General features: G+C 41.2%; 56 protein-coding genes and 1 pseudogene (1 of these 57 only partly in view). 40 read left to right on the forward strand and 17 right to left on the reverse strand.

What is annotated here, in order from left to right:
* A partial coding sequence (locus ACEO2X_RS03710) for an IS30 family transposase (protein WP_371971093.1) occupies nucleotides 1–466 on the forward strand: 466 nt, incomplete at its 5' end.
* Nucleotides 463–2,451, forward strand: a complete 1,989-nt coding sequence (locus ACEO2X_RS03715) for an EAL domain-containing protein (RefSeq protein ID WP_371971094.1) — start codon at nucleotides 463–465, stop codon at nucleotides 2,449–2,451. The genes ACEO2X_RS03710 and ACEO2X_RS03715, both read left to right, overlap by 4 nt.
* Nucleotides 2,452–2,690: 239 nt before the next feature.
* Here the strand turns inward: ACEO2X_RS03715 and tehB are convergent, their stop codons facing one another.
* Entirely contained in the window at nucleotides 2,691–3,557 is an 867-nt protein-coding gene (tehB, locus tag ACEO2X_RS03720; protein ID WP_167845945.1) for an SAM-dependent methyltransferase TehB, read from the reverse strand.
* Between the two features lie 277 nt (nucleotides 3,558–3,834).
* On the opposite strand from tehB, the gene ACEO2X_RS03725 reads away from it, so the two are divergent.
* The 6 genes from ACEO2X_RS03725 to ACEO2X_RS03750 all read left to right on the forward strand — a co-directional run bounded on the left by ACEO2X_RS03725 (nucleotide 3,835) and on the right by ACEO2X_RS03750 (nucleotide 8,254).
* A complete protein-coding gene (locus ACEO2X_RS03725; protein WP_371971113.1) occupies nucleotides 3,835–4,461 on the forward strand; it encodes a 2'-5' RNA ligase family protein in 627 nt (208 codons plus the stop codon).
* On the forward strand, nucleotides 4,458–4,979 hold the full coding sequence (gene cobU / locus ACEO2X_RS03730) for a bifunctional adenosylcobinamide kinase/adenosylcobinamide-phosphate guanylyltransferase (RefSeq protein ID WP_242770408.1): 522 nt from the start codon (nucleotides 4,458–4,460) through the stop codon (nucleotides 4,977–4,979). The genes ACEO2X_RS03725 and cobU overlap by 4 nt, the downstream gene beginning before the upstream one ends.
* Nucleotides 4,976–6,043 (forward strand): nicotinate-nucleotide--dimethylbenzimidazole phosphoribosyltransferase, encoded by a 1,068-nt coding sequence (gene cobT, locus ACEO2X_RS03735; protein ID WP_286417496.1) that lies wholly within the window; start codon nucleotides 4,976–4,978, stop codon nucleotides 6,041–6,043. The genes cobU and cobT overlap by 4 nt, the downstream gene beginning before the upstream one ends.
* On the forward strand, nucleotides 6,031–6,639 hold the full coding sequence (locus ACEO2X_RS03740) for a histidine phosphatase family protein (RefSeq protein ID WP_286417494.1): 609 nt from the start codon (nucleotides 6,031–6,033) through the stop codon (nucleotides 6,637–6,639). The genes cobT and ACEO2X_RS03740 overlap by 13 nt, the downstream gene beginning before the upstream one ends.
* Nucleotides 6,636–7,379 (forward strand): adenosylcobinamide-GDP ribazoletransferase, encoded by a 744-nt coding sequence (locus tag ACEO2X_RS03745; protein WP_371971095.1) that lies wholly within the window; start codon nucleotides 6,636–6,638, stop codon nucleotides 7,377–7,379. Before ACEO2X_RS03740 ends, ACEO2X_RS03745 begins: the two co-directional genes overlap by 4 nt.
* Nucleotides 7,380–8,044: 665 nt before the next feature.
* Nucleotides 8,045–8,254 carry a hypothetical protein gene (locus ACEO2X_RS03750; protein ID WP_004976903.1) on the forward strand — a complete coding sequence of 70 codons (210 nt, stop codon included), beginning with the start codon at nucleotides 8,045–8,047 and terminating at the stop codon, nucleotides 8,252–8,254.
* An 85-nt stretch (nucleotides 8,255–8,339) separates the two neighbouring features.
* Here ACEO2X_RS03750 and bioB read toward each other — a convergent pair whose 3' ends face one another.
* Together bioB and queG are read right to left on the reverse strand one after the other, a co-directional pair.
* On the reverse strand, nucleotides 8,340–9,332 hold the full coding sequence (gene bioB, locus ACEO2X_RS03755; protein ID WP_104851863.1) for a biotin synthase BioB: 993 nt from the start codon (nucleotides 9,330–9,332) through the stop codon (nucleotides 8,340–8,342).
* A gap of 288 nt (nucleotides 9,333–9,620) precedes the next feature.
* On the reverse strand, nucleotides 9,621–10,721 hold the full coding sequence (queG, locus tag ACEO2X_RS03760) for a tRNA epoxyqueuosine(34) reductase QueG (protein ID WP_371971096.1): 1,101 nt from the start codon (nucleotides 10,719–10,721) through the stop codon (nucleotides 9,621–9,623).
* A 22-nt stretch (nucleotides 10,722–10,743) separates the two neighbouring features.
* Between queG and ACEO2X_RS03765 the strand changes: the two genes are divergently transcribed.
* A complete protein-coding gene (locus ACEO2X_RS03765) occupies nucleotides 10,744–12,264 on the forward strand; it encodes an NAD(P)H-hydrate dehydratase (RefSeq protein ID WP_371971097.1) in 1,521 nt (506 codons plus the stop codon).
* Nucleotides 12,265–12,288: 24 nt separating this feature from the next.
* Here ACEO2X_RS03765 and ruvC read toward each other — a convergent pair whose 3' ends face one another.
* Nucleotides 12,289–12,834: a crossover junction endodeoxyribonuclease RuvC gene (gene ruvC / locus ACEO2X_RS03770; protein WP_004976895.1), complete on the reverse strand. Its 546-nt coding sequence runs from the start codon at nucleotides 12,832–12,834 to the stop codon at nucleotides 12,289–12,291.
* Between the two features lie 200 nt (nucleotides 12,835–13,034).
* On the opposite strand from ruvC, the gene ACEO2X_RS03775 reads away from it, so the two are divergent.
* The 3 genes from ACEO2X_RS03775 to ACEO2X_RS03785 all read left to right on the forward strand — a co-directional run bounded on the left by ACEO2X_RS03775 (nucleotide 13,035) and on the right by ACEO2X_RS03785 (nucleotide 14,957).
* On the forward strand, nucleotides 13,035–13,418 hold the full coding sequence (locus ACEO2X_RS03775) for a YkvA family protein (protein ID WP_096901198.1): 384 nt from the start codon (nucleotides 13,035–13,037) through the stop codon (nucleotides 13,416–13,418).
* Between the two features lie 168 nt (nucleotides 13,419–13,586).
* A complete protein-coding gene (locus ACEO2X_RS03780; RefSeq protein WP_004976892.1) occupies nucleotides 13,587–14,162 on the forward strand; it encodes an FxsA family protein in 576 nt (191 codons plus the stop codon).
* Nucleotides 14,163–14,321: 159 nt separating this feature from the next.
* The gene (locus ACEO2X_RS03785) at nucleotides 14,322–14,957 is read left to right on the forward strand and encodes a LysE family transporter (RefSeq protein WP_004976890.1); all 636 of its coding nucleotides are present in this window, start codon (nucleotides 14,322–14,324) and stop codon (nucleotides 14,955–14,957) included.
* Nucleotides 14,958–14,977: 20 nt separating this feature from the next.
* Here ACEO2X_RS03785 and ACEO2X_RS03790 read toward each other — a convergent pair whose 3' ends face one another.
* Nucleotides 14,978–15,187, reverse strand: a complete 210-nt coding sequence (locus ACEO2X_RS03790) for a hypothetical protein (protein WP_154320816.1) — start codon at nucleotides 15,185–15,187, stop codon at nucleotides 14,978–14,980.
* A 315-nt stretch (nucleotides 15,188–15,502) separates the two neighbouring features.
* Between ACEO2X_RS03790 and ACEO2X_RS03795 the strand changes: the two genes are divergently transcribed.
* A complete protein-coding gene (locus ACEO2X_RS03795; RefSeq protein WP_371971114.1) occupies nucleotides 15,503–15,733 on the forward strand; it encodes a hypothetical protein in 231 nt (76 codons plus the stop codon).
* A 143-nt stretch (nucleotides 15,734–15,876) separates the two neighbouring features.
* On the opposite strand, the gene ACEO2X_RS03800 is transcribed toward ACEO2X_RS03795, so the two are convergent.
* The 3 genes from ACEO2X_RS03800 to metK all read right to left on the reverse strand — a co-directional run bounded on the left by ACEO2X_RS03800 (nucleotide 15,877) and on the right by metK (nucleotide 17,523).
* The gene (locus ACEO2X_RS03800; protein ID WP_371971098.1) at nucleotides 15,877–15,966 is read right to left on the reverse strand and encodes a hypothetical protein; all 90 of its coding nucleotides are present in this window, start codon (nucleotides 15,964–15,966) and stop codon (nucleotides 15,877–15,879) included.
* Nucleotides 15,938–16,198, reverse strand: coding sequence for a YdhR family protein (locus tag ACEO2X_RS03805; protein WP_371971099.1), 261 nt, complete (start codon nucleotides 16,196–16,198; stop codon nucleotides 15,938–15,940). The genes ACEO2X_RS03800 and ACEO2X_RS03805 overlap by 29 nt, the downstream gene beginning before the upstream one ends.
* A 158-nt stretch (nucleotides 16,199–16,356) precedes the next feature.
* Nucleotides 16,357–17,523: a methionine adenosyltransferase gene (metK, locus tag ACEO2X_RS03810; RefSeq protein ID WP_004976883.1), complete on the reverse strand. Its 1,167-nt coding sequence runs from the start codon at nucleotides 17,521–17,523 to the stop codon at nucleotides 16,357–16,359.
* A 749-nt stretch (nucleotides 17,524–18,272) separates the two neighbouring features.
* On the opposite strand from metK, the gene tkt reads away from it, so the two are divergent.
* From tkt to ACEO2X_RS03830, 4 genes and pseudogenes are all read left to right on the forward strand, one after another.
* Nucleotides 18,273–20,261, forward strand: a complete 1,989-nt coding sequence (tkt, locus tag ACEO2X_RS03815) for a transketolase (protein WP_004976881.1) — start codon at nucleotides 18,273–18,275, stop codon at nucleotides 20,259–20,261.
* 152 nt (nucleotides 20,262–20,413) lie between these two features.
* Nucleotides 20,414–20,629, forward strand: coding sequence for a hypothetical protein (locus ACEO2X_RS03820; protein WP_004976879.1), 216 nt, complete (start codon nucleotides 20,414–20,416; stop codon nucleotides 20,627–20,629).
* A gap of 179 nt (nucleotides 20,630–20,808) precedes the next feature.
* Nucleotides 20,809–21,294, forward strand: a pseudogene (locus ACEO2X_RS03825) (GNAT family N-acetyltransferase).
* A 136-nt stretch (nucleotides 21,295–21,430) separates the two neighbouring features.
* On the forward strand, nucleotides 21,431–22,015 hold the full coding sequence (locus ACEO2X_RS03830; RefSeq protein ID WP_371971100.1) for a YceI family protein: 585 nt from the start codon (nucleotides 21,431–21,433) through the stop codon (nucleotides 22,013–22,015).
* Nucleotides 22,016–22,245: 230 nt separating this feature from the next.
* Here ACEO2X_RS03830 and ACEO2X_RS03835 read toward each other — a convergent pair whose 3' ends face one another.
* The gene (locus ACEO2X_RS03835) at nucleotides 22,246–23,757 is read right to left on the reverse strand and encodes an aldehyde dehydrogenase family protein (protein ID WP_016658247.1); all 1,512 of its coding nucleotides are present in this window, start codon (nucleotides 23,755–23,757) and stop codon (nucleotides 22,246–22,248) included.
* Nucleotides 23,758–24,001: 244 nt separating this feature from the next.
* Between ACEO2X_RS03835 and ACEO2X_RS03840 the strand changes: the two genes are divergently transcribed.
* Nucleotides 24,002–25,183, forward strand: coding sequence for a transcriptional regulator (locus ACEO2X_RS03840; RefSeq protein WP_371971101.1), 1,182 nt, complete (start codon nucleotides 24,002–24,004; stop codon nucleotides 25,181–25,183).
* 64 nt (nucleotides 25,184–25,247) lie between these two features.
* On the opposite strand, the gene ACEO2X_RS03845 is transcribed toward ACEO2X_RS03840, so the two are convergent.
* Nucleotides 25,248–26,243, reverse strand: a complete 996-nt coding sequence (locus tag ACEO2X_RS03845) for an alpha/beta hydrolase (protein ID WP_179993814.1) — start codon at nucleotides 26,241–26,243, stop codon at nucleotides 25,248–25,250.
* A 246-nt stretch (nucleotides 26,244–26,489) separates the two neighbouring features.
* Complete coding sequence (locus tag ACEO2X_RS03850) at nucleotides 26,490–27,662, reverse strand: iron-containing alcohol dehydrogenase (RefSeq protein ID WP_019837403.1); 1,173 nt, start codon at nucleotides 27,660–27,662, stop codon at nucleotides 26,490–26,492.
* Between the two features lie 465 nt (nucleotides 27,663–28,127).
* On the opposite strand from ACEO2X_RS03850, the gene ACEO2X_RS03855 reads away from it, so the two are divergent.
* The 5 genes from ACEO2X_RS03855 to ACEO2X_RS03875 all read left to right on the forward strand — a co-directional run bounded on the left by ACEO2X_RS03855 (nucleotide 28,128) and on the right by ACEO2X_RS03875 (nucleotide 35,581).
* Nucleotides 28,128–30,131 carry a hypothetical protein gene (locus ACEO2X_RS03855; RefSeq protein ID WP_371971102.1) on the forward strand — a complete coding sequence of 668 codons (2,004 nt, stop codon included), beginning with the start codon at nucleotides 28,128–28,130 and terminating at the stop codon, nucleotides 30,129–30,131.
* A gap of 103 nt (nucleotides 30,132–30,234) precedes the next feature.
* Nucleotides 30,235–31,947, forward strand: coding sequence for an AAA family ATPase (locus tag ACEO2X_RS03860; protein ID WP_019837405.1), 1,713 nt, complete (start codon nucleotides 30,235–30,237; stop codon nucleotides 31,945–31,947).
* A gap of 140 nt (nucleotides 31,948–32,087) precedes the next feature.
* Nucleotides 32,088–33,071 (forward strand): ion transporter, encoded by a 984-nt coding sequence (locus tag ACEO2X_RS03865; protein ID WP_096901190.1) that lies wholly within the window; start codon nucleotides 32,088–32,090, stop codon nucleotides 33,069–33,071.
* A gap of 283 nt (nucleotides 33,072–33,354) precedes the next feature.
* The gene (locus ACEO2X_RS03870) at nucleotides 33,355–34,275 is read left to right on the forward strand and encodes a LysR family transcriptional regulator (RefSeq protein ID WP_371971103.1); all 921 of its coding nucleotides are present in this window, start codon (nucleotides 33,355–33,357) and stop codon (nucleotides 34,273–34,275) included.
* A 130-nt stretch (nucleotides 34,276–34,405) separates the two neighbouring features.
* A complete protein-coding gene (locus ACEO2X_RS03875) occupies nucleotides 34,406–35,581 on the forward strand; it encodes a CynX/NimT family MFS transporter (RefSeq protein WP_179988719.1) in 1,176 nt (391 codons plus the stop codon).
* A gap of 85 nt (nucleotides 35,582–35,666) precedes the next feature.
* Here the strand turns inward: ACEO2X_RS03875 and ACEO2X_RS03880 are convergent, their stop codons facing one another.
* Entirely contained in the window at nucleotides 35,667–36,122 is a 456-nt protein-coding gene (locus tag ACEO2X_RS03880) for a DUF441 domain-containing protein (protein ID WP_004976854.1), read from the reverse strand.
* 159 nt (nucleotides 36,123–36,281) lie between these two features.
* Between ACEO2X_RS03880 and ACEO2X_RS03885 the strand changes: the two genes are divergently transcribed.
* Nucleotides 36,282–37,004, forward strand: a complete 723-nt coding sequence (locus ACEO2X_RS03885; RefSeq protein ID WP_371971104.1) for a pseudouridine synthase — start codon at nucleotides 36,282–36,284, stop codon at nucleotides 37,002–37,004.
* Nucleotides 37,005–37,105: 101 nt separating this feature from the next.
* On the opposite strand, the gene ACEO2X_RS03890 is transcribed toward ACEO2X_RS03885, so the two are convergent.
* The 3 genes from ACEO2X_RS03890 to ACEO2X_RS03900 all read right to left on the reverse strand — a co-directional run bounded on the left by ACEO2X_RS03890 (nucleotide 37,106) and on the right by ACEO2X_RS03900 (nucleotide 39,024).
* Nucleotides 37,106–37,549, reverse strand: a complete 444-nt coding sequence (locus ACEO2X_RS03890; RefSeq protein WP_371971105.1) for an N-acetyltransferase family protein — start codon at nucleotides 37,547–37,549, stop codon at nucleotides 37,106–37,108.
* A gap of 93 nt (nucleotides 37,550–37,642) precedes the next feature.
* Complete coding sequence (locus ACEO2X_RS03895; protein WP_004976848.1) at nucleotides 37,643–37,999, reverse strand: type II toxin-antitoxin system RelB/DinJ family antitoxin; 357 nt, start codon at nucleotides 37,997–37,999, stop codon at nucleotides 37,643–37,645.
* Nucleotides 38,000–38,109: 110 nt separating this feature from the next.
* Nucleotides 38,110–39,024, reverse strand: a complete 915-nt coding sequence (locus ACEO2X_RS03900) for a pseudouridine synthase (protein ID WP_154320807.1) — start codon at nucleotides 39,022–39,024, stop codon at nucleotides 38,110–38,112.
* Between the two features lie 216 nt (nucleotides 39,025–39,240).
* On the opposite strand from ACEO2X_RS03900, the gene tsaE reads away from it, so the two are divergent.
* The 4 genes from tsaE (at nucleotide 39,241) to hfq (ending at nucleotide 43,254) form a co-directional block, all read left to right on the forward strand.
* Nucleotides 39,241–39,717, forward strand: coding sequence for a tRNA (adenosine(37)-N6)-threonylcarbamoyltransferase complex ATPase subunit type 1 TsaE (tsaE, locus tag ACEO2X_RS03905; RefSeq protein WP_179995337.1), 477 nt, complete (start codon nucleotides 39,241–39,243; stop codon nucleotides 39,715–39,717).
* The gene (gene mutL / locus ACEO2X_RS03910) at nucleotides 39,710–41,692 is read left to right on the forward strand and encodes a DNA mismatch repair endonuclease MutL (protein WP_371971106.1); all 1,983 of its coding nucleotides are present in this window, start codon (nucleotides 39,710–39,712) and stop codon (nucleotides 41,690–41,692) included. The genes tsaE and mutL overlap by 8 nt, the downstream gene beginning before the upstream one ends.
* A gap of 6 nt (nucleotides 41,693–41,698) precedes the next feature.
* Complete coding sequence (gene miaA / locus ACEO2X_RS03915; RefSeq protein ID WP_371971107.1) at nucleotides 41,699–42,643, forward strand: tRNA (adenosine(37)-N6)-dimethylallyltransferase MiaA; 945 nt, start codon at nucleotides 41,699–41,701, stop codon at nucleotides 42,641–42,643.
* Between the two features lie 92 nt (nucleotides 42,644–42,735).
* Complete coding sequence (gene hfq, locus ACEO2X_RS03920) at nucleotides 42,736–43,254, forward strand: RNA chaperone Hfq (RefSeq protein WP_154320804.1); 519 nt, start codon at nucleotides 42,736–42,738, stop codon at nucleotides 43,252–43,254.
* 169 nt (nucleotides 43,255–43,423) lie between these two features.
* On the opposite strand, the gene ACEO2X_RS03925 is transcribed toward hfq, so the two are convergent.
* A complete protein-coding gene (locus ACEO2X_RS03925; protein ID WP_371971108.1) occupies nucleotides 43,424–44,722 on the reverse strand; it encodes a peptidylprolyl isomerase in 1,299 nt (432 codons plus the stop codon).
* Nucleotides 44,722–47,169 (reverse strand): LPS-assembly protein LptD, encoded by a 2,448-nt coding sequence (locus ACEO2X_RS03930; protein WP_371971109.1) that lies wholly within the window; start codon nucleotides 47,167–47,169, stop codon nucleotides 44,722–44,724. Before ACEO2X_RS03930 ends, ACEO2X_RS03925 begins: the two co-directional genes overlap by 1 nt.
* A gap of 120 nt (nucleotides 47,170–47,289) precedes the next feature.
* Between ACEO2X_RS03930 and ACEO2X_RS03935 the strand changes: the two genes are divergently transcribed.
* The 12 genes from ACEO2X_RS03935 to ACEO2X_RS03990 all read left to right on the forward strand — a co-directional run.
* Nucleotides 47,290–48,303 carry an aminoglycoside phosphotransferase family protein gene (locus ACEO2X_RS03935; protein ID WP_131261487.1) on the forward strand — a complete coding sequence of 338 codons (1,014 nt, stop codon included), beginning with the start codon at nucleotides 47,290–47,292 and terminating at the stop codon, nucleotides 48,301–48,303.
* Nucleotides 48,304–48,993: an N-acetylmuramate alpha-1-phosphate uridylyltransferase MurU gene (gene murU, locus ACEO2X_RS03940; RefSeq protein WP_131261486.1), complete on the forward strand. Its 690-nt coding sequence runs from the start codon at nucleotides 48,304–48,306 to the stop codon at nucleotides 48,991–48,993.
* Between the two features lie 84 nt (nucleotides 48,994–49,077).
* Complete coding sequence (gene rsmG / locus ACEO2X_RS03945) at nucleotides 49,078–49,710, forward strand: 16S rRNA (guanine(527)-N(7))-methyltransferase RsmG (RefSeq protein WP_131261485.1); 633 nt, start codon at nucleotides 49,078–49,080, stop codon at nucleotides 49,708–49,710.
* 22 nt (nucleotides 49,711–49,732) lie between these two features.
* Nucleotides 49,733–50,515 (forward strand): ParA family protein, encoded by a 783-nt coding sequence (locus ACEO2X_RS03950; RefSeq protein ID WP_096901175.1) that lies wholly within the window; start codon nucleotides 49,733–49,735, stop codon nucleotides 50,513–50,515.
* Entirely contained in the window at nucleotides 50,512–51,399 is an 888-nt protein-coding gene (locus ACEO2X_RS03955; RefSeq protein ID WP_096901174.1) for a ParB/RepB/Spo0J family partition protein, read from the forward strand. Before ACEO2X_RS03950 ends, ACEO2X_RS03955 begins: the two co-directional genes overlap by 4 nt.
* A 31-nt stretch (nucleotides 51,400–51,430) precedes the next feature.
* The gene (locus tag ACEO2X_RS03960; RefSeq protein ID WP_004976814.1) at nucleotides 51,431–52,078 is read left to right on the forward strand and encodes a MotA/TolQ/ExbB proton channel family protein; all 648 of its coding nucleotides are present in this window, start codon (nucleotides 51,431–51,433) and stop codon (nucleotides 52,076–52,078) included.
* Nucleotides 52,079–52,087: 9 nt separating this feature from the next.
* Complete coding sequence (locus tag ACEO2X_RS03965; RefSeq protein ID WP_180062205.1) at nucleotides 52,088–52,510, forward strand: biopolymer transporter ExbD; 423 nt, start codon at nucleotides 52,088–52,090, stop codon at nucleotides 52,508–52,510.
* Nucleotides 52,510–54,237 (forward strand): lipid A export permease/ATP-binding protein MsbA, encoded by a 1,728-nt coding sequence (gene msbA, locus ACEO2X_RS03970; protein WP_371971110.1) that lies wholly within the window; start codon nucleotides 52,510–52,512, stop codon nucleotides 54,235–54,237. Before ACEO2X_RS03965 ends, msbA begins: the two co-directional genes overlap by 1 nt.
* A gap of 3 nt (nucleotides 54,238–54,240) precedes the next feature.
* A complete protein-coding gene (lpxK, locus tag ACEO2X_RS03975; protein WP_131261483.1) occupies nucleotides 54,241–55,254 on the forward strand; it encodes a tetraacyldisaccharide 4'-kinase in 1,014 nt (337 codons plus the stop codon).
* Nucleotides 55,255–55,265: 11 nt separating this feature from the next.
* On the forward strand, nucleotides 55,266–56,027 hold the full coding sequence (gene kdsB, locus ACEO2X_RS03980) for a 3-deoxy-manno-octulosonate cytidylyltransferase (protein ID WP_004976805.1): 762 nt from the start codon (nucleotides 55,266–55,268) through the stop codon (nucleotides 56,025–56,027).
* A 14-nt stretch (nucleotides 56,028–56,041) separates the two neighbouring features.
* On the forward strand, nucleotides 56,042–57,031 hold the full coding sequence (locus ACEO2X_RS03985) for a DNA polymerase III subunit delta' C-terminal domain-containing protein (protein ID WP_004976804.1): 990 nt from the start codon (nucleotides 56,042–56,044) through the stop codon (nucleotides 57,029–57,031).
* A 10-nt stretch (nucleotides 57,032–57,041) separates the two neighbouring features.
* A protein-coding gene (locus ACEO2X_RS03990) for a PilZ domain-containing protein (RefSeq protein ID WP_026438361.1) crosses the window boundary here: on the forward strand, nucleotides 57,042–57,324 show its 5' portion. The gene runs 59 nt beyond the window's last position; the window shows 283 of its 342 coding nt (coding positions 1–283); its start codon is at nucleotides 57,042–57,044; its stop codon lies beyond the right edge, outside the window.

The raw sequence follows: 57,324 nt of genomic DNA on the forward strand, positions 1-57,324 counted from the left end.
ACGTTTAGGAGATTTCGAAGGTGACACGGTGATTGGTAAACATCATAAAGGTGCTTTATTGACTCTCGTTGATCGAAAGAGCCTGTATGTACATATTGTTCATTTAGGGTCAACGAGAGAATCCTCTAAAACGATTACTTGTGCATTAGATCGTTTACAAATGAGCCATGCTTATAGTGTGACATTTGATAATGGCAAAGAATTTTCCGAACACAAAAGAATTATTGATGCTGGCATAGAGACGTATTTTGCTGATCCTTACAAGTCTATTCAGAGAGCTAGAAATGAAAATACGAATGGTTTAATCCGGCAATATCTGCCAAAATCATCATCGTTTGATGACGTGTCAAACGAACAAATAGAGCAGATAGAATTTGCACTCAACCATCGTCCTAGAAAAACCCTAGGTTGGTATACACCGAGTGAAGTTATGGCTGGTTTTTATACTGTTGCACTTGCCGCTTGAATCCGCCCAATGATAAATGGGCCGCATTACTGGGTTACACACTTTCTGAGTTATTACCTGGAAACAGATACACGTGGGAAAGGCTAACGCATCCTGATGACCTGGCTTATTGTGCAACTATTCTTGAAAAGCACATATCAGGCCTAATACCCATATATGAAGCCAATCTTCGTATGAAACACAAAAATGGTGAATGGAAATGGATAAACACCAGAGGGCGCATTTCTTCAAGGACATATGATGGCAAAGCTCTATGGTTATTGGGTACACACTTTGATATCAATGACCAAATAATTGCAGAAAAAGCGCTTAGTGATAAGTCAAGGCAGATGGAAGCTGTTGTTGAAGGGTTGCTTGATGGCATTATTATTATTGATGGTCGTGGTAAAATTCTGACATTTAACCAAGCCGCACAGGAAATCTTCGGCTATACGGAAGATGAAACGCTTGGCAAAAATATTAGCATGTTGATGGGGTCACCTCATCGAGAGCATCACGATAGCTACTTATCAAACTATATAGAACGTGGTGTCAGTGACATTACTGGGCGTATTCGTGAGCTTGAGGCCTTGCGCAAAGATGGTTCTATGTTTCCAATCGAGCTTGGTGTAGTTGAAGTTCAAATGGCTGGTGAAGTTAATTTTATCGGTGTTGTCAGGGATATCACTGAGCGTAAACAACGTGAAAATGAAATTCACCAGTTAGCATTTTATGACCCATTAACATTGCTACCTAATCGACGTCTGTTGTTGGACAGATTGACGGGAGCTATAAATCATAGCGTTCGTACAAGGAACTTCTCAGCATTATTTTTTCTTGATTTAGATAACTTTAAAAACCTTAATGATAGTGCTGGTCATAATAAAGGTGATTTGCTGTTGTGTCAGGTCGCTGAGCGTCTTGTCAACTCAGTGAGACAAGGTGATACCGTAGCGCGTTTAGGCGGCGATGAGTTTGTTATTATTGCATCAGATTTAAGTCATGAACCAACATTAGCAGCGAACCAGGCTGAGAGACTTGCACAAAAAATCGTGAGTAATTTAACAAGGGAATATAATCTTGACGGTCTAACTTACAATAGTTCGGCAAGCATTGGTGTAACACTTTTTAACAGTGAAAATCTGTCAAAAGAAGATTTGTTAAAGCAAGCTGATATGGCTATGTACAAGGCTAAATATGCTGGCCGAAATGGTGTGCAGTTTTTTGACCCGCAAATGCAAGTTGCAGTAAGCTCAAGAGCAGCAATTATTAGCGACTTATACTCTGCAATACAAAGCCAGCAATTTGTACTTTTCTATCAAAAACAGGTCAATCACCTGAAGCAGTGTATTGGTGTTGAGGTATTGTTACGCTGGATACACCCAGAAAAAGGCATGGTGTCGCCACTGCAATTTATCCCATTAGCGGAGGAAACAGGTCTTATTGTACCCATTGGCGAGTGGGTGCTAGAGGAAGCTTGCGCCACTCTGGCAAAATGGTCTTTAGAATCCGAAAAACAACACCTAAGCATTGCGGTTAACATAAGCGTAGTTCAATTTAGCAAAGATAATTTTGTTCAGACTGTTTTAAATGCATTGAAAACCTCAGGTGCAAATCCACAGTTGCTAAAGCTGGAAATTACGGAAACGTTGCTCGCAAATAACATTCCTGATGTTAAAGCTAAGATGAAAGAGTTGCAGCAGCACGGCGTGACTTTTTCAATCGATGATTTTGGTACAGGCTATTCATCCTTATCCTACTTAAAACAATTGCCTATAAATCAGTTGAAAATTGACCAAGGGTTTGTTCGAGATATTATCAATAGCAGTAATGATAGGGCCATCGCTCAGGCAGTTATAACATTAGCCGACTCAATGGAACTGCAAGTCATAGCTGAGGGTGTTGAAACAGAAGCCCAGCGCGCGTTATTGCAGAGTATGGGGTGTCACACCTATCAAGGCTATTTATACGGAAAACCGTGTCGGATAGAAGAGCTGCATTTTTAAAAGATAATTAGTAAGGTACATTAAGCGAGTTTTAATTTAGTAGTTTATGGGCAATAAAATCCGAAAAGGTAATGTCCGCTATATCAAACAAAGCATACTTTTGAATGAGCACTATGATACGAAGAGAAATTTCCGCAATTCGCTCAAAGCGGTCCAATCGAGCCTGTAAATTGAGACTGTTAAAAACCTTTCACTACACTAACGTTATAAAGTACTTGCTTTTCAGCTTCTTATCACTATTACTTTTTCCTTGCTAACAAGGTCGCAAAACGCTGCTTAATTCGATGACCTGCAGCATCTGTACGGTGTAACTCACCTAGATTTTCATTGTATTTCACAATATCCCAATCAGCATAATACGCACTTAATTCACCCGCTTTAAAGCTAAAAGGGAAGTCTTGTTGTACAGGGTAGTCCTCAGTATCCATTGCACAAACAATTAAGTTATAACCCTGTGAAAGAGTGGCTTTTTGCATATTTTGAATGAGTTTTGGAGTAGTTTCAGGTGCCAAGAACATCATCACCACAGTACAATTAATAAAGTGATATTGCCCTGAAATAGATGAATCCTGATTCAAGTCACGCACCGCAGTTTGAATGGTAGTGATCTGCTCTGTTTCAATAATTTCATTCAATTTTTGAATACTGGTCGGGTTACCATCCCAAGCATCGACCTGAAAACCATGCTGACTCAAATACAGCGCATTGCGGCCTGTACCACAACCAACATCTAAAGCTTTGCCAACGGGTAACTGCGGCAGTGCGGCTATAATTTCAGAATGGGTTGGGCTTAATTTGTATTTTTTGACAAAATAATCTTGAGCTAAACAATAAAAACTGAGCTGACATTCAATGTCTTCACTGGCAGATACGATTTTATGCCAAGCTTGCGGCTCAATAAAAGGCGGTTGGTTTTGCACAGAAAAAACATGCTCAGATTGCACTTCGCCTGATTCATGCAGCATTGAAAAATGAATTTCACCTTTTAAAATGGTAAGTTTTGCCCAAGTGCCTACTTGCGTGTTGTGTTGTTTCTTAAAACCTTGCGGAATTGAATCATGATTCCAAATTGGAAGTTGCTTATAACATATCAATTCTTGTTGCATCATAAACTCCAGTGTTGTTCATCATGATTTAGACCGTTGCGTAGATTTTTTATTACGTAGATCAGTCTACTTGATCTTAATTTCAGCATAACATTTCATGTCATTTTCAACCATCTATTCGCTGAGAATTTGCAAGCTTGAAAAATGTGTATTTAAGGTGAAATAAGTAGTACTCGGAAATGATCCTGAAAAATATTCAGCTGAAGCTGCATTATTTTCATGTTCATTGCGCTATGAATGTTTTACCATGAGTCGCCTTAATTTATTGAATTATCCAGTGTTTATTCAAGCCAATCAGTTTGTTATTCCCACACAGCAGCATGATTATCCTGAATGGCATCGTGGGCGTGAGCATTATGCGTTGTGGTACTTAAGCATTGAGCATCCTGCTTTAGTTCAATATTTAGAACGATTAAAACAGCAATTTTCTGATTTATTATTGACTCCTAATACCCGCCAGTTTCATATCACTTTATACATTTGTGGTTTTTCCGCAGAAAAAAAGCACTGGGATGATGACTTTGTTGAACATCAATTTCAGCGACAATTGCAGGCGCTGCAACATTTGCAATTGCAACCTTTTCAATTGCAGATTGGCGGGATCAATAGCTTTAACAGTGCATTGTTTGTCGATGTGCAAGATCATGCTCAGCAATTATGCCGTATTCGACAGGCTTTAAGCACAGCAGGAGCGGAAATTGCCGCTTTACAGTATCATCCGCATATTACTTTGGGGCTGTATCAAGCTGAACATTCAACTAATCATATTTTAGAGCGTATTCAAAATACTGCAGTGCAACATTTCGATTTGAATATTCGGCATTTAAATTTTGGATATTATCAGGCGAAAACATTACAAGGACCGCTGTTTAGCAGCTATCAATTTCCTTTGGGAGCATCATGATTCAACTTATTTTGGGCGGTGCACGTTCTGGGAAAAGTCGCCTAGCTGAAAAAAGTGCACAGCAATTTGGCAAAACGGTTATTTATGTGGCAACCGCACAAGCGGGCGATGCCGAAATGCAGGCACGGATTCAGCATCATCAGCAACAGCGCCCGCAGTCATGGCAATTGTGTGAAGAACCTTTATATTTGGCGCAACAGTTAAAAATGCTGGATCATTCAGATCATGTCATTTTGGTAGATTGTCTAACTTTGTGGATGAGTAATTTGTTGATGCAAACGGCAGAAAACTTTGCTGAACAACAAATTGCAGCATTACTTGAAGTTTTACCTCATTTGCAGGCCGATATTATTTTGGTGAGCAATGAAACAGGTTTAGGTGTTGTGCCACTAGGGGAAATCACTCGCAAATTTGTAGATGAATCAGGGCGGCTACATCAACAGTTAGGGCAAATTGCAAACAAAGTCCAGTTTTGTGTTGCTGGTTTTCCAATGCTTTTAAAAGGAGAGAATTCATGACTTGGTGGTTAGCTGAATGTCAAACACCCAATGTGCAGATGAAACAGCAGGCAATCCAAAGACAGCTTCAACTGACAAAACCTACAGGGTCGTTAGCTGAACTTGAAAATGTCGCAATTCAACTGGCATCTTTACAAGGCACAGCGCAACCGAATATTGAACGTCCGTGGATTTGCATTTTTGCAGGTGATCATGGCGTCATGGAAGAAAATATTTCGGCCTATCCGCAAGCGGTGACACGACAAATGCTGCAAAATTTTGCGACGGGTGGCGCATGTATCAGCGTCATTGCTAAACAGTATCAGGCACAACTACAAGTGATTGACTGTGGTTCAGTGGGCGATGCGTATGACTATGCGGGCGTAGAGCGACATTGTATTCGTGCTGGTACAGCAAATTTTGCTAAAACGTTTGCCATGACCGAGCAAGAGTGTATGCAGGCTATGGCTTTAGGGCGTAAAAGTGTTGAAGATGCTGTTGCGCAACAGGCCTCAATCTATGTTGCAGGTGAAATGGGGATTGGGAATACTTGCTCTGCATCGGCCTTATCTTGCTTTTTATTGCAAGCACCTGCAGAAGCACTCACAGGTGTGGGAACAGGTATTGACACTGCACAATTACAACATAAAAAGAAGGTGATTGATGCAGCTTTGGCGCTACATCAAGACTATGTAAAACAAGATGCCTTTAAAGCCCTTTGTGCTGTTGGTGGTTTAGAAGTTGCGGCTATGGTGGGCGCATATATCCGCTGTGCACAGCTAGGTATGCCTATAGTGGTGGATGGTTTTATCAGTAGTGCTGCGGCATTGGTTGCTGTCCGTCTAAACCCGCAGGTGCGTGAATGGATGTTGTTTGGACATCAGTCGGCAGAATATGGCCACCGCCGTTTATTGGAAGAGTTAAATGCGCAGGCATTATTAAATCTAAATTTACGTTTGGGTGAGGGCAGTGGTGCAGGTGCTGCTTTGGGCATCATCCAGCTGGCCTGTGCCTTGCATAATCAAATGGCAACTTTTGCAGAAGCAGCAGTCATTGGCGAGAAAGTAACTTCATGCTCAGGCTAGATGTATTAAGGCATGGAGAAACAGCATTGAGCCATACTTTGCGTGGCTCAACCGATGATGCTTTAACGTCCAAAGGCTGGAAAACAATGCAGCAAACCGTGAATACTGCGCTGGATCATGGTCTGCAATGGGATATGATTCTGAGTTCTCCTTTGCAGCGTTGTTTGAATTTTGCTCAGGATTTTTCTGGCGAACAGCAATTGCCACTTTATATTGATGCCCAGTTTCAGGAAATGCATTTTGGTACTTGGGAAGCGGCTTCAACCCAGACTTTATATGCAGAATATCCTGAAGATTTAGCAAAATTTTGGACGACCCCTACGCAATTTGCCCCGCCACAGGCAGAAGCCTTGTTCGATTTTCAACAACGGGTTGTACAAGGTTTGAAGGACTTTATTCAGTATTTACAAGTCAAAAACACGAATCAGCCAAAACGAATTTTACTGGTCACACACGGTGGGGTCATTAAGCTGTTAAAGGTGATGGCGCAGCAACAACCCTTAGATGATATTTTGAAAATGTCGGCAGATTTAGGGCAACTGAGTTCATTTCAATTGCATTTGGATGGAAGCGTGACGATGCAGGAGCAACAATGACAGCGTTTTGGATTGCCTTGCAATTTCTCACCACTTTGCCTGTGTCCTTAAAACAACTGCCGAGTCCACAACAAAATGCGCAGTCGTTGTTGTTTTATCCTGTGGTGGGTTTGCTAATCGGAGCTGTGCTTTGGGGTGTTGCCAGTTTGCTGCAATTTCTGCCTTTGGTGCTTAGTAGCAGCCTGATTTTAGTTCTCTGGATTTGGCTCACTGGTGGTTTGCATTTAGATGGACTGGCTGATACTGCCGATGCATGGGTCGGCGGTTTTGGTGATCCTGAACGTAGCTTAAACATCATGAAAGACCCAAGCAGCGGCCCGATTGGAGTATTGAGCTTACTGATCTGCTGTTTATTAAAATGGTCTGCGTTGTATGTATTGCTCGAACAACAGTATTTGGCATTTTTGCTGTTTGTACCCGTATTGGGACGATTAAGCGCTTTGGTTTTATTTTTAAGCACGCCTTATTTACGTGCCAATGGTTTAGGCACTGCTATTCAGGCACATTTGCCTAAAACAGGCACAAAAATTGTGATCGCATTGACCTTGCTTGCAGGAGTGCTTTGGGGATGGGTGGGTTTGGTGACCGTTCTGACTTTTATCCTTAGCACCTTGTATTTGCGATATAAATTTATGCAGCGTTTAGGTGGAATTACGGGCGATACCGTTGGTGCGAGTATTGAAATAACAGAAAGCATGATGTTATTGGCTATTGCGATTCTTTGGTTTTTAATAAATTAGCTTTTGAGCAGTTTTTCTTGTTTCAAGTGCGCTGAAAATTGAAATAATATAAGCGAATGAATTTACAGCTATTTATGCACTCAATTTCAGCAAGTATGCAGATGAATTTGTCATTTGTCGGAAAGTTCCTAAATTAGATTTGCTATTTTTTTTAAATATGATAATAGTAGTTTATGTCAATCAGCCTTGATGGCATTTGTATCTCAGGATGAGATCACAAACGTGATGTATAAAAATCAAAAGGAATGTCATTTATGATCAAACTGTTAAAGCAAATTTTCTGTATCCATATTTATGAATATGACGCAATGGAAGAAATCGGGGCGCATTTAGAGTGTCGTAAGTGTGGGGATTCTAAGACACAATAATGTTAAGTATTGAATCTGTATTAAAACCAAGTGAGTCTTTATGACTCACTTTTTTATTTTAGGCTAATAGCCTGAATATTTTGCTTAGTCTTGCCTGCATGTATAGATTAGACTGCACTTATCCATCTTCAAAACTACATATATCATTCCCACCTCTTTTGGTGGGGAGACTTCTCATGCTGTACGAAGTTTGATTTATACAAGTGCACAATTAAATTTTCTATCCTCCGCACACTTTATCCCACAAGGTATTCCGCTTAAAATCCAGTACCTAGAAATATTGAACTGACCGTATTTATGGCTAAAAACTTTCAAGAAAAAACGTATATTGTAGATGACAATCTAGCAGATACTTTGACGTGGTTGCTGCATCATCAGGACTGTTATGATCGGTTTTATTATGATGCGATTCAGCAACAACTGACGGTAGAACATGCCAACGGGGTAGATATTATTAAAACAGGGCAGTATTTAAATGCCAGTTACGGAATTTTAATCACCTCTTAAAAGCATTGCCGCATAAACTTATTTTGCTGCATAAAAAACAAAGTCCCTTTGCGGGACTTTGTACATTTGGATGGATGCTAAAACTTTAAGCCATTGCCATCGCATCTACCGACAATTCAGAAACCGTTGGTTTAGCACGTTCAGGCACTAAGCCTAACTTTTGGAACAATTGTTTGTCTTTGCCTTCGCCTGCGTTTGGTGTAGTTAAAAGTTTTTCACCTGAGAATAACGAGTTCGCACCTGCCATAAATGCCAATGCCTGATCTGAATCAGACAACGATTCACGCCCTGCAGACAAACGAATATAGCTGTTTGGCATGATAATACGTGCAACTGCAATAGTACGAATCCATTCAATCACATCTAGCTTTTCGACTTCAGCCAGTGGTGTACCTTCAATCGGAACTAACATATTGATTGGCACAGATTCAGGGTGTAACGGTAAAGTCGCCAATTCATGTAACAAACCAATACGGTCTTGGGTATCTTCACCTAAACCGACAATACCGCCACTACACACTTTCATACCTGTTTGACGCACAATATCTAAAGTATTTAAGCGGTCATCAAAGCTGCGAGTACTAATCACATTGGGATAATACTCACGCGATGTGTCTAGGTTGTGGTTGTAATAATCCAAACCTGCATCTTTTAAGCGTTCTGCTTGAGATTGATTCAACATCCCTAAAGTCATGCAAGTTTCTAAGCCCAATGCTTTGACTTCACGTACCATTTCTAGAACATACGGCATATCGCGTTCATGCGGATTACGCCATGCAGCACCCATACAAAAGCGTGAAGAACCTGATGCTAAGGCTTCTTTAGCTTCTTGAATGACTTTATCCACTGCAATACGTTTTTCAGCTTCAAGCTGTGAATCATAATGCGCAGACTGCGAGCAATATTTGCAATCTTCAGGGCATTTGCCTGTTTTAATAGACAATAAGGTACTGACTTGTACGGTATTGGCAGCAAAATGTTGGCGATGCACACGTTGTGCTTCAAAGACTAAATCCAGAAAAGGCTGTTCATATAACTGCTGAATTTCTTCCCGAGTCCAATCATTGCGTACTGACATAAGTAAAAGTCCATCATCCCTATTATTCATAGTCTGTATCATACACAAATAGTTGGAATCAGAAAGGCATAATCTCCCAATTTCATGGCTAATATTCGACAGTATGGAAACAAAAATATGCAGTCGATTTGGTTGCAAACTTAAGCAATTTTAATACTATTTCGCTGCAAAATTTATTTTTAAGCATTTTTATTTTGCAATGAATTGGTCACTAAAATTCAGTTAACTGCATAAATTGGCAAGTAACCTGCAGCCAAAATATCGTACCATTTGGGTGGTAGTTTTTGTTTAAATTTTAGGCTGTTTAAGCAATTGTTCCTGAATGGCCCAATCAATATGGATTTGCACAATCTCATCATGCTGTGCTCGCGTTTGCTGCAAAGTTTGCAAAATCTGTGCTGAAAATGGGGCATTTCCAAGCCCGATTGCAATATTACGCATAAAACTTTGATAGCCTGTACGACGCAATGGACTACCTTCAGTTTTGGCTAAAAACGTGCTTTCATCCCATTGCCATAAATCTAGCAAGCTGACTTGATCTAAGGCATGTCGAGGGTGAAAATCCTCCACCGTAGTGACTTGTGCAAAGCTATTCCACGGACAAATCAGTTGGCAATCATCACAACCAAACACCCGATTACCAATACCACGACGTAATTCTTCAGGAATCACACCTTGATATTCAATGGTTAAATAAGCGATACATTTACGCGCATCCAACATATAAGGTTCAACAATGGCCTGTGTTGGGCAAATGTCGATGCAGGCTGTGCAAGAACCGCAATGCGGAGTTGCAGGCGGATCAAAAGGTAAATCTAGTGAAGTAAACAGCTCACCCAATACAAAAAAAGACCCAGATTTTTTATGAATTAGTAATGTGTGTTTGCCTGTCCAACCCATGCCTGCACTTTCTGCAAGCGACTTTTCAAAAATTGGGGCTGAGTCGGCAAAGGGGCGTGATTCAAACTCGCCCACTTTTTCACGAATACGTGTCGCAAGGGTTTTTAGGCGTCCGCGCATGACTTTGTGATAATCGCGTCCACGTGCATAACGGGCTATAATTGCAGAGTTAGGTGCATCGGGAATATGTCGTGGACGTGGTGTTTCCACCAAATAATTCATGCGCACACAAATAATGCTTTTGGTATTCGGGACTAATAGTGTGGGATTGGCGCGCTTGTCTAAATTTTCTTCCAGAAACTTCATATCGCCATGATAGCCACGTTTTAAATATTCCTGAAAACGGGCTAATTCTGCTTGAGCATCTGGTTTGGCAATGACACAATCAGCAAAACCAAGTGCCAAAGCTTGAGCTTTAATCCACTTTTTCAGGGCAGTTGGATCGTCCTGATAGAGTGAAATATGTGCTGAAGTGGTGGATGTTGCCATAACAAAACAGAAGGGAAGAAAAATGCCGCAGCAAGTGTACCATAGCCCTGTTTATCATAGTCAAAGTATTCAAGCGTGGGAGCAACGCTGGTTTGCCAGTCAAAACAGTTCCTATGGTTTAATGCAGCAAGTGGCATGGACACTACATTTACAACTTCGCAAAATTTTTGCCGCACAGCCATCTACAATACAAAAAATTGCTGTGTGTTGTGGACAAGGCAATAACGCAGGCGATGGCTATTTAACTGCAAAATATTTAAAACAAGCAGGTTTTCAAGTCGATATTTATGCCGCAACACGCGGTTCATCGGCAGATTTACATCAGGCTTTTTTAGAAGCTCAGACAGAACAAGTCAATATAATTCAAGGTTTTGCATTTCAACAAAGTTATGACTGCTATATTGATGCATTATTTGGTATTGGTTTAGATCGTCCTTTAAATGATGAGTGGCAGTCGCTTATTCACGCAATGAATCAACAAGCGGGTTTAAAAATTGCGGTTGATATTCCAAGCGGTTTAAATGCCAACACGGGGCAGCCATTGCCATGTGCAATTAAAGCCGATTACACCTTTACAGCTTTGGGTTTGAAAGCAGGGTTATTTACAGGGCAGGCACAGGAATATACTGGACTGGTCGATGTGCTGGATTTGATTCCAGCCGATGCAGAACTCAAAGCGTTGGCCCAACTCACACCACATTTGATTCAATTACCCGCACGGCAGGCTTTTGGACACAAAGGCAGTTATGGGCATGTGTTGATTGTGGGCGGACATGCGCAAATGGGTGGTGCGGTGATGATGGCTGCAGAAGCCGCATCAAGCGCAGGTGCAGGGAAAGTGACTGTGGTCTGTCATGCCAAACATCATGTGGCGATATTAAGCCGTGCGCCGAATTTAATGTTGCGGGATATAGACGCACTGACAGGCGCAGAAATTCAGCACTTAATTTCACAGGTCGATGCCGTGAGTTTAGGGATGGGACTAGGACGAGATGCTTGGGCAGAACAGCATTATGCAGACTGGTTTGCCGCACTAAATCAGTCCGAGGTAGAAGTAGTTTACGATGCCGATGCCTTGTGGTTTTTGGCGAAACAAGCGCATTCATCGCATCATCCAGCCCAACTAAAACCGAACAGTTATGCCACACCACATTCAGGTGAGGCTGCGACCTTGCTCAATACTACGGTTGCAGCCATTGAAGCAGACCGTATTGCCGCGATTCAGCAATTGCAGCAACGCTATGCAGGCGATTGGGTGTTAAAAGGTTCAGGTAGTTTGACTTTGCAAGCTGCATCTACAGAACCGCAAGCTACCTCTTTGTGGATTTGTACCGCAGGCAATCCTGGTATGGGTACAGGTGGTATGGGCGATGTGTTGGCAGGCATGATTGCCAGTTTAAAAGCCCAGTTTCATCATAAAATTCAATTGCATGAAATTGTCATGTTACATGCCTTGGCGGGGGATGTATTGGCACAGCAGGGCATGCGCGGTTTACAGGCACAGCACATGAGCCAAGCGATTTATCAGGTTGTGAATCGGTAAAATATAAGCGATGGCGATGCTGATTTAGCGACGTCTGGAGCTTGAACGACTACGTCCGCGTGCCATACCACCCAAGGCATTGAGCACAGCCAATTTGGTCATACTGCCCGATGCATGAGCATGGCAAATTGCAGCAGCCAAAGCATCGGCAGCATCTTGTTGTGGTTTGATGGATAGATTTAATAATTTCATGACCATCATTTGTACTTGTTCTTTATCGGCAGCGCCATAACCCACGACAGATTGTTTAATTTGACGAGCGGTATATTCCGCCACTTGTAAATCTAAATTTACCAAAGCGGCAATCGCTGCCCCGCGAGCCTGTCCCAATTTTAAGGCAGAGTCTGGGTTTTGCGCCATAAACACTTGTTCAACTGCTGCTTCAGTCGGGCCGTGAAATTTCACAATCCGTTCAATCCCTGCAAAAATCCGTTTTAAGCGTTCGGGCATTTCACTGGTTTCGGTGCGAATGGTTCCTGCATCTACAAAACGTAATTTAGCGCCATCACGTTCAATAATGCCGTAGCCCGTTAGACGAGAACCAGGGTCGATTCCAATAATAAGTGACATGCCAAGCCTTAAAAAATTACATCAAGTTGAATTATAGGAGTTTAAATCTCTTTTGTGTGGAGTAATTTCAAAACATTCGGTCAGTAAGCTGCCGTTTAAACAATTAGCATGTATCCTTTGCCATATTTTCAATTTTGGACTTCATTTTATTTTAAGTTTTGAGGCGTATATTTTATATACGGTAGCAAATGAGAGCGGCAATGAAGTGGATTAATAGGCTAAAACAGTGGGCGAAGCAAATTAAACGAGATGTTTATGCGGTGTGGTTTGCAGCACGTGATCCTGAAACACCGTTTATGGCAAAGCTTTTGGCATTGTTGGTCGCTGCTTATGCTATTTCTCCCATTGATTTAATTCCAGACTTTATACCTGTTTTGGGTTATTTGGATGATTTGATTTTAGTGCCATTGGGCATCATGTTGGTATTGCGTTTAGTACCTGCAGAGGTAATGCAGCGCTGTCGTTTACAAGCCGATGCGATCAGTCAAAAACCGAGCAGTTATATTGCAGCATCAGTTTTTATTGCGTTGTGGTTATTATTGGCTTATGCCGCATATTTTTATCTTTATCGTTTAAATATATAGACGTATTAAGTTTGTTATTGGGTGATGATGAAAATATTAATGACAGACTTAACCTTTAAAAATACAATAATGCCCATATTGAAACAACAGCGAATCAAAAAAGCTTGATCCCGATGAAGCACTTGGTTACTGCATTTTATTTATTTTGTTGAGATTAGATTAATTTTCATGAAATTATTTCTTATTGTTCTAATTGGCTTAGTTCTTGAAGTCTTCGTCTGGATTGGTGTGGGCGACCTAGTGGGGAGCATGTGGTACGTGTTCTTTTGGTTTGTCGCTGCTTTCTTCATTGGTTTGAACCTGATTCGTAAATATTCTGCAGGCGTGATGCCACAAATGCAGCAAATGCAAATGGGGCAGATGAGTGCCGATCCTGCGCTGAGTAATAATTTACCTAAAATTTTTGCGGGTTTTTTATTGATGATTCCAGGATTAATTAGCGATGTTTTGGCATTGCTGGTGATGATTCCTGCCGTACAAAATGCCTTTAAAGCGGCAATGATGAAAGCCATGATGAAACGTCAGCAAGCCATGATGGATCAAATGATGGGTGGCATGATGGGCGATATGAATGGCATGGGCGGAGCAGGTCAAAACCCGTTTGCAGATTTAATGCGCCAAATGCAAGACATGCAAAATCAGCAGGGTGGTGGTCGTGATTCCAGTATTATTGATGGTGAAGCACGTGAAATTACCCCCGATGCGAAAAAAATTGAAATGAAAGATGTCAATCCACCTAAATAATATAGGTGATGCTTGATATCAAACCGAATCGTGCTGATTCGGTTTTTTTTATGTGTGTTTTTGGGTAAATATTCAAATATTGAGAGGCCTATTTTAAAGCCTTATTTATTCTCTTGCTGCACAAGGTATAATCGGACTTTCAATTCTCCTAATGTATTTATGTCTTTGTTATTCACCATTTGTTCGCTGCATTTTGTGGCACAGCTTAGCCCAGGCCCAGATGTTTTATTAATTGCCAAAAGTGCAGCCAGCAATACCCGTCGTAATACCTTGCAGATTATTGCGGGCATTTCATCGGGGATTGTGGTGTGGGTAGTGCTGACCCTATTGGGTTTTACGGTTTTGGTGCAGCAGTTTCCTTGGATTCAGCAAGTCTTAATGCTGATTGGCGGTTTATTTCTTGCCAAAATGGGATGGGGTATGTTGTCGGGTGGTTGGCATAGTTGGCAGCAGCGTAAACAGTTTGATGATACTCAAGTGCAAATTCCAGCCGCAAAAAACTACTTTTTATTGGGGCTATTCACCAATTTATCTAATCCGAAAACCTTAATTTATTTTAGCAGCGTATTTGCTTTGGCGCTGAGTTCATCGGCAAGTGCATCTTTAAAAGCCCAATTGGCAGTGATTATTCCAATCCAAACTTTTGTGACATTTACATTATTTATGTTGCTACTTTCGACACCAAAAATGAAAAAGTTATATCAGCGTTCAGGCAGTTATATTGATATGGTCTCGGGCGGATTATTTTTATTATTTGCTGTGTGGTTGTGGTTAGATGCACTGCGTATGTTTTAAAACATAGGTTTTGATGCCAATTAGTTAGATGATTTGATGTTGTCCAAAGCCAAGTTTGACGATTTTTCATTCAGTATTTCGGTTGCAGTCGTGTTTTCAGTTTTATCTAAATGATTGGGCTGATAAGTACGGTTTGATTGCAAAGTTGCTTCGGTATTTTCCGAACCTTGGTATTTACGACTACGGTTGGCACGTTCTCGCAAGCCACCTTTTTTAATGAGTTGCACCACTTTAACTTTACTCCGTGTAATAAAAAAATATGTGCTGAAAGCCAAGCTTGAGTCTAAACTTCAAGTAATCGAGCATGCAGAATTTTAGCATGGCATACCTATTTTAGATGGATAAAGTGACTGTTTATTCAAAAATACGATTTGCGCGAATAGCAGAACTTTGACATTCTAATTCACAAGCGATTGTGTCAGTTAAATCATCCAAAGGATGCAGGCTACAAAGTGTCACAGTTGTTTAAACAAAATTACACTGCATCAGGGTAGATGGTGTAACAATAAAAACAAGAATTACAGTGAAGTAGGAGAATACCTATGCTGTATCATCAGTATCGTTGCGCATGTTGCAATCGGGTGGTGGAATCATCAGAAAAAGAATGTGGTACTTGTGGTTCACACAATATTCGTAGTCCTTATAGTTTCTGGTTATTCTGTATTTTGGCATGCTTGGCAGCAGCCGTTGTGTTTAAAGTCGTGCATGTATATTTGCAAGATCATCAAGAAGTACCTGTGCAACAATCGGTGCTTGAGGTGATTCGTACCCAATAAGTGCTACATCCAAGCTTAATGTTTATTTCGTCTATACAAGATTTCAAAAAATCCTGAGTCATTAAATGGCTCAGGATTTTATTCAACTGTTTTTTCAATATTGAAGAGACTCACCATTTTATTCTTCAATATGGATGAGCAATTTAAAAAGATGAGCGACTTAAAAAATCAGCTTGGTTGATTGCAGACAGTGCAGCATTCACCTCAAAAATCTTGCCACGAATATTCTTCACGCCAAAACTTTCTAAACGTGCAGTGTGCATTTTTAAAATAGCGTTCAGCATTGGCCGCATGATCAAACAGATAGATTCCACCTGCTTCCTGTGTTTGACCGTTCTCAGTCCAAATTTTCCAAAGCATGCCAGTTTCTAGGTTAATGCTTTCTGCAAGTTCACGGTACGCTTGGCTCATGCTTTCGCCAAATGGGCCTTCAGAAGGGAAATCGACTTGAAGAATAACCGCCATAATAAACTCCTACATCATTATCTTAGATGAGTATTTAAAAAATCTCAGGAATGATTCACTATAACATATTCGTATTTTGTATATTGTGGTTTGACAGCTAAATTTTAGGCATAAAAAAGCCCACCGAAGTGAGCTTGATAAAACTGAAAAGTTTTACATTACAGACCTGCAGAAGCTTTTAACGCCTCAACTTTGTCGGTTTTTTCCCATGTAAATGCAGTGTCAGAACCTTGACGACCAAAGTGACCATAGGCTGCAGTTTGCTTATACATCGGTTGTAACAGGTTCAACATGTTGGTAATGCCGTATGGACGTAAATCGAAGTGTTCACGTACTAAAGCAATAATCAACTCATCTGCCACTTTTGCAGTGTTGAAGGTGTTGATTGAAATTGATGTTGGCTCTGCAACACCAATAGCATAAGACACCTGAATTTCACATTTGTCTGCCAAGCCAGCTGCCACAATATTTTTGGCAACATAACGGCCTGCATAAGCAGCAGAACGGTCAACTTTAGATGGGTCTTTACCAGAGAATGCACCACCACCATGACGCGCCATGCCGCCGTAAGTATCGACAATGATTTTACGACCTGTTAAGCCGCAGTCACCTACAGGACCGCCAATCACAAACATACCTGTTGGGTTGATGTGGAATTTGGTGTCTGCATGGAACATTTCTGCAGGAATCACTTTTTTCACAATTTCTTCAATTACCGCTTCTTTAAGCTGAATTTGAGAAATTTCAGGATCATGCTGAGTAGATAACACCACCGCGTCCAAACGTACAGGCACACCATTTTCATAAGCAAAAGTCACCTGACTTTTTGCATCTGGGCGTAACCACGGCAAAGCACCACTGCGACGTAATTCAGCTTGCTTTTCCATTAAGCGGTGTGCGTAAGAAATTGGGGCAGGCATTAATACATCAGTTTCACGGCTGGCGTAACCAAACATCAAACCTTGGTCACCTGCGCCTTGATCTTCAGGCTTTTGACGGTCTACACCTTGTGCAATTTCAGGTGATTGTTTACCAATCATGTTAATGACCGCACAGGTTGAACCATCAAAACCTAAGTCAGAATGATGGTAACCAATGCCATTTACGGTTTGACGAACAACGGCTTCAAAATCGACATTTGCAGTTGTTGTGATTTCACCTGCCAGTACAACCGCACCCGTTTTTACAAGCGTTTCACAAGCAACCCGCGCATAAGGGTCTTCTTTTAAGATTGCATCCAAAATGGCATCACTGATTTGGTCAGCCATTTTATCTGGATGGCCTTCGCTTACAGATTCCGAGGTAAATACAGCGTACTCGCGCATAAGTCCTATCACAGTTAAATTCAAAAGACGCAATATGTTACATCGAGTTAGACTTTAGGACTAGCGCATTACGACTAAATTGGCTGAATTTATTTCAATTCAATGACTTTTTATCGCATATCTTTAGCTAAAAAATAGATAAAGTATCGGTATGACTATATTGTGACTCAAAAATATTCATGTTGGCTAAAGTATGCTGTCATAATTTTAAACTAAGGAGCACCTTGTTTTTAAGTGGTGAATCATTTTTAAAAACAATATTGTAGATGGGTAATTTAAAGACTTTGAATTGACTTTATCTGCATCAAGCTGCATTTTCAAAAGCTGTTTTAAAATTTTGGACGATGGCTGTGATTCAATTTATTGTGTGAAAAGTGAATAAAATTCAAGATGTGTTAAAATCTGTCTATTATTTCTACAGAATACTGTTGTGTTTTAACTTGTTGCTAGGCATTTGATTGGAGTTGCTGCAAGAGCGACATCACAATTCCATCCTGCGTCTATAAATTGAAATATCTATACTTTAGAATTTTGCCAAGAATAGAGCTTAACACGGCAATTAGCTATTTTCTTGTTGTTATAAACGTGAAAACGTCTTTGAATTTGCACGAAAAATACCCTGAATGGGAATTAATGCGGAAATATTGTTGCATAGGCTTTACCCCTCAGGCGTTTTTTTGAGAGAATAGCGGCTGTTTTGAATTCTATTCATCTTCTTCTATTTAACGATTTTTTGTGGACTCTGACCTATGACGACCCCGCTTAACGAACGTCGTATTGCAAACGCAATTCGTGTATTGGCAATGGATGCTGTGCAAAAAGCAAATTCAGGACATCCAGGTGCACCGATGGGGATGGCAGATATTGCCGATGTGGTGTGGCGTGAATTTTTGAATCACAACCCAACCAATCCACAATGGGCAAACCGCGACCGTTTTGTATTGTCTAATGGTCATGGTTCAATGTTGCAATATGCGTTGTTGCATTTAACAGGTTATGATCTTTCAATCGAAGATTTAAAAGCGTTCCGTCAGTTACACTCTAAAACACCTGGCCACCCAGAATTGGGTTATGCACCAGGGATTGAAACCACCACTGGTCCACTCGGTCAGGGGATTGCCAATGCTGTTGGTTTTGCTTTAGCAGAAAAAACACTGGCTGCACAATTTAATAAAGAAGATATTCAGGTTGTAGACCATTTCACTTACTGTTTCTTGGGTGATGGTTGCTTAATGGAAGGTGTTTCACACGAAGCATGTTCATTGGCAGGTACTTTAGGTTTAGGCAAGCTGGTTGTTTATTATGATGACAACGGCATTTCTATTGATGGTGAAGTAGAAGGCTGGTTCTCTGACGATACCGAACAACGTTTCTTATCTTACGGCTGGCAAGTCTTAAAAGTTGATGGTCACGATGCCGATGCAATTCGTGCTGCAACGGTTGAAGCAAAAGCTGAAACGCAAAAACCGACTATTATTATTTGTAAAACTGTTATTGGTTTAGGTTCGCCAAACAAACAAGGTAAAGAAGACTGTCACGGTGCGCCATTAGGTCATGACGAAATTGCTTTGACGCGTCAAGCATTAGGCTGGACAGATGAAGCATTTGTTATTCCTGAAGATGTATATGCCGCTTGGGATGCTAAAGCGAAAGGTGCAGAAGCAGAAGCAGCATGGAATACAACTTTTGATGCCTATGCAGCAAAATATCCAACGGAAGCTGCAGAACTTAAACGCCGTTTAAGCGGTGAACTACCTGCAGAATTCATCGCGCAGGCAGATGCGTTTATTGCTGAAACCAATGCTAAAGCTGAAACTATTGCAACGCGTAAAGCCAGCCAAAATACTTTGCAAGCATTTGGCCCATTATTGCCTGAATTATTGGGTGGTTCTGCAGACTTGGCAGGTTCAAACTTAACCCTTTGGAAGGGTTGCCAAGGCGTTCAGGACAATGCAGCAGGGAACTACGTGCATTATGGCGTACGTGAGTTTGGTATGACTGCTATTGCAAATGGTGTAGCACTTCACGGTGGTTTCATTCCTTACGTTGCAACATTCTTAATGTTTATGGAATATGCGCGTAATGCCGTGCGTATGTCTGCATTAATGAAGCAACGTGTGATTCATGTGTATACCCACGACTCGATTGGTTTGGGTGAAGATGGTCCAACACACCAACCGATTGAACAAATTGCATCTTTACGTGGTACGCCAAACTTAAATACATGGCGTCCTGCAGATACCGTTGAAGCGGCTATTTCTTGGAAATCTGCATTAGTACGCAGCGAAGGTCCAACTGCTTTAATTTTCTCACGTCAAAACTTGCCATTCCAAACTCGTACTCAAGCGCAAATTGAGAACGTGGCAAAAGGTGGTTATGTCTTGGCTGAAGAAAAAGGTGAATTGAAAGCCATTATTATTGCAACAGGTTCAGAAGTGGGCTTGGCAATGGAAGCATACGCGCAGCTTGAAGGTGTACGTGTTGTGTCTATGCCGTGTGCAGAAGAATTTGTGAAGCAAGATGCAGCATATCGTGAAGCGGTATTGCCATCACATATTCGTGCACGTGTTGCGGTTGAAGCAGCGCATGTAGACTACTGGTGGAAGTTTGTCGGCTTAGACGGTAAAGTTATTGGTATGACAACTTATGGTGAATCTGCACCTGCAAAAGACTTGTATCAGTACTTTGGCATTACCACTGAAGCGGTTGTTGCTGCAGTAAAAGAATTAACAGCTTAATTTTTTAATCCAGTGTTTTTAAAGGCGTTCCTGTAAAGGGACGTCTTTTATTTTTGCATATTTGTTTGGTATTCGATGTGATGATCCAACAAATTTTGTCAGTGTAAGTCAGGTTTGTGAATAAACCTCTGTGTAATTGAGTGAGATGAGAAATGAGTTTGTACGAGCAAATTAATGATGAAGTCACTTTAATGGATGCGGGTGAGCAAAAGTGGATTGGACAAGATTTACCACTTGAAGCTATGGTGGCGGTAGAGTTGTTGTTACAGGATTTGGCTGAAGATCAGCAAATCAAAATTCGCCGTAAGAACCATGAAAAGCAATCAGGCTTAAAGCAAGTTGATCGTATTTTGATTGAGAAGCTTTAATCTATTGCGATGAATGCGGTGCATTAAATGGTGTATCGTCAAAAATAGCTTTATTCTATGCGTAGGGTAAAGCTTTTTTTATTGCTGAAAAATAGTTTATAAAATAGCCTAAGCATAATATGAATGATGCATAATCAATAAAATGATTCGATGCAAAAATAATCAGGCAATATCAAAGCATGCAGGCAACTATATTAGATCGTCAATTTAAGCACATCGACATTGTCGCGTTAAGTGAAATCCAATTTGAGCAATGGCAACCACTTTGGCAGGGTTATCAGCAATTTTATCAGGTGCAATTAAGTGATGAGGTTACGCAAAATACGTGGTCAAAACTAATTAATCCACACAGTACGCATATTTATGGTTTTGCTGCCGTATATCAAACTCAAGTTGTGGCAATTGTGCATGTAATTGAACATGACAGTTGTTGGACGCTTAAACCTTATGCCTATTTGCAAGATTTATATACCTTGCCTGAGTACAGAGGGATGGGAATTGCTCAGCAGCTTATTCAGCAGGTGAATCAAACAGCGCAACAGCGTGAATGTGATCGGGTATATTAGCTGACTCATGAAGATAATTTACAGGCACGGCAGTTGTATGATCGTGTCGCAAAAAGAACAGGTTTTATTCAATATCGCAGCCCTGCAACAGCGATGTAAAACGCGCATGCATATTTTTACAAATTTATCGTTTCAGTCATGCAACATACTGTTTTATCTTTAATCCTGTATTTGCAGCAAAAATCTATAAACTAAACCTCATTGAAACGTATCAACACTTTTAGAGATGAACAATATGAACATGAAATCAATTGCTTTAGGTTTGGCTATCGCGTCTGCAGCAACAATGACAATGGCTAAACCAGTGGCTTATCAAATTGACCCAATGCATACTGCTACTGTATTTACTTGGGATCACTTCGGTTTTTCTACGCCATCAGGTAACTTCTCAGACATTCAAGGTACTATCAACATTGATGAGAAAAAACCTGCTAACTCATCTGTGAATGTGACGATTCCATTAAGTAGCATCAACACCAACGTAAAAGCTTTAGATGAGCACTTAATGGCAGCAGATTGGTTTGATACAGCAAAATATCCAACCATTACTTTTAAAAGTACAAAAGTTGAAACTCAAGACAAGAAAAACTTTAAAATCACAGGTGATTTAACAGTTAAAGGTGTAACTAAGCCAGTGGTACTTGACGCAGTATTGAACAAACAAGGTCCACACCCAATGACTCAGGCAGCGACTGTTGGTTTTAATGCAACAACATCATTCAACCGTTCTGCATTTGGTATCGCAAGCTATGTACCAAACGTGGGTGATAAAATTACTGTTAACATCACTACTGAAGCAGCTGTAGCTGCAAAAAAATAAGCAGTTGTAATTTGATCAAAAAGCATCATTTTTTAAATGGTGCTTTTTTTATGTCTGTGATTTCATCTACATGACTTTGATGTTAGTAATTTTAGGTCTATGACTTGTAAATCTATGTAGATAAATGGCTTTTTCTGTTTTTCTTTTTGTCCATCTGTACATCCCAAATATAAAAAAATGCGAACCGAAGTTCGCATTTTCATTCATCATGTTGAGGTTAAAAGCTTAACTTAGAAGAAGCCTGCAGGTTTAGTTGAATAACTTACCAACAAGTTTTTGGTTTGTTGATAATGTTCTAACATCATCTTATGGTTTTCACGGCCAATACCTGACTTTTTATAACCACCGAAAGCTGCATGCGCAGGGTAAATGTGGTAACAGTTCGTCCAAACGCGACCCGCTTGAATAGCACGACCCGCACGGTAAGAAGTATGCGCAGAACGTGACCAAACACCTGCACCTAAACCGTAAATGGTGTCATTGGCAATTTTAATGGCTTCATCGAAGTCTTTAAATGTGGTCACAGACAGCACTGGGCCGAAAATTTCTTCTTGGAAAATTTTCATGTCGTTGGTGCCTTTGAAAATTGTCGGCTCAATATAGAAACCACTGCCAACTTCATGACGTTCACCACCACCTGTTAAGACTTGAGCACCTTCGGCACGACCTGTCGCAATACAACCCAAGATTTTGTCTTGTTGTTCTTGCGATGCCTGCGCACCAATCATCGTTTCAGTATCAAGCGGGTGACCTGTTTTAATACGTTTAACACGTTCGATGGCTTTTTCAAGGAAACGGTCAGCAATACTTTCCTGTACGAGCGCACGTGATGGACAAGTACAAATTTCACCCTGATTCAGCGCGAACATGGCAAAGCCCTCAAGCGCTTTATCTAGGTAGTCGTCATCTTGCGCCATAATATCTTCAAAGAAAATATTTGGAGATTTACCACCAAGTTCCAAAGTCACTGGAATGATGTTTTCAGTGGCATATTGCATGATCAACTGGCCAACTTGTGTTGAACCTGTGAATGCAATTTTGGCAATACGTGGATTGGTTGCCAATGGACGACCAACTTCTACGCCATACCCATTGACTACGTTTAATACGCCTGCAGGCAATAAATCTTGAATGAGTTCAACCAAAACTAAAATACTGGCAGGCGTTTGTTCTGCAGGTTTAAGCACAATACAGTTACCCGCAGCCAATGCAGGTGCAAGTTTCCATGTCGCCATTAAAATAGGGAAGTTCCATGGAATAATTTGTCCAACCACGCCCAAAGGCTCGTGGAAGTGGTAGGCAATGGTATCTTCATCAATTTCAGAAATTCCACCTTCCTGCGCACGGATACAGCCTGCGAAGTAGCGGAAATGGTCAATCGCTAAGGGAATATCGGCTGCTAATGTTTCACGAACAGGCTTACCATTATCCCAAGTTTCGGCAACTGCCAATAACTCTAGATTTTGTTCTAAACGATCTGCAATTTTTAACAAAATGTTAGAACGTGTTGTAGGAGATGAGCTGTTCCATTGCGCTTTGGCTTTATGGGCTGCATCTAAAGCCAGTTCAATGTCTTCTGCCGATGAACGTGGGACTTTGGTAAATACTTTGCCATCCACAGGAGAAATATTTTCAAAATATTCACCTTTTACAGGAGCGACCCACTCGCCACCAATAAAGTTTTCGTATTGTGCTTTAAATTGAACTTTTGAACCGGGTTGATTGGGATCTACGTAACGCATAATTCACTTCCTTTGATGGTTTTTTATAATCTGCCGTCTCTTTACAGTTTAGAACAATCCTATGTCTAAAATCAGGTTAAATTTACGGCTAAGGTATAAGGTACTTTGGTACGCTATTTGTTTAGCATACCAATATAAGGTTGGAAAAAGGTTGGAAAGTTGCAGATTTACAAGCAACGAACAAATCCTTACAAAAACAAGCAGTACATTGGATGTAATGCCCACAGGATTGTGAGAATCAGTCATGATGAAAAAACAAGACCTATTGGAAAAAAGACAGCATATTGAACAGTTTAGACAAAGAAGTAGTTTATCGCCGCTGCATGCGCAGCAAATTCAGCAGAGTATTTTAAATTCTTGGCAACGCTCTCAAATTGCGGAAATTCCTGTTGATCGGCTGGCAGCCCCGTTAAATTCTCGTTTATCGCATCCGCAAGGCGGTTCGGCTTTACAACGTGCTGTGCAAAACTGTGCAGAGGATTTAAGACATATCGCGCAGCAGTCCGACATGGTGGCAGCCGTGGGCGATGTGGGCAGTACGATTATTTGGACGGCAGCGAGCGCGCAAATGCGTAATGTGGCGGAACAGGTGCATTTTGTAGAGGGTGGGCAGTGGCGTGAAGAGTTGGTGGGTACCAATGCTTTGGCTTTGTCACTCAAAACTCAGCAAGCCAGTTGTGTGTTTTCCAGTGAACATTATATGTCATCGTTACATGACTGGGTTTGTTATGCCGCACCAATTTTAGACCCACATTCCAAACAAGTGTTGGGCGTGATTGATTTATCGACCACTTGGAAAAATCATAACAGTTTGGGTTTGTTGGCAGCAGAGCGCTGTGCTTCTTTAATTCAAAATGCGTTGCTGGAACAGCAAAAACAGCAGCTTTATATTCGCGCGTTTCGTGTGCCACAGGTGTTATTTAATGGCAAAGTGGTGGTGATGACACCGCGTCAAATTGAAATATTGGTGATTTTGGCACTTTGCCCACAAGGCATGAGTTTAGACACTTTACACCAAGCACTATATGGTGAGCGTAAAGTCAGCATGGGAACGCTAAAAGCTGAAATGTCGCAATTACGCGATATTTTAGGGGGGATGCTCGGCTCGCGTCCTTACCGAGTTTTGGCGCATATTGAAGCCGATTTTTTACAAGCTGAGCAGGCTTTAGATGCAGGTTATGTGCAGTCTGCCTTGCAAACGTGTGCAGGGGTATTTTTGGCGAAAACTGAAAGTCCATTTTTATGCGCATGGCGAGATTGTTTAGAATCACGCCTGAGTGATGCCATTTTTAATGCACAAGATACCGATGTATTGCTGAAACATTTGGCGCATAGCCCTGAAGCGATTGATGCGGTAGAGCGTTTAATTGAACTGATGCCAAAGCATCATCCTGCACATCAAATTTTATTAAAATACAAAGCCTAAATGACGAATCAAGTCTTTAGGCTTTCATTTCACTGTCCTTTAGTCTTACTGTTTTTTTTAGTTTTTACAGCCCTTTGCGGTTTAACCAGTCAAACAAAGACTGATACACTTCCGCGCGGACTTCTGGCGCAGAAAGCACCAAATCATGCACGCCATCTTCAATTTGGCAAAGCTGAATATCACCATGCATGTGATGCCCATATTTTTGCATATCCGCAACATCTAAAATTACGTCAGTACGTTGCGCAATCTCATTCCATTGGCGTGGATAACTACTTTGACTCGCATGCATAATTAAGGTTGGTACACCCAAATGCACACTGGCATGAATTTCTTTTTGTGCTTCATGAATTGCACGTACAAAACTTAATCGTACTTTAGGATAGCGTGGCTTTTTCCATTCTAAATTAAATAACCATTCACCATGATATTGCTTGTGTAGACTTGGTACATAAAATGGATTGAGGCGGCTTGGAAATTTCATTTCTGGCAGCAATTTGCCCAATTGGCTTAAGCGCGGAATACCGACTTTTTTCTCAATTTCGCTCATATTGAAATCATAAAAAGGGCTGTTGCACCATAAACCACGAATCAGTGGATGATTGGGATGATGTGCCACATATAACGTGGTGATTAATCCACCTGTTGAATGTCCCGCCAAAATCACTGAGTCATGTTCTTCTGCGGCAATTTGCTCAAGTGCAGCGGAAATTTCTGCATCATATTCAGACAAGCTGCGCACGTTGTACCAATGCTGATGTGACAAATGCGAACGCCCGTATTTGCGCAAATCTAAGGCATAAAAGTCGTAGCCGTGCTGATTAAACTGGTCTGCCATTTCTGTTTGAAAGAAATAGTCAATAAAACCATGAATATAAAGTACGGCTTTACGGGTTTCCTGTTCAGCTTTTTTGCGTACCAAGGTAGCAATCACTTTGCCTTCATAATCAGATGGAAAATCCAGCGTCATTTGTTGGTAATCTGCACCCAAAATATCAGGTTGATAGCTTGGTGTTGTTTTTTGTTTTTTGCTTAACAGCATAAGGTGTTCGTCATCCATTTTATTTTGACTATATCCTTGATGAGCTGTGCGCATTTGTCAAATTGAATTATGCAAACTCTCTGCATCTATAACGGTTTAATTTTATGCTGAGAGTTCATTTTGTTCTGAACAGCAAAAAAAGCAGAACGCATCTGAGATGGTTCTGCCAAAGGGAAGGATAAAAATAAAACAGCAACAGAGGAAAATTGAAAAAAGGATGGGAAATGCTGAGCAAATCGTGATTCACTCAGCAGGAGATTCAAATTACATCGCGGCTTTAAAAATTTCGACCACTTGTGCATGATTGGCTTTACGTGGGTTGGTGAGCATGCAGGCATCTTTTTGTGCATTTTCAGCCATAATCGCCAAGTCATCTTCTTTAACGCCTAACTCTGCTAAACCTGTTGGAATACCAATTGAGCTAGATAATTCACGAATTGCATCAATTGCCGCATAGGCGGCTTCTGTGGTAGTTAATCCATCAGTATTTACCCCCATCAGTTCTGCAATATCTGCATAACGCTCAGGGCAGGCAATCAGGTTAAATTCGCAAACATGTGGCAATAAAATTGCATTACATACACCGTGCGGCAAGTTATAGAAACCGCCGAGTTGATGCGCCATGGCATGAACATAACCTAGCGAGGCATTGTTAAATGCCATACCTGCTAAGTATTGCGCATAGCTCATGGCATCACGTGCTTCAATATTTTCACCATTTGCCACAGCAGGGCTGAGCCACTGGCTAATCATACGAATAGCTTTTTCCGCACAGGCATCGGTAATAGGATTGGCTGCAGTTGAAACGTAGGCTTCTACAGCGTGAGTTAAAGCATCCATGCCTGTTGCTGCGGTTAAACCTGCAGGTTTGGCAATCATGAGTTTTGGATCATCAATGGCGATGAGTGGTGTGCAGCGCCAATCGACAATTGCCATTTTAACGTGCGTGTCGGTATTGGTAATGATACAGAAACGGGTCATTTCCGATGCTGTACCTGCTGTGGTGTTAATGGCAATTAGTGGAGTCATTGGCACGGTACTTTTATCAATGCCTTCATAATCACGAATATGCCCACCACCTGCGGTAACTAAGCCAATGCCTTTGGCACAGTCGTGTGAAGAACCGCCACCTAAAGACACAATAAAGTCGCATTGATTGGTATTGTAGGCATCGACACCGTTATGTACGTTAATGTCGGTTGGATTTGGCTCTGCACCTGCAAAGATATGACTGGCAACGCCTGCTTCGGTGAGATAGCCTGCAATGGTGTCGGCAACGCCAAATTTAAACAGTCCTTCATCTGTCACAATCAGGGCTTTTTTAGCGCCTAAATTTTGTGCTCTTACGCCAATTTCTTTGGCACAACCAGGGCCGAAGAGAGACACACAAGGAATATAAAAACCGTTGGTTTGATCTGCAATATTTTTAAAAGCCATGCTCAGATTCCTTCTTGCATTGGGTATTGGAATAATGTGTTGTTATCGCGGTGTTGAACCGTGATTTGAGTATACAATGTATACAATGCTTTGTGGTGAAATCCTACCTACCAAACACCAACCCTATTTTCTGAGTAAATAATGCAAACTAATCAATTGAAATTTATTTGTTTTTTAATGGGTTTTTATTTTTTCTGAAGTTGTGCGCAGGCTATAGGCAAGGGCTTAAATCTTGTTTATAGTGTTTTTGTATCTCTAATTTTAAGGTGTAGATACCGTTCACATAAATTTCAGGTGTAATTCAATTAATAAGTGGCTTAAGCTCGATTGAAGAATTGTCCACTTTTTGCAGATGGAAATAAAAAACAAAAAATAGGGATGTATCACGTGATGGGTCTAGTCGGTGCAATCAAATAAAAATAAGATGACACTTAGATAGACCGCACTTAAGCATGAGGAGCGTATATGCAGCCAATTTGCCAGCATAGCCAGTTGCATGCCGTTGCACAGCAATTGGTTCGTATTTCCAGTGTGGCCGCAGAAATCTATCAAGATCAAATGGATTTGGTTGGACATTTTACAGCACAAAATTTGTTTCGGATCGATCCTTTGCAGCATCGGGTCGAATTGCTGAATGGTCTGTTTAGTCTTGAATTTTATCCGCCAAAATCGCATACAAATTTAATAGAAACTCACTTTGAATTTGCGGGGAAACAGCAAGAAGCATTTGAAGATTTTTTCTTACATGATCTGCATTTTTTGACTGGGGATTTAAAACCGCAGCATTCTTTATTTTTGCGTAATCAGGCGCAGCAATTGCGACAATTGATTCTGCAGCAAGTTTACCTGTGGGTAGATGGTGCAGCACGGGTTAAGCAATTGTTATTGCATTTAGATGCAATGCAGGCACAAATTTTAGATCAGGCATTAATGCAGGCAGACGATCAGTATCAACCAGTATTGACCAAATTTGTGCAGCAAGGGCAGCACATTCCTGAAGATGTTTTAACTAACTTATCGATGCTGTGTGCTTTGGAATTTGTAGAGGGTGAAACCTTTTTGCCAGTGCAAGCACTGATGCAAAGTTATGATGATTTTTGTTTTAGTGCGGCAGAATTTTTACCTAAAGCCATGCATCGTATTTTAAGTATTTCATTTCCTGAACGATTTAATTTGCAGGATTTAGTCGATCATCAGGATGATATTCGGTTGTTGTATCGACATGCCGAAGAACATGGGCATTTATTGGGTTTTGCGCGTTTAATGCACCGTGAGGTGTGGCAGCGTTCCGATGCTTTGGCGAAACCGCATTTTTTAAAATCTTGCCCTTTAATTTGGCAAAAGAAAGTCGCCAAACTGCCGTTATTTGATTATCCACGTGCGGTGAATTGGCTGTTTAAACAGTCTGCACAAGTGTTGGATTGGCTTAGTTTAAATATTCATCATACCAGTGTGCGGGTGGCAGTGACTGCGCTCAGTTTTGTCGATTGTAGTCAGGCACATCCACGGATTATTTTGGCAACTTTGCAATATTTTCAATATTCAGCCGCACGTATGTTCATTCAAAGCTGTAATGTATATGCGACACAGCAAGCGTGGTTCGCACATGCGCATAATGTCAGTTTAATGCCGCATGGCGAAAAACAATCGTTGGATGATCCGCGGGTTGCCATTAGTCCTTCTATTTTGTATTTGGATGAATGGATGACTTTGCTGAAAACCGTGGCACAACACGATGAGCATTTGGTCAAGCATGTATTTCGGCGTTTAAGTCGTGTCATGCAAAGTTATATGTTGTATTTACAGCAGATCACCCAAGATTTACCGACAGCTTTGTTGGACTATATTCAGTCTGATAGTCAGCAGCAACGTGACTTTTATACGGTATTGCAGCGTTATCAGATTCAGCCTGATGATTTTCGGCAGCGTTTTTATTTACGTGCGCACAATACACGCGTTTCAGTATTTGACAGTTATGTGCGTGACTATTTACTGGAGTATTTTGCAGCGCATACGCATATTCCAAAAAGTTTGAGTTGGTTGGGGTTGTTTCATCAAGCGGTGCATTGGCATCAACAAGTGTATAAAGCAGAGCTATTTGCCAAACTGAAAAAAGAAATTCCATGTAGCACATGGCAGGCGAAAAGCCCGCAGCAAATATTGTATTTTTCGGGTTGGTGTTTTGAAGAACTGACCGATTTAGACCGTATTATTGAAGAATCGAAAAACTTTAAACACTGTTTGGCACTGAGCTATGCCAAAGCCATGAGTGAAGGACAATATGTGGCATTTCACATGGCATCGCCACATTATGCGCAGCAATTGACCATGGGCTGTCACTTTCGGAATGGGCAACTTGAGTTTGATCAATTGGAATATCCAAATAATCAAAAAGCGGAACAATTGTTGGTTACTATCGCAGCGCAGTTTATTGCATGGCTGAATCCACAATTACCATCAAAGTCATAAGTTACAAGTCATAAGACAACTGTTGTCGTATTCACGGACTTGAGCCTTAACTTTTGGCTCAAAACTCGTTAGGCTATAGCCGTTCAATCATGGTATAAGTCTTATGAAACAGGAAACTGCACTTAAACTTTTAAAAGCAGGCGAAAATGTCTTTTTAACAGGCTCGGCTGGTGCGGGTAAAACCTATACCCTGAATCAATACATCAATTATTTAAAAGCGCGTAAAGTGCCCGTGGCAATTACGGCATCTACAGGCATTGCAGCAACGCACATGAATGGCATGACCATTCATACATGGGCAGGCATAGGCATTAAAGATTTTTTGTCCGATGCCGACCTGAAAAATATGAAAGAGCGCAAATATCTCAAAGAACATTTAGAAAATGCGCAAGTGCTGATTATTGATGAAATTTCGATGTTGCATGCCAAACAACTGAATTTGGTCAATCAAGTTTTAAAATATTTTAAAGACAGTGATGACGCTTTTGGCGGCATTCAAGTGATTGTCGCAGGAGATTTTTTCCAGTTACCGCCTGTAGGAAAAAACGATGAGCGCAATCGTGACAAGTTCTGTTTTATGTCAGAGGCGTGGGTCGAAGCTAAATTTCGAGTCTGTTATTTAACTGAGCAGCACCGTCAGGGCGATGACTACTTAAATGACATTCTCAATGCAATTCGTGCACAAAGTATTGATCATCAACATATTCAGGCTTTGGAGCACACCCGCCATCAAGATATTGGCGACACTTTCACACGTTTATATACGCACAATATGGACGTGGACAATATCAACTTTAAGCATCTGAATGAAATTGAAACTGAGAGCAAGCAGTTTGATGCCGTGTGTGATGGCAATGAAAAGTTGATTGAAACGCTGAAATCATCCGTACGTGCGCCTGAAATTTTAAATCTAAAAAAACATGCCAAAGTGATGTTTGTTAAAAACAACTTCGATATGGGCTATATCAACGGCAGTTTGGGCGAAGTGATTGGCTTTGAAGAAGATGACGATCACGGTATTTTGCCTAAAGTAAAATTGACCGATGGCACAGTATTACTGGTCGAGCCTGAAACTTGGTCGGTGGATAATGATGCAGGCAAAACCATTGCCAGTTTCCAGCAAATTCCGCTGCGTTTGGCATGGGCAATTACCATCCACAAATCACAAGGTATGACCTTAGAAGCGGCAGAAATCAATCTTAGCCATACTTTTGAAAAAGGGCAGGGTTATGTGGCGTTGTCACGATTAAAATCGTTAAGCGGTTTGCGTTTATTGGGATTTAATAGCCAAGCTTTGGAACTCGACAGTTTAGCGATTAAGGCTGACCGCCGTTTTCAGGAATTGTCTGAAGAAGCTGAAACGCACTATGAGCTGATGGATTTAACCCCACAACATAATGCATTTATTCGTCACTGTGGTGGCACGTTGAACGAAACCGAAATTTTGCGCAATGAAAAGAAAATTGCCAAAGGTGGAAAAACCAATTATGCGACTGCCACGTTAGATGAAACCCGCGCTTTATTTGAAGAAGGTTATGATATTCAGGATATTGCAGTAGAGCGAGGTTTAACTCCTGCAACTATTATCAACCATTTGGCACGTTTGCAAAAAGAACAAAATCTGGATATTTCAGTGGCACATCCAGGTGAAGAAGTGGTGGAAGAGGTCCGTAAAATTTATAAGCGATTAATGAAGCGTCAAAATGCAGAGCACTTCAGCGATGATGGCGCAATTAAACTGCGCCCGATTGTTGAAGCGACTAGTCCACGCATGGGCTATGATCAGGTGCGTTTAGCATTGCTGTTTATTCAGTAGTTTAGTCATTTGGATAATGATGACTTATACTGCAATTCTGCATTAAAAATGCCCGCTTAACGTCACATAAAATACTATCATTTTGAGAAAAACTTCGGTTAAACTGCCATCACTGTAAGCCTTAAAATATAATATTCGGTATGGCATTTACACCGTGGTACACATTTCGAAAATTTGTCTATAACAACTTACACGACGATGACTATGAAACATGGTTTAGTCGTTGCATTAACTATTTTTTAATTTTACTGATTTTAGGCAATGCCAGTGCGGTTATTTTAGAGTCGGTGAATGATGTCTATCTTGCCTATCAGGTATTTTTTGACCATTTTGAAAACTTTTCCATCGCAGTGTTTACGCTTGAATATTTGCTGCGGATTTGGAGTATTGCCGAAAAAGACCCGTTTATTTCGCCGTGGAAACAGCGTGTAAAATGGCTTACCAGCGGTGGGGCAATTATAGATTTGTTGGCGATTCTACCTGCTTATATTAACTTCTTTGTGCATCTAGATTTACGGTTCCTAAGAATTTTACGTTTACTGCGTTTGTTAAAACTGACACGTTACTTTGTATCATTGCAAATTTTATTAAGAGTGATCGAACGGGAAAAAGGATCATTTCAGGCAGTCATTTTTATTCTCTCTATTATGATTGTGATGTCTGCCGCAGGTGTGTATGTGGTGGAAAGCAAGGCACAGCCTGAAGCCTTTAGCTCAATTCCCGCTTCGATGTGGTGGGCAGTGGTGACTTTAACCACAGTCGGTTATGGCGATGTCACACCAATTACCCCTTGGGGCAGAATTTTAGGTGCGTTAATTACGGTATTGGGTGTCGGCTTGGCAGCATTGCCTGCAGGTATTTTAGCCACAGGTTTAGCCAACGAACTTGAACAACGTAAGCAGCATTTAGGGTTGAAATTTAGAGAGCTATTGCAAAATAGTGAGATTGATCTGTTAAATGATCAAGAAAAAATTGAAGATTTACGCAAACAAGTCGGTTTAACCACTGAGCAAACCCAAGATATTTTATTGCAGTTAATTCGTGAGCGTCGTGAAGAAGAGCTGCGTTTAGAACAGGAGCCTTATAAATACTGCCCACATTGTGGAGAGAAGTTGTCGGAGTAAGCGAGGCTTGGGTTAAGAATTTCAATTCTAGTTTGGCTCTGCACGTTGGAAGCCTAAAACATGCTTGCTGAAAGCCATATTATTTTTATGGAATTGTATTGATTTCGTAGTAAATATCATCGAATAAAAACTAAGATGAAGAAAACTCATTATTTACATGCTAAGATTAAATTAATTCATTATTAAATTGAATCATGTTTGGCTTTGTTTCTTATTTTGCAAAATAAAAATGCGACCTAGGTCTAAACATGCAGTCAATAACTTGAAAAACTAGGAACAAGCAATGCTTGAAATTCGCCACTTAAAAACGCTATCAGCCCTGCGTGAACATGGTTCTTTGGTTGCTGCCGCCAATGATTTATGTCTGACGCCATCTGCCATTTCTCATCAACTCAAAGAACTAGATCATTGGTATGGCGTAGAAGTGGTGAACCGTCGTAGTCGCCCTGTGACATTTTCCAATGTCGGACAGCGTTTATTGAAACTGGCGGATGATGTCCTGCCACAAATTCAAATCACCCAAACTGATATTACCCGCATTGTGCATGGTCAAACGGGGCGAATTATTTTTTCTTCGGAATGTCATAGTTGCTTTGACTGGTTGATGCCGCTGCTGAATCAATATCGTCAGCAATACCCTGATGTAGATTTAGATTTTGCTTCAGGTTTTGAAGCCAATCCGCATGAATTATTGCAAAACGCAGAATTTGATTTATTGATTACCGCAGACCCGATTGCCTTAAAAGGTATCGAATATTTTCCAATTTTTGAATATGAATCGCGTTTGGTGTTGTCAAATACTCATCCTTTAGTACGTGCCGAGCGCATTACCGTACAGGAGTTGGCAGAAGAAACCCTGATTACCTATCCTGTCGATAAACACCGTTTAGATATTATGTCTAAGCTATTCATTCCAGCCAATATTCAGCCAAAAGCTATTCGTACTACAGATTTAACCCAAATGTTGATTCAACTGGTGGCGAGTGGGCGAGGGATTGGCGCATTGCCAGATTGGGTGGTGAATGAATATGAGCAAAAAGGCTGGGTAACTTCACGTCGTTTAGACTGCGTTGATGCGGGAGGATTACGCCGTACCTTGTATGCGGGTTATCGTAGCGAAGAAAAAGAAAAGTGCTATTTTGAAGGCTTTTTGAAGCAATTAGAGAAATTTTCCCAAAAACGCACGCAGTATTATTCAAGTTAAAAATCGTACGATCAGCATCGTAAAGAGAATGCTAATTTATCGCTAAAAACACTAAGCTCATCTAAATCTCCACTAAAAACAGTGAGATGTTCTTGCTAAGCTTGCCTTGCGAAAATTAAGGGAGAGCGCAGTGAGTTCGGTACGTTGGCTGACAAAGGATTTGTGGATTGTTGCTGCGGGTTTTATGGCAGCAATGCATATTGGTAAGTTGCCACCGACTGTACCCATCCTACAAGCTGAACTCGGAATTAGTTTGGTTCAGGCAGGTTTTTTGCTGTCTTTGGTACAAGCTGCGGGCATGTCTTTGGCGTTGTTGCTAGGCAGTTATACCGCAAAAATTGGCTTAAAACGCTGTGTACTTTTGGGTTTGTCTTTATTGGCAGGTGCAAGTTTTGTTGGTGGTTTTGTACATAGCTTTTCCGCACTATTAAGTCTGCGTGTAATTGAAGGTTTTGGCTTTTTACTGATTACACTCAGCGGCCCTGCATTTATTCGTCAACTGGTTGCAGTGGAGCAGTTGCCTGCCAAAATGGGGCTGTGGAGTGCCTATATGGGCGGTGGGATGGGTATTGGTTTACTAAGTACGCCGTTTTTACTGACCATCTTGGATTGGCAAGGCGTGTGGATGTGTTTGGGATTGTTATCCTTTGCGCTCGCAATCATCATTTATAAAGCCGTACCGAGTGTGCAGATCAGCACGCAAGCCATTGCCATCTTTGAACTGATTAAAAGCACTTTGAGCCATCCACCCGCATGGATATTGGCTTTGGTTTTTGGTGTTTATGCAGGGCAGTGGTTCAGTTTGGTGGGTTTTTTGCCGACCATTTATCAGCAATATCAAATATCTTTACAAACCGCAGGTGTGCTCACAGCTATGGTTGCAATGGCAAATGCGGTGGGTACATTTGTATGTGGGTTGTTATTACAGCGTGGGCTGAGAGCGCAAGTGTTGATGCAAATGGGTTTTGCGGTATTGATGCTATGCGCACTGAGTTTTTATATTTTGCGTGATGTTTTACCATTCATTGTGCAGTTTTTATTGGTCATCCATTTCTCTTTATTTGGTGGTTTAGTCGCAGCTGTGGTATTTGCGCAAGTACTTAATTTTGCACCACAACCGATTGCGATTAGTACCACCGTAGGTTTGGTGTTGCAGTGCTCGGCAATTTCACAATTTTTATTGCCGCCTGTGGTCGCAGCTATCGTATCTGCCACAGGAACATGGCTTTGGGTTGGTATTTTAATGGCCGTTTTATCTGCAATGGGAATGATATTAACATCTATCTTGTTTCGCAAAGTGGCTTAGATTTGGATGGTTTTTATTGAAATTGGTTGATACAAGACGATGAATTCAAGCAAAACCATCTAAACCAAGCGTCCCTAAATCTATGTTAAGAATAGCCAATAAACAAGGTGAGAATTCCTGCTGCAATCAGTGGTCCCACAGGCACGCCACGTAGCACAGCAACACCTGCGACTGTACCAATCAATAAGCCTGCGACCACATCAGGCTGATTGGTCATGAGCTTGACACCACGCCCGCCTAACCATGCCACAAAAACACCAATTGCAATCGCAAGTAAAGATTTCCAACTCAGGAAAGATTTTAGAATTGCTTCGCCTGGAAGTTTGCCACTGGCAATGGGTGTCAGTACGCCAATGGTGAGAATGATAATGCCCAGATTTAAGCCATGCTGCTGCAATAGTGGGAAAAATTCACTTAGCGGCGTAATTCTAAAAACAATCAGTACTGCTGCGGCAATGGTCACAGCCGTATTTTGGCTAAAAATACCGCATGCGAGTAGAACGATCAGCACCATCAGGTTAAGGTCTAATTGAGAGAGCATGGTGATCCATAAAAGGGGAAATAAATTGGAAAAGTGCAGTTATTGTAACTGTTTTGAACTACAAGCGGGCAAGGTACGCAATGTGTTCAGAATTTACGGTGTATTTGGTTTAGAATAGCAGCAAATATATTTATACTTTTTATCATTAGGTCGCTCATCATGTTGTTGGAAAAAATGTTGCAATCACAAGGCTTTGGATCACGTAAACATTGCCAACAACTCATTAAAAATGGTGCAGTCACCATTATGGGCGAAACCCAGACCAATCCTAAATTCGCGATAAAAATTGCGCCTGAAACGGTTTTGCAATTTTCGGTGTATGGGCAAAATTATCAATATCGTGAAAAGGTCTATATCGCCTTACATAAACCACAAGGCTATGAGTGTTCGCATCAAGCGACCCATCATTTTAGTGTGTTTGACTTGTTTGATGATGTATTGCTGAATCGTGGTTTGCAGTGTGTTGGACGCTTAGATCAGGACACCACAGGGCTGTTATTGCTGACGGATGATGGACAGTTTTTACAAGCATTGACCCATCCTAAAAAGCATGTGGTAAAAGTGTATGCTATGCACACCGCAGACCCGATTAATGCAACACAAATCCAGCAACTTGAGCAGGGTGTCGCATTGCGCAATGAATCAGGGACATTTGCTGCAACAGAGGTACAACAGCTTGCTGAACATGAATTGCAGATGACCATTCATCAAGGTGTTTATCACCAAGTTAAACGTATGCTGGCAGCAGTGGGCAATAAAGTAGAACAATTACATCGTCAGCAAGTTGGTGCATTAAACTTGACTGATTTGGCTTTAGATGTGGGTGAATGGATGTATTTAAGCCCTGATCATGTCGAGTTGGCAAAAAGCCGTATGGAATAACATGAGTTTAGCTGAGCTTTCATCAATAGCTTATGAGCAATGGCTTACGTCAGATTAAATTTAAACCCTTTGCCTAAAGCCGTAATCGTCAGATCAGGTGACTATTTTAAAAAGCAGTGATAAGTCTGGAATTCATCATCTTTGACAAAGCCCATCTTTTCATACAATTGGTGGGATTGGTAATTACTTTTTTGTGTTTCAAGGCTAATCCGTAGCGCATTTTCATGTCGTGCAAATAAAATTGCAGTATCAATGAGCTGTTTGGCCGAACCTTGTCGTCTAAAAACAGGGGTGACATAAACGTCATCTAAAATATAGTAGGTCGAGCAGGCAACCGAAGAAAAGCCTAAATAAAGTAATACAAATCCAGTGATTGTTTGATCTTTGATATGAATGAAAATCACACTTTCCTGATTTTCAAAACGCTGTTTTAAGAATGCTGCTGAAAGGCTTAAATTCGAGGATGCACCATAAAACTGACGATACTCATCGAACAATACAGCAAGTTGGTCTAAGTCTTCTAAAGTGGCACGTCTTACAATCATTACGATACTCCATGCTTTTTTATTGTCCTTGCATGAAGCATAGCTAAGTTTTTAAAGTAAATTTTTAAAGAATTGTTTAAAAATGCAACACTGTTAATTTTTGTCAGTTTCACCCAAAATTGCATTGAGTTCATCAAACAAGTCTAGATGTTCATCATCCAGTTCAAAATCTTCAACACTATTATTGCCAGTTACAGATGCTTCATTGCTTGGGGTTGCATCCACTAGCGTTGCTTTTTGCTCTTGTTTTAATTTGCGTAACTTAATCAATTGTTCCAGATTAATATTCTGATTTTCAATTGAAAAGGGAATTGATTTAGTCAGCACGACTTGCTTAAAAAACAAACGTACCGCTTGCGCAGGCGTAATCCCCAACTGTTTAAACACAGCAAAGGCTTGTTTTTTCTCTTGAGAGTCCAAGCGTACTTGATAGACTTCAGTTTTTCTCATAATTTTTAATAGAAGGAAATAGATTTAAATTTTAGCAATATTGTAAACAATTCATTTGTAATTTCAATATGACTACAACGAAAATCCACTATTTTGTAATGACAAACATATTACAATGTCAATTCTTGCTGTGCGCTAAAGTGGAATTGTTGCTGGCTAATCGGGTCAAAAAAACTTAAATGCTTGGCAAGCAATTGTAGCGGTGCAGAAAAATCATCTGCTTGTTTGTGCTGTAAAATGGGATAAAACGGGTCGTTCTTAATCGCAATACCTAAGCTATTTAAATGCACACGCAGTTGGTGCTGCTTGCCTGTTGTAGGCTTTAATTCATATTTTGCCCATGTTTGATTATGTTCAAGCAAACGAATTTCTGTTTCGCTGTTAGGTGTGCCTGCCACGACGTGCATCAAATAAAAAGGTTCACCTTTTTCCATGCGTAATTGCACAGTACATGGTAGTGACAAATTAGCTTGATAAGGCGCAATGGCATGGTAGGTTTTTTGCACCTGACGTTCTGCAAATAATTGCTGATACACCGCCCGAGTTTCTGGTTGTTTGGAAAACAGCACCACACCCGCAGTTTCGCGGTCTAAACGATGAATAGGCGTGAGCTGCTCATTCTGTGTTTGTTTTTTTAAGCGTACTAATAGGGTTTCTTGTACATATTGCCCTGTAGGGCTCATGGTCAAAAAATGTGGTTTATCTACAACCAATAAGTGTTCATTTTCAAATAAAACTTGATGCTGAAAAGGCACGGCAACTTCATGCGCTAAAAAACGATAATAAAAAATATCCTGATGTGCGCTATAAGGTGTATCTAAATCTAAACGCTTGCCTTCGGCATCATAAACCAGACCATCCTCAAAGCGTTGCAGCCATTCCTGTGCAGAAATATGGGCAAACTGGGCACATAAATAACGAAAAATTGATTCAGGCTGTGTGCTTAATTTGGGTAAATGCAATTTGCTGGCGCTCACACCATCTAGCATGGGTGGAACAAAGGTGTTGGGATGAGTCGACTTCATCTGCAAATTGCTCATATTCAGGTGGGAGAGTTTCTTTTTCATCATATTGAAAATAGCCTAAGCAGCTTGGGTGCTAAGCTTAATAATCTTGATTCATTGCCTTGTCTAAACTTGTTATAAATTGTCCACATTTACACAGTTTTATCCATCAGTACATAGGCTTTAAAGCAGTGCGATGCTATCATAATTGGTCTTTTGAATCATGTCGTGAGCGTTATGCAGTATTCATTTAATTTGGCTTTAAATAATGAGCAAGATACCCAAAATCTGGCGCAGGTTTTGGCAACGCATTTTCGGTCGGGTGTGATTTATTTAATTGGTGATTTAGGCGCAGGAAAAACCACTTTATCGCGTTATTTTCTACATCATTTGGGGCATCAGGGCGCGGTTAAAAGCCCGACTTACACCTTGGTGGAACCTTATCAAATACAAGGACAAGATATTTTTCATTTTGATTTATATCGTTTAAATGATCCTTATGAATTAGAGCTGATGGGCATTCGTGATTATTTAGAAACCCCAAATGCCTTGTTTTTATTTGAATGGCCATCAAAAGGTGGCGATGAAATTCCGCCCGCAGACCTGATCATTGAAATTAAAAAATCGGAAGATGAATTAAGCCGTACTGCAACGCTAAGTTCGTCTTCGGTTGCATTACAACAAGCTTTGGAGCAACAATTTAATCATGCCTAATGATGTGTTAAATCTACGTCGGATCCACACGCTTGAACCTGCCTTAGCCAACCAAATTGCTGCGGGTGAGGTAATTGAGCGTCCTGCCTCTGTGGTCAAAGAACTACTAGAAAACTCCATTGATGCAGGTGCAACCGAGCTAATTATTCGGGTGGCACAAGGCGGCAGTACACTCATTGAAATTATTGATAATGGTCGTGGCATTCATGCTGAAGATTTGCCTTTGGCGGTGACTCGTCACGCGACCAGTAAAATTCAAACGGCTGATGATTTACATGCTATTGTCAGTTTAGGCTTTCGTGGTGAAGCACTGGCATCAATTGCAGCAGTATCGCGTTTGACTTTGGTCAGTAGCCAAACTGAAGATGGTGTCGGTTATCAGGTCGAAGTCAATGGCACTGCCTTTGACCATCAAGATATTCAGGCCGTTGCTGCACAAAAAGGCACACATATTCGGGTACAGGATTTATTTTTTAATGTGCCTGCACGACGTAAATTCCTGAAAAAAGCGGGTACAGAATTCGGACATATTGAAGAAATTGTGCGTCGTTTGGCACTCACACATTTCGATATTCGTTTTGTTTTGGAACACAACGACAGCATCAAACTGAATTTACCCATTGCAGACAGTGGCGAATTGCGTTTTCAGCGCGTGCAGCAACTTTTAGGACGAAACTTTGTCGAAAATGCCTATTGGATAGATGCTGACAGTGTCACCATGCACTTATCAGGTTGGTTGGGGCATCCTTCCGATGCACGTTCACAAGCCGATCTGCAATATGTGTATGTGAATGGACGTATTGTAAAAGACAAGACCATCTCCCATGCTTTGCGTATGGCATACGAAGGTATTTTGCATGGACATCAACATGCTGCATATTTGCTATTTTTAGAAGTAGAACCTGAAAATATTGATGTCAATGTGCATCCGACCAAGCATGAAATTCGCTTTTTAAATCAGCGAGAAGTTCATGAGTTTGTAAGACATTACGCCAAAGAAACCTTAGCTCAATTTCAAACTGCAACTGCAGATTTAGCTACAGCCATGAAAGCCGATCCTATCGAACAAGCTGCGCCTTATGTGGTGCAACCGCGTTATCAGGAACAATTTTTACTGCACAAACATGCCGAGGCAAATCCTTACAATTCCGCTGACGATGCAGTAGATGCGTACACGATGCAGCCCGCTTCACAAGCGGGAAGTGAGTTACTTACCGATTTTAATCAGAGTCAGCCGCAGACAGTTCAATATAACCGACCTGTGCAGAGTAATTATCAAGGTTCGCAACAGCTCAACAATGCTTTAAAAAGCTATCTCGCGCCTTTACGTGATCTAGATCAAGACTCAGCCAATCTTACGCAAACAAACACAACACCTGCGGTGGATGAGCATCCCCTCGGCATTGCAATTGCGCAATTGCATGGTATTTACATTCTGGCGCAAAACAGTGAAGGCTTGATTATTGTAGATATGCATGCCGCCCATGAACGAATTGTGTTGCAACAGATGAAAGCCGCTTGGGATAAACCTGAGTTTTGGACTTCGCAGCAATTGCTGATCCCCAAAGTTATCAGCATTAGCCGCATGCAAGCCATGCGGGTGGATGATTTAAAAGAACAATTGGCACGACTGGGCTTGGAAATAGACCAATATGGCGATGAACAGGTCATTGTGCGCGGTGTGCCCGCGATTTTGCATAAGGCAGATTTTGCCGAATTAATTCCTGAATTACTTGATGATTTAGACCCGAATGATGAAGCGCAAGCCTTGTTGCAAAAGCGTGATCATATTTTGGCAGGAATGGCATGCCATAGCGCAGTACGTGCACACCGAATGCTGAGCCTTTCTGAAATGAATGCCTTGTTACGTCAAATGGAACAAACTGAATTTGCCAGCCAATGTAATCATGGTCGTCCAACATGGCGTGCTTTTCCATTGGTTCAATTAGATAAACTTTTTGCTCGAGGAGAGTAGTGTTACATGTCAAAACAATTGCCGGTCATCAATTTAATGGGACCAACTGCAAGTGGTAAAACTGCTTTGGCATGTGAACTCTATGAACTAGGTCATTTTGAGCTAATTTCAGTCGATTCTGCGCTGGTTTATCGAGATATGGACATTGGTACAGCCAAGCCGACTAAAGCGGAGCAGGCGCGTTATCCGCACCATTTGATTGATATTATCAGCCCGCTTGAAGTGTATTCTGCTGCGCAATTTGTTGAAGATGCCTGCGCCTTGATTGACGATATGCATGCGCGTGGCAAAACCCCAATTTTAGTGGGCGGAACCATGCTGTATTTTAAGGCATTGCTTGAAGGTTTATCTTCAAATTTACCCAGCGCCAATTACCAAGTACGTGCTGAAATTGAAGATAAAGCCGCGCGTGAAGGTTGGGAAGTTGTATATGCAGAATTATGCGCGGTAGATACATTGGCGGGACAAAAGTTTAAAGTGTCCGATAAGCAACGTATTATTCGTGCTTTGGAAGTTTATAAATTAACAGGCACACCAATTACCCAACTGCAAGCAGAACAACCTAAAAATGTACCATATCGTTACACTTTTCATAACCACGCCTTAGTGCCTGATCGGGTAGAATTACATCAGCGTATTGAAAAACGCTTAGAGATCATGTGGGAAATGGGTTTTTTAAATGAGGTGCGTCATCTTATTGAAAAATACGATTTAGATGCAAATTTACCTTCCATGCGCTCTGTCGGTTATCGTCAAGCTTTAGAGTTTTTACAAAAAGGTGATGAAAGTCGCGGAAAAATGCAGGAAATGGAGGATAAGGCGCTATTCGCAACACGACAACTTGCGAAACGTCAATATACTTGGCTCAGATCGTTGCAAGAATCGCATAAATTTCACACATATTTTACGATAAAGCAGGCTCAAGAAGACTTGCGAAACTGGTACGGATAAAGCAAAATTTACACACTGTCTTTTTTATAATTTTTAATTGAAAAATAAAGATAGTTTTTGCGCTGATTTTTAATTATTTTTGGAGTTATAACATGTCTAAAGGTCAAACTTTACAAGATCCGTTCTTAAATTCTCTCCGTAAAGAACGTATTCCTGTTTCTATCTTCCTTGTGAACGGTATCAAGCTACAAGGTCATATTGAATCTTTTGACCAATATGTTGTTTTATTGAAAAACACGGTAAGCCAAATGGTTTACAAACATGCAATTTCTACAGTTGTTCCTGCACGTAATCCACGTCCAGCGGGTGCACCAGCAGGCGGTCAAGGCGCAGGCTTTGGTGGTCAAGGTGGCGGCTTCGGTGGTCAAGGTGGTGGCTTCGGTGGTCAAGGCGGCTTCGGTGCTCAAGGTGGTGGCTTTGGCGGTCAAGGTGGCTTCGGTGGTCAAGGTGGTGGCTTCGGTAGTCAAGGTGGTTTCGGTGGTCAAGGCGGCGGCTTCGGTGGTCAAGGTGGCTTCGGTGGTCAAGGTGGCTTCGGTGGCGGTCAAGCAACTGGCGGTTTTGACAACGATTCTAAATTTGAAGAATCTTCAGAAGACGATAACAACCGTTAATTGATCTTCTTAAAAAACCTCTCGAAATGAGAGGTTTTTTTATGTCTATGGTTTTTTTATCAAAGTCGTATTTTGGTAGTGGCTAAGATGAAGTGCAAATGGTAAAAAAGCATAAAAAACCAGTGTTGCTACACTGGTTTTAATTTTGGAAATAGCAGAAAACTTAAGCTTAGTTTTTCTTGCGGTCTAAGCTTGGGTCTTTAATTTCTACAAAAGCATTGTTACGTGTTTCACGTAACCAGCTATCCAATTCAGTATCAAACTGGCGTTCACCTAGTATTTGACGTGCCATACGTTCTTGGTATTCACGAGTCATATCTTGCTGGCGTGTATCGGTCACTTGCAGTACATGCCAACCAAACTGGGTTTGGAATGGTGCGCTAATTTCACCTTTTGCAGTATTTTTCATTTGATTTTCAAATTCTGGCACCATCACGCCAGGATTCACCCAGCCTAGACTGCCGCCATCACGTGCAGAGCCAGCGTCATTAGAGAACGTCGCTGCTAAGGTTGCAAAGTCTTCACCCGCTTTTAAACGGTTGTGAATACTGTCAATCATGTGTTTCGCATTTTCAGGGCTTACGACTTCACTTGGCTGAATCAAGATATGTCGAGTTTGATATTGTGGAACTAGTGCACGTTGCTCAGTACTTTTGCGCTCTAAGAGCTTGACCACATGAATACCATCACGGACTTCAATCAGTTCACTGGTTTGACCTACATTTAACGGTGTAATGCGTGCAGCAAGTTCTGCAGGAATATCCGTTAGGTTACGTAAACCCATGTCTGCAGATTGTACGGTTACACCATTGCCTGTGTATTTTTTGCTAATGGCTTGAATATCGTTGCTTTGTGCCAATTCAGCTTTGACTTGTTGCGCAACTTGTGCGGCATTTTCTGCTCCAGAAACACGCACATGCAAAATATGGACTTGGTTGCCTAAGGCAGCCTGACCTTGTGGGGTTTTTAGAAAGTTATCAACGTCTTGATCGCTAATTTGAATACGTGACATCACCACTTGCTGACGCAAACGATTCATAGCTAAATCTTCGGCAATACGATTACGTAAAAACGCATAACTGCCTGGTGCAGATTTATCTAATTTTTGCTGAAAAGTTTCTAGGCTGTTTGCGCCATTTTGCTGTGCAACTTTTAAAACTGCTTCATTTAAAGATTTTTCATCAGCTTTAATGTTATAGCGTTTGACTTGCTCTAATTGCGCTTGGCGTACAATCAGTTGTTCTAAAGCTTGTTGTTCTAAAATGTGTTGTGGTGGAACAGGGCGCTTTTGCATCTCAAGTTGTTGTTTGAGTTCAACCACGCTTTGCGCTAAATCACTTTTTAAAATGACACTATTGTCAACTACAGCCACAATTTGATCATTCGCAGCAAATGCAGGCAGCGCTGCTGTCATGCAAAGTGCTAAGGTTGATGCTTTTAAAAATCGTTTTAACTGTTCTGTCTTCATTAACGTTGTGTCCAAGATTGATTAATTTTATTAAAACCTAAAATACGGTTTTCAAGCAAAGATGCAAGTTTATTATTGAAACCGCCTAAACCTTTCAAATTTAATTCCGCCATAATGGCACGTTTTGGTTTTACACCGGCATCGGTAACATCATCTAAATCGTTATAGTAAGAGCGACCATAGACTGAGATGCCCCAACAGCACGACTCATAGTTCACACCTAGCAAATATTCACGCGCAACGCTGTTGTCTAGGTCATATTGAGCATGACCTAAAATGCGCCAGTTGTTGTGAATAGGTTGAATAAACGATGCCACAACTTGATCATAATGATCTTGACGGTTTGGAATAACACGACGGTTAATATAACCAAAGCTATATAAGTTGCCTTGATCACCCGTGTAAAGCATATTGACACTGCGCTGTGCATTGTCGCCATTTGACATCCATGCAGCATTGGCACCCACACTGAGGTTTTGACTTAGCTGACTGGTTAAGCTCACAATTGGCCCAGTACGGTTTTCCGTATTAAATTCGTCTTCGGTATTATCCAACGTGACACGACGATCTTCAAAGTAAAAACTTTGACCAATTCCTGCTCTAAGGCGTTCTAAACCAATTTCATCAAACAGGCTATAGCTTAAACCCAAAGACAAAAAGTTGTTATCTTCTAAACGGTCATGACCATAGAAACGGTTTGGACTGAACAGCTGGTCATAATTAATAGAAGCGGTTACAGAGTCAAAGTTCGGGTGGTCGTTTTGATTGCGGTACGGTGCATAGGCATAGAACGCACGCGGGGTGATGGTTTGCAAGAAGCGACCATCTTTTTCAAAGGTAATCCCTGTATCTAAAGTGAATTGCGGAACAGTAACCGACTCACTTTTACTTGAAGATTTATACGTATCTGTACTTAGGGTCTCTTTGTCATAGAAGGTGTTGATGTTACGTAACGATACTTCAGGAATTACAAATGACCACGGGTTGCGGTAGTTGTAACGCACAGCAAAGTCATTATAAATACGCGTACCACTTGGTTCCCCATCTTGCGCAGCTAGATCTTTTTTGAAGTAAGCTGTGTCGTTATTAAATTCGACTTGGAAGCCTTGAGGATTGCCCGTTTTATAGTTCAATAAAAATTGTGGTAGGCGTGCATAAGGGCGATCCACAGATGGAATCGTCTTATCCAGGGTTTGGAAATCTTCAACTTTGAGCTGTGCTTTTAAACCCGGTATGCCGTTACGATAATTCAACTCCCAAGCACGACGTAAATTTAGGTCGGTTTTAGAGTTCGGGTTGTTATTTAAATCGGCAAAGTAGTCTTTGTCCGATGCATAGTTATATTCTAAGTTGGTTGAAAATTGTTCGTTGATTTGCCAGCCGTGTAAAAAATGTAAGTCTTTACGGTCTTGGTCATCATATTTGGCATCCGATGCTAAATAACCGCCCCAAATTTTACCTGAACCAAAATTTTCAGTTAAATAACGGAATTCACCTTCTAGCATCGCGCCACGATCAGCAATATAACGTGGGCTAACGGTAGCATCAAAATTCGGTGCAAGGTTTAAATATACAGGCACAGATAGCTCGACACCACCATCATTGGTAAAGCCAAAACTAGGCGTCAAAATACCTGTGGTACGGCGGTCATCAATTGGGAAATTGAAGTAGGGTACAGCCAAAACTGGTACATTTTTCACATACAATTTGGTGCCACGTGTTTCACCGCGTCCCGTTTCCTGATTCAGCTTAATTTCATTGGCTTGAATTTTCCAGGTTGGCGCTTGCTCGGGTGGGCAGGTGCTGTAGGTGGCGTTATTGAGTACCATGGTATTGGTTGAGGTACGTGCAATTTTTTCTGCCATGCCATGCGCATGCTGTTCTTCAGCAATATAAAAACTGTTATTTAAATCGCCTTGCTGAGTTTTAAGGTTGTAGTTAATTTCATCACTTTGCGCAAGTAAACCAGCTTGTGCCATTTGTACACGACCTTCGGCTTTGGCAAAGGTTTGGGTCTGATCAATGGTAATTTTATCGGCGCGAATTTGACGGCCTTGCTGGTCAATCAGGACATTGCCTTCTAAGACAGAATCGCCATTTGGGTCATAGTGACCATAATCGGCAGTAACGGTAGAGGTTGCTTCTGCAGCGTCTACAGCAACTGTATTTGAACTGATAGGTGTCAGCCAAGCACCTTTACAATAAGCCGAGCTGGCTGTGTTACCAAATTGTTGTTGCGCTTCGGGCGTTGCTTTATCAACATAATATTGCTCAAAGAATTGCTGACCTGGGTAAGTCTCTTGAATACTTTGTTTAAGCCGTTGGTTGTCAATATGACTGACCGATGAAGCCTGATCTGCTGTCTGTGCATAACTGGAAACAGAGTGACCACATAACAGAGTTAAGACCGCAGTCGCTAAAGGATTAAATTTAAACTGATGCTTCATTTATCTCATCAACCAAGAGTGCTTAATCGCAATTAATTATTGTCGCATCATAGAGAAAAAGCGCAGAAGTAGCTACACTTAACACTTTAAAAACTCAGCCTGTATTAGAATTTATTGCAAATGAATACACAACGCGAACAATTGATACAAACATGGATAACATCTGTACTTGGTTCAGATCAATTTGAAACTCATTTTTTAGCAGGCGATGCAAGTTTCCGTCGTTACGCACGAATCAAATTGAATAATAAAACATTTATGCTCATGGATGCACCACCAGAAAAAGAAGATTGTGGTCCTTTTGTGACGATTGATGAGTTTTTTGCTGCCCATGGCGTGCGCGTGCCAAAAATTGTAGCTAAAGACCTGACACAAGGCTTTTTGTTGCTTGAAGATTTTGGTGATGTCTTATTATCTACCTTGCTGAATGATCAGACTGTAGATGACTACTATGCGCAGTGTTTTAAGCAGTTAATTCAATTACAAGATATTGATGGTACCGCACATTTCCCTGAATACTCGTATGACAAACTGATCAGTGAAATGGAACTACTCACCGACTGGTTATTGCCTGCCTTACAGATTCAGCCAACGGCTGAAGAAAGTGCATTAATTAAACGTACATTTGCAATTTTGGCCAATGCCGCTTTGGCTCAGCCACAAGTGATTGTGCATCGCGATTTTCATAGTCGTAACTTAATGAAAATTAATGATGATACCGAGCTAGGTGTAATCGATTTTCAGGATGCAGTGATTGGTGCAGACACCTATGACCTGATTTCAATTACCCGTGATGCTTATGTACAGTGGAATGCTGAGCGTGTGTATCGCTGGTTTAAAATGTTTTATGACTTGTTGCCGGCAGCATCTAAGCAAGACCGTGATTTTGAACAATTTAAAAAAGATGCCGATATGATGGCGATTCAGCGTCATATCAAAATTTTAGGTATTTTTGTGCGTTTATTTGAGCGTGATGGTAAATCGGGTTATCTCAAGGATTTACCGCGCGTAATGTGGTATTTACTTGAAGAAAGTAAACCTTATCCAGAATTACAACCATTTATGCACTTTATTCACACGACAGTAATGCCAAAATTTACAGCCAAATATGGTCAGTATGAGGTGGTTGCCTAAATGAAAGCCATGATTCTTGCTGCAGGCATGGGTAATCGTATGCGTCCTTTAACGTTGCATACACCTAAGCCATTATTGGAAGTCGGTGGTAAGCCTTTAATTGTGTGGCACATCGAAAAATTACAAAAGATGGGTGTGCAGGAAATTGTCATCAATACGGCATGGTTGGGTGAAAAACTTGCAGATGCTTTGGGTGATGGTTCGCAATTTGGTGTGAAAATTTTGTGGTCGCATGAAGGCGAAGGCTTAGAAACTGCAGGTGGCATCATCAATGCGTTGCCATTATTGGGCAATGAACCTTTTATATTGGTGAATGGCGATGTTTGGACCACCATGGATTTTGCGCCACTATTAAATGTGCAGCTTCAAGACGACTTGGCACATTTGGTTTTGGTGGAAAACCCTGTGCAGCATCCGCAAGGTGATTTCACTTTGGCTGCAAACAAAGCCTATACTTTTGAGCAAGCACGCTCAGGTGAAAATCTGACTTATAGTGGCGTGGCGGTGATGCATCCGCAAATGTTTAACGGTTTGGAATCGGGCAAACGTCCGCTTGCGCCATTGCTCAAACAAGCCATGCAGCAAGAAAAAATTTCTGCACAGAAATTGCAGGGTGTTTGGGTGGATGTTGGCACTCCTGAACGATTAAATACGCTAGATCAACAAATTCAGCAGGGTGTGTACGCTTAAGTGCATATTCACTAAGCATTCGCCCCTATGACTGCAACTATAAATCGGTATACTTCCATTAACTTTTTCGAGATGTGAATTGTGATGCATTCGTTTTTTCAGGAACTCAAGCAAGGTAGTCAGGCTTTAGGTTTAGAGCTCAGTGATGAGGCTTTAAATTTATTACTCAAATACCAAGATGCTTTGGTGCTATGGAACAAAGCGTACAACCTCACTGCAATTCGTGACCCGAAAGAAATGCTAGTGAAGCATTTGCTAGATAGTCTGAGCATCCTCAAAGATTTGCCTGCAGGTCGTTTACTGGATATTGGTACTGGCGGTGGTATGCCGGGCATGATTATTGCCTTGTGTCAGCCTGAGCGCGATTGCGTGTTATTGGACTCGAATGGTAAAAAGATTCGTTTCTTAAAACAGTTTATTGCCGATTTAAAACTGAAAAACGTCGTGGCAGTTCAGACCCGTGTTGAAAATGAAGACAGCATCCGCGAGTTAGGTCAGTTTGATGTAATTACCAGTCGTGCTTTTGCATCTTTAACTGACTTTGTAGCCGCGTCAAAACCATTTATGCATGAGCAAAGTATTATTGCATCTATGAAAGGTTTGATTCCTGCCGATGAAGTAGAGGCATTGAAAGATGAATTCAGCTGTGAAATTATCGAGCTTAAAGTTCCGCGCTTAGACGAACAACGTCATTTACTTTTATTAAAACGTATCTAATTTTCAAAGGACTGGGGTGATCATGGCACAAATTATTGCGATTGCGAACCAAAAAGGTGGTGTCGGAAAAACCACAACCGCAGTAAATTTGGCAGCATCTTTGGCTGTTTTGAAAAAGCGCATTTTATTGGTCGATATGGACTCACAAGGCAATGCCACCATGGGTTCAGGCATTCAAAAAAATGATTTGCTGTATTCAGTGACCGATGTATTGTTGGGCGAAGTGCCGATTGAAACTGCAATTAGCAAGGCAGAAGTTGGTTATAAAGTTTTGGGTGCCAATCGTGATTTGGCTGGGGTTGAATTGGTGATTGCTGAGCAAGAGGGGCGTGAGTTTATTTTGCGCAATGCCTTGCAAGAAGTTGCCAAAGACTTTGATTATATTATTGTCGACTGTGCACCAAGTTTAAGCTTAATTACAGTAAACGCTTTAGCAGCAGTGCAAAGTGTAATCATTCCAATGCAGTGCGAATATTATGCACTTGAAGGTTTGGCTGACCTGACGCAAACCATTGACCGTATTCAACAAGCACTCAATCCTGATTTAGAAATTATTGGTGTATTACGCACCATGTATGATGCGCGTAATGCCCTAACCCGTGATGTGTCTGAAGAATTATCACACTATTTTGGTAAAAAATTATACGATACCGTGATTCCGCGTAATGTACGCTTGGCAGAAGCGCCTGCACACGGTTTACCCGTCATTTATTTTGAAAAAAGCTCAAAGGGTGCAGTTGCCTACCTGAATTTAGCAGCTGAAATGTTGAAGAAAAGCAAAGTGAAAAAAGGAAGTAAAGCATGACCACAAAAAAACGCGGATTAGCCAAAGGTCGTGGTTTGGATGCCTTATTGGGGTCAATCCAGAAAGAAAAATTACAACTTGAAGTGCAATCTTTAGATCATGGTCAGCTAAAACAAATTGATGTCAGTTTATTAAAACGTGGTGAATATCAACCGCGTCGCTTTATTCAAGAGCAAGATTTACAGGAACTGGCGGCATCTATTGAAAAACATGGTGTAATGCAGCCAATTGTGATTCGTCCGATAGATGACGAACAACATCCTTATGAAATTATTGCAGGTGAGCGTCGCTGGCGTGCTGCACAGTTGGCAGGTTTAACTGAAATTCCTGCAATTGTGCGTGATTTGACCGATCAGGTCGCGATTGCTTTGGCATTAATTGAAAACATTCAGCGTCAAGACCTCAACCCAATTGATCAGGCAATGGCGTTACAACGCTTTCACGATGAGTTTGGCTTGAGTCATCAGGAAATTGCCGAAACCGTAGGTAAAGCACGTACCACGGTCAGTAATTTATTGCGTTTACTCACTTTGGCTGAGCCTGTTAAAGAGTTGATGCAGCAAGGCTTGCTAGATATGGGTCATGCACGTGCTATTTTAACTTTGAAAGCTAAAGATCAGCTCAAAGTCGCGCAGCATGTAATTGAAAAGAATTTATCGGTACGTCAAACCGAACAGTTGGTACGTGACTTTAATGCGCCAAAACAAGAAAAGCCGAAAACGGCTATTGCGCCTGATATTCAACAACTCACGCAACGTCTTTCTGAGCGTTTTAGTGCAGATGTTAAAATTGATTATAACAAGCAAGGTAAGGGCAAATTGACCATCAGTTATCACTCTCTGGAAGAGCTGGATGGTATTTTAAATATTTGCCTGTCCGATTAATTTTAATTCGTATTTTATTGGGGAAAAGCGAATGTGGGAATTGGTAAAAGCAGGTGGCTGGCTGATGCTGCCGTTGGTATTGTGCTCGGTATTTACCGTTGCAATTACCATTGAGCGTTTTATGCGTTTAAAGAGAGCAGGTATTTTGCCCAATGCGTTGTTGCTCAACCGCGGGCAAAGTTTAGCGACTGTGTTGCAACAACTGAATCAAAGTGCCAACTTAAAAAACAGTACATTAGGCCGTATTTTTGAGGCGGGTGCGCGTAACAAACAACAATCAGAACACTATGCGCGTGCACAAATGGAAGCGACAGCTTCACAAGAAATTGGTTATTTAGAAAAAAATATCAACTTCTTGGGTACGCTCAGTGCAGTTGCGCCATTATTGGGTTTATTGGGTACAGTGCTTGGGATTATTGAATCATTTTTAGTGATTGATGTGGGTGCAAGTAATCCAACCTTAATGATTCCAGGGATTTCTAAAGCCTTAATTACCACTGCTGCAGGTATGTTAATTGCAATTCCAGCCTTATTTGCCTATCGTTATTTTCAGCGTTTGGTGCAAGAATATACTGCTGAGTTAGAGCAGCAAGCGACTTTGTTTCACGCAGGATTATTTCATCAGAGTCAACCTCATCAGCTTGATGCGGATGTGCAAGATGTGAAAAAAGTAAGCTAAGGTGAGTTTATGAAATTCAAACGCTCGCAAGTTGAAGATATTCATATTAACCTGACTCCAATGATTGACTGTTTACTGTTCATCTTGGTGTTTTTGTTGCTTTCGACCACATTTAACCAATTTAGCCGTATGAATTTAACTTTGCCAGATGCGCAAGGCGTACCACCAAAATCTTATGAACATAAAATTGAAGTCGTGGTAGATTCTTCAGGGCATTATTCTGTCAATGGTCAGGCACTTTCGACTAAGGAAGTGGCAGATTTAAGCACAGCAATTAAACAAATTTCTCAAGATCGACACGATTTAATGTTTATCATTGCTGCAGATGCCAAAGCCACTCATCAAGATGTGATTCGAGTGATGGATGTCGCAGGACAACTTGGTTTCGTCAACATCAATATCAGTACGAAAGTCCCAACTCGAGGTTATTAGTGAAGAAGGATTTACAGGTCTATCGCCGTCTTCTGAGATATTTGCTCCCATTTTGGGGCTTGGCAATCTTGGTGATTATCGGTTTCGCCATTAATGCAGCCACAGAAGTATCTGTGGCAAAACTCTTGGAAAAAATTATTAATGCCATTCAGGAGCGTGACCAATCTTTCACCACACTATTTCCGCTATTAGTCATTGCACTGATGTTTTTCCGTGGTTTGGGAACTTTTATTGGCGGTTACTATACCGCAGTGATTTCACGTAATTTGGTATTCAATATCCGTCAGGAAGTCTTTGCTAAATTGCTGCGTTTACCTGCACAGTATTACTTAGATAATACCAGTGGGCACATTACTGCCAAAATTATGTATAACGTAGAGCAGTTGACCGCTGCATCTACAGAATCGCTGCGTACATTGGTACAACAGGGTTTGATTACACTCGGCTTGCTCGGCTATTTGCTGTATACCAACTGGCGTTTGACCCTCTGTATTTTGGTATTTGGCCCATTAATTGGCTTGCTGATTCGTAAAGCTGCAAAACGCATGCGTCGTTTATCTATTCAAGTACAAGACACCATGGGGGATGTAAACCACGTGGTGCAAGAAACGGTGAATGGTAATTTGGTCGTCAAAGGTTTTGGTGGTCAGACCTATGAACAAAGCCGATTTAAAGAAAACTCTTTAGAAAACCTGCGTCGTGGTTTAAAGATGGTGGCGGTGCAACAATTGAACAGCCCAGTGGTGCAGTTCATTATGTCCATTGCTTTGGCAATTATTATCTGGATTGCCTTACGTCCAGAAATTCTACGTGATATTTCAGCTGGCGAGTTTGTGGCGTATATCACTGCAGCAGGCATGTTGAGTAAGCCAATTAAAGCTCTTACCGATATTAATGAAAAATTACAACGCGGCTTGGCAGCAGCACATTCAGTCTTTGAATTGCTCGATATGCCTGAAGAAGACAATCACGGGACGCTTACACCAGACTTAAAAGGCAATTTGCAATTTAAAAATGTGAATTTGGTGTATTCAGATGGACACCATGCCATTCATGATTTCAATCTAGATGTCAAAGCAGGCGAGACAGTGGCTTTGGTCGGTCGTTCAGGTGCGGGTAAAACCTCATTGGTCAATCTGTTGGTACGTTTTCAGGAAGTATCTTCAGGGCAAATTTTGTTTGATCAGCATGATATTCGTGACATTGAGCTGAATAGCCTGCGTTCACAAATTGCTATGGTCAATCAGCAAGTGGTATTGTTTAACCGTACGGTGCGTGAAAATATTGCCTATGGTCAGCTTGAAGGTGCGAGTGATGAAGCAGTGATTGCTGCAGCCAAAGCGGCTTATGCACATGACTTTATCATGGCTTTACCGCAAGGCTACGACACAGCATTAGGTGCGCAAGGTTTGAATTTGTCGGGTGGTCAGCGACAGCGTATTGCCATTGCACGTGCAATCTTGAAAAATGCACCGATTTTAATTTTAGATGAAGCCACCAGTGCTTTAGACAATGAATCTGAATACTTTATTCAACGTGCATTTGATGCGGCTATGCAAGACCGTACCACCATTGTCATTGCACACCGTTTATCTACCATCGAAAATGCTGACCGTATTGTAGTGATGGATCAGGGACGTATTTTAGAACAAGGTACTCATCAGGAACTCATGGCGCAAAAAGGCGCGTACTTTCAGTTGCATCAGCGTAACTTCGAGGAACATTAATTCATGTCTTTGGCACAATTTATTCAGGACGCTTGGCAGCAACAGGCCAAATGGCTGGTTGTGCTTAGGCCCTTGTCTTTATTGTACCGTGGCGTGAGTTTGCTCAATCAAAACTTATATCGTTCAGGTATTAAAACCGCTTATACCGCGCCCGTACCTGTGATGGTGATTGGCAATATTACTGTGGGTGGCAGCGGCAAAACCCCTTTGCTGATTCACTTGGTCAAATATCTACAAAGTTTAGATGTTCGTGTTGGCGTGATTAGCCGTGGTTATGGCGGAAAAGGCCCATTTCCAGCCTATGTCAGCATTGACGCTAATGTTGACGTAGTGGGCGATGAACCGACTTTGATTGTGCAATCTACAGGCGTACCGATGGCTGTGGGGCCAAATCGTCAAAAAAGTATTGAATTGTTACTTGCACAGCATGAATTGGATTTGATTATTAGTGATGATGGTTTGCAGCATTTGGCTTTAAACCGTCAATTGGAATGGATTGTTTTAGATAATAATCGTGGTTTGGGTAACGAGAAAATATTGCCCGAAGGTTATTTGCGTGAACCAAAATCTCGATTAGAGCATGCCACGGTGATTGAACATGCAGCGCAACCGAGTTCTGAATTAAATATGCATTTGGCCGTTGCAGCGCCATACTTATTGCATCCCGCACAAGAATTAATTTTTGATCCGACCCAAAATTTTTATGCTGTCGTGGGCATTGGCTTTCCTGAGCGGTTTTATAAAACTTTAGAGTCGATGGGTGTGACCCAATTTCAATGTCATGAGTTTCCAGACCATCATGACTATGAAATTACCGATTTGCAGTTTGAAGATTCGCAACCGATTATTACCACAGAAAAAGATGCAGTAAAGTTATTGCCTCTGTTAAAACAATATCCAGATTTTCAGCGTGAAATTTGGGTTGTACCTGTAGATGCAGTATTGTCATCGGCCTGCTATGTCACCTTACATCAACAATTGAAACAATTGGGTTTAAACCTGCCTGAAAGACCATGATAAGGAAAATTATGAAGCACATTGTTATCCCTGCACGTTATGCTAGTTCACGCCTGCCAGGCAAACCTTTACTGGAAATTCATGGTCGTGCCATGATTTTACGTGTGGTTGATCAGGCAAAAAAAGTGGCAGGTTTTGATGACTTGTGTGTGGCGACCGATGATGCTCGTATTGCAGAATTATGCCGTGCCGAAGGTGTAGATGTAGTGCTGACTTCGGCAGACCATCCATCAGGTACAGATCGTTTAAGTGAAGTGGCGCGCATTAAAGGTTGGGATAAAAACGATATTATCGTCAATGTGCAGGGCGATGAGCCACTTTTGCCTGCGCAATTGGTGCAACAAGTGGCGCAGTTGTTAGAAGCTCAACCTGAATGCTCGATGTCTACGCTATGTGAGCCGATTCAGCAACTAGATGAATTTACTCGCGACAGCATTGTTAAAGTGGTCATGTCTAAACACAATCAGGCTTTGTATTTTAGCCGTGCCACGATTCCTTATGACCGCGATGGTGCGAAAGCAGCGACACCACAATTGCATGCACATGCGTATCGCCATTTAGGTTTGTATGCGTACCGTGTGGAATTGCTGCAAGAATATGTGACTTGGGAAATGGGAACATTGGAAAAGCTGGAAAGCCTAGAGCAATTGCGTGTCTTGGAAAATGGACATCGTATTGCCATTGCAGTTGCAGAAGCCAATTTACCACCGGGTGTAGATACCCAAGCAGACTTAGACCGTTTAAATGCAATGGATATTGCCCATTTTGAGTAAGTGAATCACCGACCATGCAACGTGATGTAATTGGACAAGTATATCCTTGGCAGCAACAAGTTTGGGAAAACCTGACAGGGCGATTTCCCAAAATGGGGCATGGTTTATTGTTTTTTGGCAAACAGGGTTGTGGTAAAGAAGCCTTTGCACAGCAATTTGTGGCTTGGATTTTATGCCAACAGCGTGATGTGCAGTCACAGCCTTGTGGTGAATGTAGCAGTTGTCAGTGGTTAAAATCAGATACACATCCGAATTATGTCTATATCAGCACCGATGAAGAGAATAAAAAGCAAAACGCGAAAATTAAGATCGAGAAGATCCGTGATTTATTACCTTTTGTCCAGCAAACGGTAGATGGCTGGCGGGTGATTGTGATTGAACCTGCTGAAGCCTTAAATATTGCATCTTCCAATGCGTTGCTGAAAACCCTCGAAGAACCGGGTGATCGCATCGTGATTATTTTGCTGGCAGATCATTATCTTAAATTACCTGCAACCATTCGTAGCCGTTTGCAGCATTTTGCTTTAGACCGTATTGATGCTGCACAGGCTACGGCATATTTGCAGCAGCATTTGCCCGATTTAGATGCGAACAAACAGCAATTGTTGATGAATTTGTCTAATCAAATGCCATTGCAGGCTTTGCAGTTGGCACAGGCAGAATGGCTGGAACAGCGTACAGATTTTCTGAAAGACTGGTATAAACTGGTGACGCAAAAAAATATGCCGATGGCGATCGCAACCAAGTGGAACAAGGCGCTGAGCTTTACTGATTTTAGTCAGATGTTTGAATACTTGTTGTGTGATTTAATTTGTGTCAAGCTAAATCAAAGCATTAAAAATTTGGATTTAAGCACCGCTTTGCAGCATTTGGCTGAACAATATGACTTAGAAAGTCTGTTTGGTTTATATGCAGAATTACAGCAAGCCAAGCCAATGCTTGAGCAAAACGTGCAAAGTAATCTAGTGCTTGATCAATTATGTATTAAGTTGATGAATATTTAAGGGGAACATGATGCAACCACGTATGGGCGGTATTATTCAGGCCAATATTCCTGATGTCGAAACGCTATATTTAAGTTATATGCCATACGTTGTGGGCGGTGGCTTATTTGTACCCTCAAAACAACCTGTAAAAATGGGTGAAGAAATCTTCGTGCTTGCAACTTTGCCTGAACAATCACAAAAAATTCCACTTACAGGAAAAGTCATCTGGATTTCGCAAAAGCAAAACGGCATCAAATTGCAGGGCTTTGGCATTCAACTGAGCGGTGAAAAAGGCGTTTATTACAAATCTG

The sequence above is a fragment of the Acinetobacter sp. AL9 genome, from assembly GCF_041464035.1.
Lineage (GTDB): Bacteria > Pseudomonadota > Gammaproteobacteria > Pseudomonadales > Moraxellaceae > Acinetobacter > Acinetobacter towneri.

What these genes read in the sequence shown, in the direction of transcription:
- tehB (WP_167845945.1), bottom strand. Translation starts at nt 3,557, where the DNA reads ATGCAACAAGAATTGATATGTTATAAGCAACTTCCAATTTGGAATCAT.
- cobU (WP_242770408.1), top strand. Translation starts at nt 4,458, where the DNA reads ATGATTCAACTTATTTTGGGCGGTGCACGTTCTGGGAAAAGTCGCCTA.
- cobT (WP_286417496.1), top strand. Translation starts at nt 4,976, where the DNA reads ATGACTTGGTGGTTAGCTGAATGTCAAACACCCAATGTGCAGATGAAA.
- ACEO2X_RS03740 (WP_286417494.1), top strand. Translation starts at nt 6,031, where the DNA reads ATGCTCAGGCTAGATGTATTAAGGCATGGAGAAACAGCATTGAGCCAT.
- ACEO2X_RS03745 (WP_371971095.1), top strand. Translation starts at nt 6,636, where the DNA reads ATGACAGCGTTTTGGATTGCCTTGCAATTTCTCACCACTTTGCCTGTG.
- ACEO2X_RS03750 (WP_004976903.1), top strand. Translation starts at nt 8,045, where the DNA reads ATGGCTAAAAACTTTCAAGAAAAAACGTATATTGTAGATGACAATCTA.
- bioB (WP_104851863.1), bottom strand. Translation starts at nt 9,332, where the DNA reads ATGTCAGTACGCAATGATTGGACTCGGGAAGAAATTCAGCAGTTATAT.
- queG (WP_371971096.1), bottom strand. Translation starts at nt 10,721, where the DNA reads ATGGCAACATCCACCACTTCAGCACATATTTCACTCTATCAGGACGAT.
- ACEO2X_RS03765 (WP_371971097.1), top strand. Translation starts at nt 10,744, where the DNA reads ATGCCGCAGCAAGTGTACCATAGCCCTGTTTATCATAGTCAAAGTATT.
- ruvC (WP_004976895.1), bottom strand. Translation starts at nt 12,834, where the DNA reads ATGTCACTTATTATTGGAATCGACCCTGGTTCTCGTCTAACGGGCTAC.
- ACEO2X_RS03775 (WP_096901198.1), top strand. Translation starts at nt 13,035, where the DNA reads ATGAAGTGGATTAATAGGCTAAAACAGTGGGCGAAGCAAATTAAACGA.
- ACEO2X_RS03780 (WP_004976892.1), top strand. Translation starts at nt 13,587, where the DNA reads ATGAAATTATTTCTTATTGTTCTAATTGGCTTAGTTCTTGAAGTCTTC.
- ACEO2X_RS03785 (WP_004976890.1), top strand. Translation starts at nt 14,322, where the DNA reads ATGTCTTTGTTATTCACCATTTGTTCGCTGCATTTTGTGGCACAGCTT.
- ACEO2X_RS03805 (WP_371971099.1), bottom strand. Translation starts at nt 16,198, where the DNA reads ATGGCGGTTATTCTTCAAGTCGATTTCCCTTCTGAAGGCCCATTTGGC.
- metK (WP_004976883.1), bottom strand. Translation starts at nt 17,523, where the DNA reads ATGCGCGAGTACGCTGTATTTACCTCGGAATCTGTAAGCGAAGGCCAT.
- tkt (WP_004976881.1), top strand. Translation starts at nt 18,273, where the DNA reads ATGACGACCCCGCTTAACGAACGTCGTATTGCAAACGCAATTCGTGTA.
- ACEO2X_RS03820 (WP_004976879.1), top strand. Translation starts at nt 20,414, where the DNA reads ATGAGTTTGTACGAGCAAATTAATGATGAAGTCACTTTAATGGATGCG.
- ACEO2X_RS03830 (WP_371971100.1), top strand. Translation starts at nt 21,431, where the DNA reads ATGAACATGAAATCAATTGCTTTAGGTTTGGCTATCGCGTCTGCAGCA.
- ACEO2X_RS03835 (WP_016658247.1), bottom strand. Translation starts at nt 23,757, where the DNA reads ATGCGTTACGTAGATCCCAATCAACCCGGTTCAAAAGTTCAATTTAAA.
- ACEO2X_RS03840 (WP_371971101.1), top strand. Translation starts at nt 24,002, where the DNA reads ATGATGAAAAAACAAGACCTATTGGAAAAAAGACAGCATATTGAACAG.
- ACEO2X_RS03845 (WP_179993814.1), bottom strand. Translation starts at nt 26,243, where the DNA reads ATGGATGACGAACACCTTATGCTGTTAAGCAAAAAACAAAAAACAACA.
- ACEO2X_RS03850 (WP_019837403.1), bottom strand. Translation starts at nt 27,662, where the DNA reads ATGGCTTTTAAAAATATTGCAGATCAAACCAACGGTTTTTATATTCCT.
- ACEO2X_RS03855 (WP_371971102.1), top strand. Translation starts at nt 28,128, where the DNA reads ATGCAGCCAATTTGCCAGCATAGCCAGTTGCATGCCGTTGCACAGCAA.
- ACEO2X_RS03860 (WP_019837405.1), top strand. Translation starts at nt 30,235, where the DNA reads ATGAAACAGGAAACTGCACTTAAACTTTTAAAAGCAGGCGAAAATGTC.
- ACEO2X_RS03865 (WP_096901190.1), top strand. Translation starts at nt 32,088, where the DNA reads ATGGCATTTACACCGTGGTACACATTTCGAAAATTTGTCTATAACAAC.
- ACEO2X_RS03870 (WP_371971103.1), top strand. Translation starts at nt 33,355, where the DNA reads ATGCTTGAAATTCGCCACTTAAAAACGCTATCAGCCCTGCGTGAACAT.
- ACEO2X_RS03880 (WP_004976854.1), bottom strand. Translation starts at nt 36,122, where the DNA reads ATGCTCTCTCAATTAGACCTTAACCTGATGGTGCTGATCGTTCTACTC.
- ACEO2X_RS03885 (WP_371971104.1), top strand. Translation starts at nt 36,282, where the DNA reads ATGTTGTTGGAAAAAATGTTGCAATCACAAGGCTTTGGATCACGTAAA.
- ACEO2X_RS03890 (WP_371971105.1), bottom strand. Translation starts at nt 37,549, where the DNA reads ATGATTGTAAGACGTGCCACTTTAGAAGACTTAGACCAACTTGCTGTA.
- ACEO2X_RS03895 (WP_004976848.1), bottom strand. Translation starts at nt 37,999, where the DNA reads ATGAGAAAAACTGAAGTCTATCAAGTACGCTTGGACTCTCAAGAGAAA.
- ACEO2X_RS03900 (WP_154320807.1), bottom strand. Translation starts at nt 39,024, where the DNA reads ATGAAGTCGACTCATCCCAACACCTTTGTTCCACCCATGCTAGATGGT.
- tsaE (WP_179995337.1), top strand. Translation starts at nt 39,241, where the DNA reads ATGCAGTATTCATTTAATTTGGCTTTAAATAATGAGCAAGATACCCAA.
- mutL (WP_371971106.1), top strand. Translation starts at nt 39,710, where the DNA reads ATGCCTAATGATGTGTTAAATCTACGTCGGATCCACACGCTTGAACCT.
- miaA (WP_371971107.1), top strand. Translation starts at nt 41,699, where the DNA reads ATGTCAAAACAATTGCCGGTCATCAATTTAATGGGACCAACTGCAAGT.
- hfq (WP_154320804.1), top strand. Translation starts at nt 42,736, where the DNA reads ATGTCTAAAGGTCAAACTTTACAAGATCCGTTCTTAAATTCTCTCCGT.
- ACEO2X_RS03925 (WP_371971108.1), bottom strand. Translation starts at nt 44,722, where the DNA reads ATGAAGACAGAACAGTTAAAACGATTTTTAAAAGCATCAACCTTAGCA.
- ACEO2X_RS03930 (WP_371971109.1), bottom strand. Translation starts at nt 47,169, where the DNA reads ATGAAGCATCAGTTTAAATTTAATCCTTTAGCGACTGCGGTCTTAACT.
- ACEO2X_RS03935 (WP_131261487.1), top strand. Translation starts at nt 47,290, where the DNA reads ATGAATACACAACGCGAACAATTGATACAAACATGGATAACATCTGTA.
- murU (WP_131261486.1), top strand. Translation starts at nt 48,304, where the DNA reads ATGAAAGCCATGATTCTTGCTGCAGGCATGGGTAATCGTATGCGTCCT.
- rsmG (WP_131261485.1), top strand. Translation starts at nt 49,078, where the DNA reads ATGCATTCGTTTTTTCAGGAACTCAAGCAAGGTAGTCAGGCTTTAGGT.
- ACEO2X_RS03950 (WP_096901175.1), top strand. Translation starts at nt 49,733, where the DNA reads ATGGCACAAATTATTGCGATTGCGAACCAAAAAGGTGGTGTCGGAAAA.
- ACEO2X_RS03955 (WP_096901174.1), top strand. Translation starts at nt 50,512, where the DNA reads ATGACCACAAAAAAACGCGGATTAGCCAAAGGTCGTGGTTTGGATGCC.
- ACEO2X_RS03960 (WP_004976814.1), top strand. Translation starts at nt 51,431, where the DNA reads ATGTGGGAATTGGTAAAAGCAGGTGGCTGGCTGATGCTGCCGTTGGTA.
- ACEO2X_RS03965 (WP_180062205.1), top strand. Translation starts at nt 52,088, where the DNA reads ATGAAATTCAAACGCTCGCAAGTTGAAGATATTCATATTAACCTGACT.
- lpxK (WP_131261483.1), top strand. Translation starts at nt 54,241, where the DNA reads ATGTCTTTGGCACAATTTATTCAGGACGCTTGGCAGCAACAGGCCAAA.
- kdsB (WP_004976805.1), top strand. Translation starts at nt 55,266, where the DNA reads ATGAAGCACATTGTTATCCCTGCACGTTATGCTAGTTCACGCCTGCCA.
- ACEO2X_RS03985 (WP_004976804.1), top strand. Translation starts at nt 56,042, where the DNA reads ATGCAACGTGATGTAATTGGACAAGTATATCCTTGGCAGCAACAAGTT.